The following is a 57,671-nucleotide window of genomic DNA, read 5'->3' on the forward strand; positions in this document are numbered from 1 at the left end:
GTCCCCCACCCGCCCGCGATTCTGGCAGTGACGAGAGCTGGCGGTCCTGACGCACGTCAACGACGGGTGCGGCGTGCCAACGAAGCGCCAGACGCGGCACGACCCACCACACGGAGCGCGCCCCTCTCCCATCCGCGAAGCCCGGCTTTTCCTCGCCGGGGCCTTCATGCTAGCTCAGCACATCAATTAACCCAGGAGGTTAATAATCATGAGCGAGCCGGACACGAAGCCCCGGAAAGCAGCCCGGAAGGGCGCGCTGGAGAAAGGGCTGGAGCAGCTGAGCCTGGAGCTGGCGCGAACGGGCTTCTCGGCGGGCCCTGTGGAGTTCCGGCTCGTGCGTCCGCTCGCGGAGCGAGGCAACGGGGAGCAGGTGCTGCTCTTCGAGCGGCGCCTTCGCCACGGGCCCCCGGGCCAGGTCGTGGTCAAGTGCCTCCAGAACCCCGCCACCTTCCTGATGCGGCAGCGACTCAAGGAGGAGGTGCTGCTGGCCTTCCGCCTGCGGCATCCCGCCATCGCCCAGGCCCACCACTTCCGCGTCATCGGCCGGCAGCCTCACGCGATTCTGGAGTACGTGGAGGGGCCCTCGCTCGACTCGCTCATCACGGTGGCGCTGATGCGGGGCACGCCCCTGCCGCCCGCCTTCGCCGTGTACGTCGCCACCGAGCTCGCGGACGCGCTCCACCATGCCCATACGCTCGCGGACGAGACCGGCAAGCCGCTGGGCATCATCCACCGCGACGTGAGCCCTCGGAACATCCGGGTGGAGCGCGCCACCGGACAGGTCAAGCTGACGGACTTCGGCGCCGCGTACTCGAAGCGGGTCGGCCGGGAGGAGACGCCTGAGAAGCTCCTCAAGGGCGACCTCATGTACGCCTCTCCTGAATACCTGTCTGGCGCGCCCATGGATGCGCGCTCCGACCTGTTCTCACTCGGGCTGGTGCTGCTGGAGGCGCTGACGAACCGCCACCTCTTCGGCGCCTGGCTCCTCGAGGACGCGCCGTCCCCTCCTGACGCCGTGTCCGGCTTCCGCGCGGACGAGCCGCCAGACCTGCCCCTCCATCAGATACTCGCCCTCACGAAGCGCTGCACCCGGCACGACGTGGAGCGCGCGACGGCCACGCTTCCTCCGGGGCTTCAGCCCATCCTGCGCCGGATGCTCGCGAAGGCGCCCCAGGAACGGTACGCCACGGCCGAGGCGCTCCTTCACGAGCTGCGCGCCCAGCTCCATGCCCTGATGCCCGGGTACGGACGCGCGGAGGCGGCCCAGGACATGGCGCGCGCCATCGCCGATGCCAGCGGCATGCGCGGGCTCGGGGAGCCCATTGAAGGCGGCATCTATCCGCCCGGGCTCGACGCGCACGAGCTGATGCCGGACACGGAAGAGGACGCCGGGTGAGGCGGCCATGGCCCGGCGACGCTCAGCGCAGGAGGACCTTCGCCATGAGGATGAGCACCTGGCGCTGCTCCTCATCCAGCTTTCGCGCGAGCCCCGTCAGCAGGTGCACGGAGGGGGGCGCATCCTCACGGCCCGCTCCCCGGCCCTTCCTCCGCGTCGGTGGCTCAACGCTCCCGAGCACGACCTCCGGGGAGACCTTCAGCGTCTCACAGAGCCGGACCAGGGTGGGGACGCTGGGGAGCATCCGCCCCCGCTCCAGCCGGTTGTAGACGATGGGGGAGAGGTCCATGCGTCCCGCCACCTCGACCTGGGTGAGGCCCAGGCGCTCCCGGGCGGCGCGAGCGGCACTTCCAATGGCTGTGGCCAGCTTCTCGTTCATGGGAGGGGCGGACCTCGCGGAGCCCGCGAGGCTCCGGCGTCATACCATCCAGCCGAGGCCCCGGCATCCCCCGGGGCACCAGCCGCCTGACCGCCGCGCGGGCGGTGAACCCACGCCGTGATGGCAGCCCCGCGTTACCTCCATGCACCCACGCGACACAGCGCAGTCAGCGGAGCCCACGCCCGGCGACGACGTGGGCGGCTACCTCTTGCTGGGGCTGGCCGGTCAGGGCGGCTTCGGCAAGGTGTACCTGGCGGAGCGCGGTGGGCAGCGCTATGCGCTGAAGCTGCTGCCGCTGACGGGCGCGGGGCTGGGCGCGTGGGGCGAGCGCGAGCTGCTCATGCTGGCGAAGGTGCGGCACCCCAACGTCGTGCGGCTGCTGGGCCACTGGCAGTGGCCGGACCGGACGCCTCGCTTCCTCGTCATCATCATGGAGTACGTGGACGGCCAGCGGCTGGACGTCTGGGCGGACCTGGAGAACCCGTCCGCGCACGCGGTGCTGCTCCGGGTGCGCGACGTGGCGCGGGCGCTGCGGGCGCTCCACCAGCACCGGGCGCTGCACCGGGACGTGAAGGAAGCCAACATCCTCGTGCGCGCGGCGGATGGCGAGGCCGTGCTGGTGGACCTGGGCGTGGGCAGCCACGAGGACGTGTCGCACGCCACGGGTGGCTCGCTCCCTCCGGGCACACGCGCCTATCTGAGCCCGGAGGCCTGGCGCTTCCACCTGGAGCACCGCGACTGTCCCGACGCGCACTACCGCTCCACGGCGGCCGACGACCTCTATGCCCTGGGCGTGGTGCTCTACTGGCTGCTGACGGACAGGAAGCCCTTCGCCCTGCGCATGGAGGGCGACGAGGCGGCGGTCATCTCCCAGCCGCCCGAGGCGCCGCGCATCCGCAATGGCCGCGTGCCCGAGGCGCTGAGCGCGCTGTGTCTGCGGCTGCTGGACAAGGCGCCCGAGAACAGGCCCGACGCAGGGGCCCTGGTGGAACACCTGGACGAGCTGCTCACGCGGGAGGGCGCGGACTGGCACGCGCCTCTGTGTGACGGCCACGACGCGCACAACCTCACCACCTGGCCCGGTCCCGATGCGGACGAGGAAGCGGCGTGGTTCAACGAGGTACGCGAGGAGCTCCCGCCGCGCCGGGGGCAGCGGCCCTGGCTCGTCCGTGAGTTCGTCACCCCATCACCCGCGCCGGCAATGTCCCTCACCGTGGACTCGCCGTCCCCGCCTTGGCATATCCACCAGGCGCCGGTGCCTTCGAGACTGCCTGCGCTGACGCCGGTGGCGCATGCTCCTACGCCAGAAGAGCGCACGGGGCGACCCGGTGTGCTGCTGGGTTTCGCGGCGCTACTGGGCATGGTGGCGCTGGCATACCTTGGAGGCATGAAGCAGGGGCCGCCGGGTGACGCGAGGACAGGTGTGCCACCTGTCCGGAAAGTGGCATCACCGGCACAGCCGCTGGAGAGTAACGGGGCCGCGGCGCCGCACGCAGAGGTCCTCACTCCCGCGGCCATCGCCCTTCCGGCGAGGACGGAAAAGGAACCAGCTCCCGTGATGACGCAGAAGCAGGCTGGCAAGCTCCAGCGCCCCACGTCGCACAGCACCTCGGGCAAGGCGCTCAAGGTGGCGGCCACGGCCTGCACGCTACTGGGGTGCCCGGGGGCCCAGGTCCGCGCGCCGCCGCCTCCGGAGCCGTGTCCTCCCGGGGCGGTGGAGATGATGGCGCAGCTCGGCATCGACGTGGGGGACAAGGAGGGGTGGAGCTTTGGCGGCGGTGCCCGGTTCCTCACCGTGCGCGAGGGTTGGACGTCGGTCCGCATCGCCGGAAGGGACTTCGGTGACATCCCGAACGGCTCCGTGGCCTCCGGCCGGCTCGTCTTCGGTGACCGCGTCTATGGCCGCCTCACCCAGGTGCGGTTTGATGACACGGGCCGCACGGTTCCCGTCTGCTTCGAGTTGCTGACCACCGGGAGCAAACGGGGCCTGGAGATGGAGCCCGGGGATGCTCCAGGTACCGCGAGGGTCTTCTCCGTGGGCTTCCTGCGCGCGGTGAGCCACTTCGAGTAGGACCTTCCGGCCCAGACCCGCGCGGGGGGCATGCCAGGGCACGCCGCGCTCCCCCACGAGAGTCTCCTCCACGCATCCAGCCAGAGGTTCCGCTTCGTGCTCGCTTCGTCCCTTTCCTTGCTGCTACCGGCCTTGCTCGCTGGGAACGTCACGGTGGAGCAGGGCGCTGCGCAGTGCCAGACGGGCATCCGCCACGTCGAACTCACGACGACGGCGGAGACCCCTCCCGCCCAGGTGTGCGTCAGTCCAGGGCAGGCCACGCTCATCAACTTCGACGGAGCGCTCGTTCCAGGCTCCATGGCGATCGACGGCGCGGAGCGTTTCGCGCAGGCGGAGCTTGGCTCCAGCAGCCTCAAGCTGGTGCCCTCTGAGAAGCTGGTGCCAGGAGAGCGGCTGCGGCTGACGGTGCGCTTCCAGGACAGCGCCGCGCCGACGAGCGCGACCCTGTTTCTGGTGGTCCACCCCGCCCAGGCCGAGTCATTGGTAGACGTCCACCGGCAGACACGCACCGTGGAGTCGTACCACCAGGAACTGCGGGCCCGGGACGCTCAACTGCGGCAGCTTCGCGAGGAAAACGCTCGGCTCCGCGTTGAGACCACCGGCCCTGGCGGGCTGGCGGGACTTCACACCGCGGGACTTCTCGATGACCAGGCTTTCAGGGCAATGGATAGCAGCGCGAGCGTTCGAGTCCCGCCCACGAGCGCGCTGCTGTCGGATGGCGCACTGCTGAGCTTCCGCGCCGCCGGGCGCGTCGCGGTGACGATGCGCCTGCTGAATCCCGAAGGCTCGGCGCCCTGGACGGTCAAGGACGCGCGGATGGTCCTGGTCGGCAGGAAGGGTGTGGAGTTGACGGTGCTGAAGGTGTGGCCAACGTCGCCCATCCTGCCCGGCACGACGCTCTCCATGGTCGTGGAGGCGGAAGTCGCGGGGACGTATGAGCAGGGGCCCTACACGCTCCAGCTCTGGGAGGCAGAGGGCGGAAGGAAGGCCATCATCCAGGGCGTGATGCTGCCATGAAAGCGGGCAGGCATCGGCTCACGCCTGGAATGCAGCAGCGTCGCTCCACTGGCTCACGGGGATGAAGCGCAGCCCCTCCGGCTTCAGCGCCAGCACCTGATCTGCCAGCGACTGGTGGAAGACGTGGGTGGAGGGGGTCTCCGACAGGCAGAACGCAAGCCGCCGCTCCAGCGGAATCTCCAGAAGCACCGGCTCGTCCAGCACCAACCTTCGAACTCCGAGGACCTCCCCGTCGTCATGGAGCGACAGCACCGAGCGCTCACGGTCGACGCAGGCAATCCAGTTGTGGACGTGCATGATCCAATAGGGTCTCACATCATCAGGCGTCACTCGGACATCCGCCGGGATGAACTGCACCCCGTAGATGGCCAGCGGCTCCAGAGCCTCCTTGAAGCGAGGAGAGAACACCGGCTCGGGCAGCTCGTGGAAGTCCACCATGAGGGGATTCCTGGGGATGGGCTTGCCCAACCTGAGATTGACGGGACGCCCCAACGGCTTGACAGGCCTGGGCCTCACCAGCCCCACGAAGAACTCGTCCCAATCCATCATGGGAAAGTCATTTGAGGCGACAGACTCCAGGACGCAGTATTCGTTCTGCATGGAAGTCACGCTCCAACGACGAGGGCTCGTGGGGGCAGCGACTGTGTCGTCACGCCATGAGCCAGCCCGTGATGGCGTCCCTGTGGGCATGGTGCCGCAGTGGGTTTCTGGCTGATGCTCCGCAAGCCGCCACAGCCCACGCCGCCCACCCGATAGTCGAGTCCATCCCGGGTAAGCGTCCACAAGCCCGACTCGATACTTTTCAGAATCTCCGCGCTCACCTTGTCCAGGGGCGCGGCGAGAGCGTCCGGGTTCGAGCAGCACTCGCCCGACGACACCCGCCGCTCAAGGTCACGGAGCCTCTTCTTCACGGCCTTGGGGTACGGCAGGTGCAAGTCATGGGCGAAGCCTTCGGCGTGGTTGCCCCGGTGCACCGCCACACCCAACTGGCACGCCAGCGCCATCTTCATTGGGAGGAAGACACCGTTCCGACTCCGGTCCGGGTGGTAGCCGAACTGCGTGCAGAAAGCGGCCCATTTCGGATTGTCCAGCGCCTCCAGGCAGATGAGGTGGTGCGCCGCCAGCGAGAAGGGCCCCGCGTACCACGGATGCGTGGACAGCTCCCGCCCCTCCAGCATGTTTCGCCCCAGCACCGCCGAGTTCCCCAGGTTGCACCCCACCCTGCCCTTCCTGTCGAAGGCGTGCGCCTCCTCCCCGCAGTAGCCACACGGCTCCTCGGGCTCCCTCTGCGCCACCTCCTCCTCTCGCACCGCCTCTGGCGGCGCGCCCTGCGGCTGCATGAGGGGGAATGGCGCCGTGTTGTGGTCATTCAGCGTGAAGAGGTCGAAGTTGCGCACCACCGGCCTGCCCTCGATGAAGATGTCAGCGGAGTAGCTCACCGGGTGGGCGCGCCCCTTCGTCGTCCCCGACGTCACACCTCCGCCCGCCGTGCCCGCCTCGTTGCCGGTGGACCTGCCCAGGTATGAGTCCCGCAGGGCCACCGACGCACCATTGATGCGCACCGTCCGGGAGCCATTCTCCAGGTCCCGGCTCACCGCGACGTTGGGGAGCGGCACGGGCAAAGGCCCTCCCGGCGAAGGCACCCGGCAGACGTCCGGAAAGCCCACCACCGTGCCGCCGCTCTCCGTGGTGACCGGCGTCATGCCATTCACATAGACCTCGCCCTTGTCGGACATGCGTGCCCCCCACGATTCCGCGCAGCGCCCTCGCGCAGTCTTACCTGACAGGCCATGCGCCGTGGAGCAGACCCAGCCACTTCTATCCAGCAGGTGGCAGCGGGTCCCCTCCCGCACGCGCCCGGGTGATGGTCGCCTCGGCGCCGAGTTCACCCGCGAACTTCCACCTGCCTCGCGGTGTCAACGCCCCCCCCGGGCAGGTGCCACCGCGCCTGGCGCGCCCCAGCTTCCCGCCGCTCTCCAGCCGAGGCCTCGCCCGGCGGACAAGCACACCTTTCCACCGGCAACACCGGCACAGCTTCCGACGCGAACGGACACCGCCGCCGGGCTTGCATCCTTGGAGCTTCAAATTTAAATTATCTGCCGTCCGACCAAAGTACCTATAAAATCAAGGCAAACGCCCCCATGTTCCTGGACGAGCTCGACCACCGCATCATCGACATGTTGCAGCGCGATGGCCGCGCCACGCAGCTGGAGCTGTCGCGCGCGGTGAAGCTGTCCCAGCCGGCGGTGGCGGAGCGGATCCGCAAGTTGGAGGAGCGCGGCGTCATCACGGGCTACTCGGCCCGCGTGGACGCGGCGAAGCTCGGCAAGGACATCACGGCCTTCATTGGCGTGAGCATCGAACACCCGAAGTACTTCGACGAGTTCCTGAAGCAGGTGCTGTCGCTGCCGGACGTCCTGGAGTGCCACCGCGTGGCGGGCCAGGACTCGTACCTGCTCAAGGTGAAGTCGGCGAACACCCGCTCGCTCGACTCCCTGCTGGTGGAGACGCTGCGCACCATCGCGGGCGTCACCCGCACGCAGACCACCATCGTCCTGACGTCCATGAAGGAGGACACGCATGTGCAGGTGCCTCCAGAGAACCCGAAAGGAGCGTGATGCATGAGCGCTGACGCGATGAGCGCCCCCCTCCCCCCGCCGCCCGTATGGCGGCTGGCCCAACGGATGTCCCGCATCAAGACGTCCGCGGTGCGCGAAATCCTCAAGGTCGCCGAGCAGCCCGACATCCTCTCCTTCGCGGGGGGCCTGCCGGCCCCGGAGCTCTTCCCGCTGGAGGCCATCGCCGAGGCGCACGCCGAGGCCCTGGCCACCGAAGGCCGCGCCGCGCTCCAGTACAGCACCACGGAGGGCTTCGGCCCGCTGCGTGAGTGGATCTGCGGCCACCTCCAGAAGCGCGGCCGTCAGTCCAACGCGGACCAGGTGCTGATTACCAACGGCTCGCAGCAGGGCATCGACCTGGTGGCCAAGGTGATGCTGGACCCCGGTGACCTCATCATCGTGGAGAACCCCAGCTACCTGGCGGCGCTGCAGACGTTCGGCGCCTACGAGGCGCGCTTCGCCACCGTCGGCAGCGACGACCAGGGCATGCGCACCGACGACCTGGAGCGCCTGCTGGCCACGCACAAGCCCAAGCTGGTGTACGTGGTCGCCAACTTCCAGAACCCCAAGGGCACCACCCTCTCCCTGGAGCGGCGGCGTGAGCTGGTCCGCCTGGCCCAGCAGCACCGCTTCCTCATCCTGGAGGACGACCCCTACGGCGAGCTGCGCTTCCGCGGCGAGCACCTGCCGTCCCTGGCCGCCTTCGACGACGAGGGCGTCGTCGTGTCGCTGGGCACCTTCTCCAAGACGCTGGCCCCGGGCATGCGCCTGGGCTGGGCGGTGGGCCCGCGCGACTTCGTCCGCAGCCTGGCGGTCGCCAAGCAGTCCACCGACCTGCACACCGCCACGCTGGCCCAGCGCGCGGTGGTGAAGCTGCTGGCGCGCTTCGACTACGCGGCCCACCTGGAGTCGCTGCGCCCCGTCTACGGCGAGCGCGCCCAGGCCATGCTGGACGCCCTCCAGGTCCACATGCCCGCCGGCACCCGGTGGACGCACCCCGAGGGCGGCATGTTCCTCTGGGTGGAGCTGCCCGACGGGCTGGACGCCCAGGCGCTGCTCCCCAAGGCGGTGGAGCAGAAGGTGGCCTTCGTACCGGGCGCGCCCTTCTTCGCCAACACCCCGCGCCCGGAGTTCATGCGCCTCAACTACTCCAACCGCCCGCCAGAGCTGATTACCGAGGGCATGCGCCGCCTGGGCGCCGTGATTGCCGCCGAGCTGGGCTGAGCCGCTGACGGAGCGTCCTTGCCGCGCCGCGTCGGAAACGGCGCGGCGCTCTTCACTTCAGCGAAGTTGAAGCTTGATTCAGGTTTCAAATCGCTCGCCGCTGGCCAGCGCGGTCGGGGTTTCGTACCCTGCGCGGCATTTCGTACCACCCCACCTGCCGGAGAGACACATGCAGCTCAAGGACCTGAAGATCATCGTCACGGGCGGCGCCCAGGGCATGGGCGCGCACTTCGCGCAGCGCCTGCATGAGGCGGGCGCCCAGGTGGCAGTGGGCGACGTGGCCGAGGAGCGCCTCGCCTCGCTGCCCGCCGGCATCCACCGCCGCAAGCTGGATGTGTCCTCCGAGGAGGACATCGTGTCCTTCGTGAGCTGGGCGCAGGGCGCCATGGGCGGCCTCAACGGCCTCATCAACAACGCGGGCATCCTCCGGGACGCGCTGCTGGTGAAGAAGGACCGGACCACCGGAGAGGTGAAGAAGCTGGCCACCGCCGACTGGAACGCCGTCATCGGCGTCAACCTCACGGGCGCCACGCTGATGGTGCGCGAGGTGGTGGCGAAGGTGGCCGAGTCCGGCCAGAAGGGCGGCGTCGTCGTCAACATGTCGTCCATTGCCCGCCACGGCAACCGCGGCCAGTCCAACTACGTCTCCGCGAAGGCGGCGCTGGCGGCCAACACCGTCACCTGGTCGCGCGAGTTCAGCCCCTTCGGCGTGCGCGTGGGCGCGGTGGCCCCGGGCATGATTGAGACGCCGATGACGCAGGGCATGAACCAGAAGGCCCGCGACGCGCTGGTCTCCAACATCCCCGTGGGCCGCATCGGCCTGCCCGAGGACATCTGGCTCGCCGTGAAGTTCATCTTGGAGTGCGACTACTTCAACGGCCGCACCATCGACGTGGACGGCGGCCTCAACTTCTGAGTGAGGCCCCTCCTCCGGGCGGCACGGCGCCGTGCCGCCTGGAGGTCCGCTGGGGAGCCGCGCCTCACCGCCGGCTGGCGTCGCTGAGGCGCAAGTCCCGCAGCAGCGCGGGCTCGTCCGCGTAGAGCAGCTTGTAGGCGCTGTAGCTGCCCAGCACCTTCTTCACGTACCCGCGCGTCTCCTCGAAGCCGATGTGCTCCACCCACTCGTCGAGCTCCGCCTCGGGCAGCGCGTGCCGCCAGCGCTCCACCGCCCGGGGCCCTGCGTTGTAGGCCGCCACCGCGTAGGCCACGTTGCCGCCGAAGTGCTTGAGCAGCTGTCCCAGGTACGCCGCGCCCAGGCGGATGTTGGTGTGGGGCTGGAGCAGCGCGGACTCGCCCGGCATCGGCATGTCCAGCGAGTCCGCCACCTGCCGCGCCGTGGCCGGCATCAGCTGCGCCAGGCCCAGCGCGCCCGTGGCTGAACGCGCGCGGGCATTGAAGCGGCTCTCCTCGCGGATGAGGCCCTGGAGCAGGTCCGGGTCCACGCGGTGGGCCCGCGCGTAGCGGGCAATGGACGTGCGGTACGCCAGCGGCCAGGTGGCCTCCCAGACGGGACGGGACGCGGCGCTCAGCGGACCGTGCACCTCCTGCTTCAGCGAGGTGCGCGCCACCTGCCGCGCGGCCCGGTTGCGGCCGGTGCGCTTCAGCGTCTGGTACAGCAGCCGCGCCGGGGCCTCGGGCAGCGCGCGCGCATCCACGGCGAGGAATTCCTCCACCGCGCCGGGCAGCCCCAGGCGCATCAACTCCACGCCCGCGTTGAAGCGCGCGTCCTTCGCCAGCGCGCCGGGCGGCAGCGGCCAGACTTCCTCGGACTCGCCCACCTCCGCCACGGCGTCGTCCGTCGGGGTGTCACCGCGACCGGAGCCGCCGGTGCCCTCCAGGGACTCGGGAGGCACGGGCTTGGGGTAGAGCCGCGCCAGGCGCTCTGGTGAGAGCAGCGCGAGCCGTGAGCGCGCCAGCATCCCGTACCAGGCCGCGGGGCGCTCGGCGGCGATGTGCGCGTAGGCCTCGAGCGCCGCCTGCGCGGAGGCGCCGGACTCCTGCATGCGCGCGCGCCAATACCGTGAGCGCCACAGCGCCTCGTCCGTGCGCGCCGCCTCGGGCAGGTGCTCCACCGCCGTCAGCGCCGCCAGGGCCGCCGGGGCGTTGGCCTTGCGGGAGTGCAGCCAGAAGGCGCGGAAGAGCGACTCCGAGGCGAAGTTCCCCGCCGGGTAGCGCCGCGCGGCCTCTTCGTAGCGCGCCAGGGCCGTGTCCGCGTCACCCATGCGCTGGAGCAGCCACGCCTCGAAGAAGAGCGCGTCATCCGCGTAGCCATGCTCCGGGTAGTCCCGGGCGAGCGTGGCGTAGGTGGTGATGGCCGCCTTCGGCTCCACCACCGACTGGGAGTAGCCCAGGATGTAGAGCGCCTGGGGCCGCTGCTCGGACGCCGTGCAGCGCTCCACCATGGGCTCCAGCACGGCGATGGCCCGGCGGTGCTTGCGCTCCTTGCGCAGCGCCCGGCCATAGGTGAGGTGCGCGCGGCAGGCCAGCTCGTCTGGCAGCTCCACGTGCGGCAGCACCTTGTTCAGCAGCGCCATGCCAGCGTGGTTGCGGTGCAGCTCCACCAGCGCCTCGGCGCGGCGCACCCGCCACTTGAGGGGCAGGGGCAGGCCCTTCAGCCGCTGCTCGGCGCGTCTGGCCTCGCGCGACAGCGGGCTGGTGGCCCACACCTCCAGCAGCGCGCGGTGCTCGGCGTTGTACTGCCCTTGCGCGCGCGCCAGGTCGCAGATGGTCAGCAGCGCCTTCATCCGGAGCGCGTCTGGCCCTCGGGACTGGCGGCTGTCGATGAGCTCCTGGAGCGCCGTCAACGCGCCGGGGATGTCCCTCCTCCGCTGGAGCACCCGCGACAGGCTGAAGCGCGCCTCCGGGTACAGCGGCGAGCCCGGGCTCACGCCGCGGTACTGCCCCGCCGCCGTGTCCAGCTTGCGCAGCCGCTCGTTGGCCTGGGCGGCCCGCAGCAGGCCGTGGTCGCGCAGCGCGCCGTAATCATCCGCCAGCGCGGCGAACTCCTCGGCCGCCGCCGCGTGGTTGCGCGCCAGCAGCGCGCTCTGCGCCATGAGGAAGCGGACCTGCGGCGTGGCCTCCTCCTGGGCGAGCAGCGCCCTCACGCGTGCGTAGCGGCGACGCCGGAATTCGGAATGCGCCTTCGCCAGCGAGCCCTCCGCGAAATACGGCGCCAACCGCTCCGGCCCGAAGGCCGCGGTGGACAGCTCACCGTCGGTAGGCTGCGCGACGGGGGAGTCGAGCAGCGCCTCCAACTGGTCCTCGGAGAGCACCTCGCCGGGCTCTTCCTCCAAGGGCGCCTGCGCATGGGAGGGCGTGGCGCCCAGCATGCCCGCGCAGGCGAGAAACACCACGGCACCTGCTCGAAGTCCCACCATGACCGCCCTCTTTCTTGAACCCGGGGCGGCAATGCATCGTCACTCGGCGCGCGTTGGGGAGCCACCCTCCCTGCACACCCGGACGCGCGCGTCAGCCAGCGGATACAGCGCCAGTGTGTGCGCCAGGGACAGTGCTCGAAACCCAACGGGCGCACTCCACGCGCGGGCTGATTTTCGCCCACGGAGAACTAATGCAACACGATTGCGAATAAGAATCCGCCGTGACATATGTCGGGGCCGCGCGAGGCGACATCCGCCCACGCGGTTCTCCACTCAGTGCCGGGACAAGCGATGCATCTCCGAACTCTTCATCTGGCCCTCCTGGCCGCGACGGCCATCCTCCTGGGGGGCTGCGGCGCCTCCGACGCCCCCGAACCCATCGAGTGCGGTGGCTACGGGCACCTGCATGGTGACCACTGCCACTGTGACGAAGGCTATGAGGCGGACGGCCTCACCTGCGTCCCCGCCGAGGAGCCCGTCGTCGAGTGCGGCGGCCATGGGCACCTGCACGACGACCACTGCCACTGTGACGCGGGCTACACCGAGCAGGACGGCACCTGCGTCCCGGCCGAGGAGCCCGCGCCCGACTGCGGCGAGCACGGCCACGCCCACGGCGACCATTGCCACTGCGACGAGGGTTATGTGGAGCAGGACGGCACCTGCGTCCCCGCCGAGGAGCCCGCGCCCGACTGCGGCGAGCACGGCCATGCCCATGGCGACCACTGCCACTGTGACGAGGGCTATGTGGAGCAGGGCGGCACCTGCGTCCCGGGCGAGGAGCCCCCGCTCGACTGCGGCGAGCACGGCCACTCCCATGGCGACCACTGTCACTGTGACGCGGGCTACGTCGAGCAGGGCGGCACCTGCGTCCCGGAGCCGCCGCCCGTCACCCCGGAGCTGCCGGCGTACACGCTGGTTCCCATCGGCTACCCCTCTGGCACCGGCAGCCATGCCCAGGCGATGAATGACGCCGGGCAGGTGGTGGGCAACGTGCGCTCGGCCGTGGTGGGTGGCACGCCGCCGCCGCTCATCGCCTACCACTGGAGTGACGACACGCTCACCGAGCTGGGCACCCTGCCCGGAAGCAACGCCTTCAGCCGCGCCTTCGGCATCAACGCCAGCGGCGTGGTGGTGGGCGAGAGCGACAACAACGCGCCTCGCGCCTTCCGCTGGGAGGCCGGCGCGCTGACGGACCTGGGTACGCTGGGCGGCGCCACCGCCGTCGCCACCGACATCAACGACAGCGGCGTCATCGTGGGCAGCGCCTCCACGGGCACCGCCAGCCGCGCCTTCCGCTGGGAGGCGGGCGCGATGACGGACCTGGGCTCACTGGACGGCCTGGACACCACGCTGGCCCGCGCCTGGAGCATCAACGCGCACGGCGACGTGGTGGGCTACAGCAAGAACGCCCAGGGCGTGACGCGGGCCACGCTGTGGACGCGCGAGGGCACCCGCGTGAATCTGGGTGCGCTGGACGTCACGCGCGCCAGCCAGGCCCATGACGTGAACGACGCGGGCACGGTGGTGGGCTCCGCCGTCGTGGGCGCCACGTCCGGTGGGTCGCCCATCTACAACGCCTTCGTCTGGAGCGACGGCACCATCCGGAGCCTGGGCACCCTGCCGGGCCTGCCCGACGCCATCCACAGCGAGGCCAAGGGCGTCAACGCGGAGGGCTGGGTCGTGGGCTACGTGGGCCAGTTCCATGGCAACACCACGCTGGGCACCGCGTCGGCCGTGGCGTGGCTCGGCGAGCAGATTCACGACCTCAACAGCGTGCTCCCCGCCGGCAGCGGGTGGACGCTGCTGAGCGCAGAGGACATCAACGCCCGCGGGGACATCACCGGCCTGGGCCGCTTCAACGGCACGCTCACCGCCTACAAGCTGGTGCGTCAGTAGGCGCGCCCCCGGTGGGCCCGAGGGGGACGCCCCCCTCGGACTCACTTCTCCAGGTCGCCGACAATCCGGCCGATGGGCGACGGCTCGCCGCGCAGCTTCTGGAAGAAGTTGCGGTTGTCGGTGCCCTGGTCGAAGACGCTCAGGGTGTCATTGATGCCGTTCTTGTCGGGGCGCATGCCCGAGTAGTCCTGCCGCGACGGCAGCCCGTGCTCCGCGCGGAGCGCGTTCTCGCTGGGCGCCCAGCCCGCGGGCGTGTGCGGCGTGGGACGCAGGCCAATCGTCTCGAACTCCTCCCGCAGGCGCAGCCGCTCCTCGACCGTCTCCTTCATGGGCTTCGTGTACTGGGGGTGCTGGTTGAAGACGTCCGCGTTGCTGTGCTTGCTGGCCGCCAGCGGGCTGACCTGCACGCCGTTGGCCGCGCGCCACGCGTGGACCGACTCGTGGCCCAGGCTGTTGAAGCGCGGCCCCGTGGCCTGCTCGTTGTACCGGATGTCGCTGGGCCGGCCCGCGCCAGGCTGGCCCTCGTAGCGGTACGCCGGGCGCGTCGAGGCGTAGGTGCCGTCGTTCCGGGGCATGTGAGACATGGGCATGGCGCTGTTGCGGCCCGAGTAGATGTCCGCCACCGTCAGGGGCTGCCGCTGGGTGCCCGTCATGCCGGGGTTCACCGCCTGCGTCCGGCCGTTGAGCTCCGTCATCAGCTGGTTGCCATGGGGCTGGCTCGTCAGCCGGTGCGCGGAGGTGCGCACGTCCGAATTGAAGTCCGCGAAGTCCGCGCCGGACTGGCCGCTGTCACGGCGCGTGCGGATGCCCTGCAGGTCCGGGTGCACCACGCCGTAGTCCGTGCGCTTGAGGTTGTCCTTGCCCGTCTGCAGCTCGCTGGGCGCGGGGCGTTGGGCCCGGCCGCGGTCTCCGTCTTCGGCGTCTTGTCCGCCTTCTGCGGCTTGCTCGCGTCCAGCTTCGGGGGCGCGCTGTTGGAGCGGGGACGCGAGGAAGAGGAGGCGGGATTGGAGAAGGAGGGCTTCGAGCGGAGCTTCATGGGGAGCCTCGGGAGCGGGAGGAAGGTGGCGCTCCCACACCAGAGCATGTCCCGTGCCTGCCGCGTCGCGTCACAGCCCATGAAGCAAAGCTCGTGATTTCAAGGGGTTCCGCGAGTCCCTAGGAGGCGCCCGGGCGGGGAGACCGGTGACACCGCGCATCCCCTGATGACGGGCGTCACCAGTCACCACCACGAGTGGGTCTGACGGCGGATCCGCTCCACGCGGCGCCGGACGCTGCGGTGGCCCGAGGCCAGGCACCCGCACCGTCTGCCTGCCACGCACCGCGCCGCGATGCTGGCGTGTGGGCCGGCCTTCGGAGCGCTGGAGGTGGCGGGCGGGCGGGACACCCGGGGAGAGCGCCTGCGGCGGCAGCGGCGGCAGGAGCTGCCTGGCTTCCAGGCCGTCATCGCGCCACCTCCAGGTGAGAAGGGCTGCACGCACCGTGTGAGGGCTTCATCGCCAGTTGCATGGATGGGCTCCGGGGGCTCGCGTCCACTGACCGCGAAAGGCAACCTTCGTGCCTTTCAATGGACAGACGCAGACCCCTGGTTTTCCTGGCGGCGCCGGGACGAGACGGGGGCGAACCGACTGTGCGCGTGTGCACTGGACGTCACACCGCGTGACACGGGTGACAGCAGGACACGGCGACAATGGGAGACAATCACTGCTCACCGCGTCGCCGCGCGCACAGCTTCACACGCGCCGCGCCCTGGCCCCGTCCACCAGCCGACGTCACCCTTCGACTCGCGGGCGACTGGCGGAATGACGGGCTAATCGCGAGATTCCAAGCTATTCAGGAAGAAGCGGCGGAGCCGTCGGTTCTCAGTAGCGGAAACGAAGGCTCGGCCACATCTTCAGGAAAGGCGGGAACACGCGCTTTTCCAGGTGGCGACAGGGCCACCCGGGCAGCCCTCCTCAGACAGGGAGGGAGTCCCAGACCAGGGGTGCGAGGCGAGGGGCACCCACCGCTAGATGAGGTCGAGGGGCATCATCGTGCCCGCTTCGAACTCCGGGGCACGGCGCAGCTGGTCCAGCACCCGCGGCGCGCAGCGCAGGTGGAGCATGGGCATGGAGCCCGGCTCGCTCACCGAGCGCACCGCGCCCAGGAGGTGGTGGGCCTCCAGCCAGCGCATGAGGCTCTGGTGGAAGCGCGCGCTTTCGGCCAGACCGGCCTGGTGCACGTCCACGCGGGAGCGGACGGGCGGACGTGGAGCCGCGCGCCCACGCGACGCCGCCGCCGGTTCCTCGCGGGGCATCACCGTCACGTCAATCCAGTCTGGCTGCGTGTCCGCACCCGCGGCGCCCGGCAATGGGCGCACGCGCGCGGACAGACCCGGGACGCCGCCGACCCGGACGTCCCCCCACTCGCCATTCTTCCTGCCCATGGCCCTCATCCTCTCCCGGGTCCGGCGCTCCCATGGCGCCGACCCCGGCTTCAACCACCACCGTCACCTGAATACGGCCAGGCCCTTGCCTGTCTTGTGGGTTCCCGACCGAGGGAGCTTCACCGCATTCGACAGGATCAAATCCCTCACCTCGAGCGCCGTCAAGTCAGGGGCACGGCAGCGGTACAGCGCCGCGATACCCGCTACATAAGGCGCTGCCATGCTCGTGCCACTCATTCGCTCGTAGAACGCCTGGTTGTTACAACGACGCTCCGTGCTGGAATAGACATTCACGCCATACCCCATGATGTCCGGCACGACGCGCCTACCCACGGTGCCGCTCGCGGAGAATGTGGCCACGCTACGCTCGAAGTCGACCGCGCCGACAGCCAGTGATTCTGGAAAGGCCGCTGGATAACCAACCGTGTCGGGTCCACTGTTACCTGCAGCCACAACGGGCAGGACATTGCTGTCGAGCAGGCGACGAATCATCGTCTGCAGCGCGCGCAGGTTGAGGTTGTAGTCCGCCTCGGTGATGCCGGGCGGCGGCATCAGCGGGAAGCCGAGCGACAGGTTGACCACCGCGGGCCGCGTCGAGTTCTCCGGGCGGCTGAACTGGTGCAGCAGCCACTCCATGCCCGCGGCCACGCGGCCCAGGCTGGTGCGGATGGTCTCCGATTCGATGACGGACGCGACGTAGAGGTCCACCTCCGGGGCGACGCCGTGGTGCACACCCGCGGCGATGCCGCACACGTGCGTACCGTGGCCGTCCGGGTCGAAGCCGCGGATGTCACGCGCCGGGTTGTGCGGCGAGTTGGGGAACAGCGACACGTAGCGGAACTGGATGACGCGCGCGGCGTGCTCGGGGTGGTCCGCGTCCACACCGGTGTCGAGGATGCCCAGCATGACGCCGGCGCCGCGGATGCCCTGGGCGTGGGCCAGGGGGACGCCGGACTCGTCGGGCCACTCGCGCTCGGCCAGCGAAGACATGCCCCGGTTGCGCGGTCCCGGTTGTCCCGCCGACACCGGGCCGGGGAAGGACAGCGGGACGACGTCGGGGATGAACTCGAAGTCGCGCTCCAGCTCGCCGCGGGCTTCCTTCTCCGTGTGCTCTTCGTAGAAGTGGGCCATGGTGGCACCGATGAGCGGCATGTACCGGTAGCTGCCGGGCTCCGCGCCGGTCTGCTCCGCCACCGTCGCGCCCGGCATGGGCGGCGTGGAGGCGTCCGCGCCGCGCGTGCCCAGGCGCGCCGCCTTCGCGCCCTTGCCCTTCCGACGACGCTCCTCCTGTCCACTGACCGGCGGGCGCGAGCCGGGCAGCGTGGCCGACCGCAGTCCGAGCGCGAACAGCGTGTCCGGCGCCTTGTTCGCCACCGCGAAGCGCAGCGCCGTCGTGCGCGACAGCACGCGCTCGCCCTGCTCCGTGCCGCGAGGCCCCACGCGAGCCTGCGACTCGATGGACTCCTTTGGAACCAACAGGTAGGACTTCATGGGTTGTGTGCTCCTTGAACCACTGTGCTACGCCGGACGCATGAGGCGAGGTCGTCCAGCATCAGGTCAGCACCCGTCGCGTGCGGCGCCTCGCGCGTGCGACAGGGGCAATGGGGCCGCGCGCCTAGCCCGACGTGACAGACTGCTCGCGGCGTCATGCCTGTCCCCCTTCATCCAAGAGGCCCTGCGTTCCCGTTCGATTGGACAGGAAGGGCCTGACAAAAAACCACGGATTTCCCGTAGTACACGCACGAATGGATTAATTCGGTTCTAACTGGCCTTGCGCGAACGTCCGGAAGTGGGAGTGATTCCCTCCTGGGTACGAGCGAGGTGCCCGGAGGCACACAGGAGCGGTGTCCTCCACCCGACCTCCAAGAAGACGAGGCCGGGAAAGACTCCGTTCCGACATTTGTTCGCCCACATCCCTCCGCCCGGATTAAGGGTGGGACGTTCGCATCCCCTGGAGCCGCCTGACGTGATTCCCTACTGGCACGCCCCCTCGATTGAGCTGGGGCCCCTCAAAATCGAGCCCTTCGGCATCTTCGTCGCGGTAGGCATCCTGCTGGCCGCTCGCCTGCTTGGCCGCAACGCCGAACGCGACGGCCTGAACCCTGAGCCGCTCGCCGACTTCGCGCCCTGGGGCGTCGGGGTCGGCGTCGTCGTGGGCCACTGGGTGCACCTGTTCTTCTACCACCCGGAGGAGCTGTCCAAGAGCCCGTTCCAGATACTGAAGGTCTGGGATGGCCTGTCCTCGTTCGGCGGCCTGTTGGGCGGCATCCTCGCCGCCGTCGTGTTCTTCAAGGTGCGCAAGCTGCGCTTCTCGGACTACTCGGACGCGTTCGCCCTGGGCGTGGCGCCGGGCTGGGCGGTGGCGCGGCTGGGCTGCTTCGCCGTGCATGACCACCCGGGCGTGCCCACGGACTTCTTCCTGGCGGTGGCCTTCCCCGGTGGCCCTCGGCACGACCTGGGCATGTACGACGCCATCGCGCTCTTCGCCATCAGCGGCCTGCTGTACGCGCTGCGCAACGCGGGGAAGCTGAAGGGGCGCCTGCTGCCGCTGCTGGCGGTGCTGTACGCGGTCTGCCGCTTCTTCTTCGACTACCTGCGCGCCACGGACATGGCCTACGTGGACGCCCGCTACTTCGGGCTGACGCCCGCGCAGTACGGCTGCGTCGCGCTGGCGCTCTACGGCATCTGGGGCGTCCTGCGGCGCCGGGAGCCGGGGACGGCTTCTTCGCCGCCGTCGTCTCCAAAAAGCCCGGGCACGGTGGGCGCGCCGTAGCGTCACGACGTCCGCTGCCCTGCTCGCGGCAGCCTGGCGTCTCATGGGCCCGGAAGCTCCGACGCATTCGCGGCGGGCGTCCGGGTCCGCGTGTTTCCGAAGAGGAGGCTGCCGCATGAAGGCGCTCGCGTACGACGCGGTCATGACGCCCCTGGGCTGGCTGGGCCTCACCGCCGCCCGGCGAAAGCTGGTGCGCGGCCTGTCCGGCCACGTGCTGGAGGTGGGCACCGGCACCGGCCTGGCGCTGCCCGGCTACCCGGACACCGTCACCGCCGTCACCGCCATCGACGTGGACGAAGCAGCGCTCGCGCGTGCCCAGCGGCGGCGGCCCGACGCGCGGCTGCTGTACGCCAGCGTGGAGTCCCTGCCCTTCCCCGACGCCTCCTTCGACGCCGTGGTGTCCAGCCTCGTCTTCTGCAGCGTGGAGGCGCCGGCGCGGGCGCTGGCGGAGGTTCTCCGGGTGCTGCGCCCGGGCGGCGCGCTGCGCATGCTGGAGCACGTGCGCGCGCCCTCGCCGACGCTGGCCACCGTGCAGGACCTGCTCACCCCCGCCTGGATGCGGGTGAGCGGCGGGTGCCGGCTGGACCGGGACACGTTCGACCTGGTGCGGCGCGCGGGCTTCGACGTCGAGCGCCGCGTGCAGCGGCTCCAGGGCGTGAGCGAGCTCATCTTCGCCCGGCGCCCGGCGGGCTGACGCACCACCGGAGCGCGCGGGGCGCAACGGGCATCCAGCGACACCACGAAGGCGGGGGCCGCCGGAAGGTGACGCGGGCCCGTGTTGCACGGCCGGCCGCCTGCGCGAGAACCTTCCGTCCGCGGTGCGTTTTCGAGCGGGTTCCCGCTGACTCTCCTCTCTAAAAAGCGGGTGCGCACCAACCCCGCGAGTCGCTTCCAGCGAGGCAATGTCAGAGGTAGCCGTAGACTCCTCGATGCACCGGCGGACTTTCCCGCCGGAGAGCCCCGAGGCATTCACGCATGAGGAAGCTCCTCGCCGCCCTGCTCGCTCTTCCCGTTCTCGCCGCCTGTGGTCCCGCGCCGGAGTCAGACTCGAACGACACGCAGCGGGTGCCCGAAGGCGCAGAGGTCGCCTCCACCGAGCAGGGGCTGTTCGGCATGCCCCGTGAGCGCTCCGTCCGCCTGCGCACCGGCGTGACGCTGCGCTACGTGGAGCAGGGACTTCCGCTGGGCCCCGCGGTGGTGTTCCTCCACGGCTACTCGGACTCCCACCACACGTGGGACCTGAACCTGCGCACCTTCCCGCGCGACCACCACGTCTACGTGCTGGACCAGCGCGGCCACGGGGATTCGACGCGCCCGGCGTGCTGCTACACGCAGCAGTCCTTCGCCGCGGACGTGGAGGCCTTCCTGGACTCGGTGGGCGAGCGCAGCGCCATCCTCGTCGGCCACTCCATGGGCAGCTTCATCGCGCAGCAGGTGGCGCTGGACTTCCCGCGGCGCGTGAAGGGGCTGGTGCTCGTCGGCTCGGCGCCCACCGTGGCCGGCAACCCGGTGGCGCTGGAGCTGAAGTCCATCGTGGACACGTTCGAGGGCACGGTGGACCCGGAGTTCATCCGCGCGTTCCAGGAGAGCACCTTCGTGCGCCCTGTCCCGGCGTCGTACATCAACACGCTGGTGTCGGAGAGCAGCAAGGTGCCCGCGCGCGTGTGGCAGGACGCGCTGGACGGCATGCTCGCGGAGGACCACTCGGCGCGGCTGAACCGCATCCGCGTGCCCGTGCTCGTCGTGGGCGGTGACCAGGACGGCTTCTTCCCCGTCGCCGACCAGCGGGCGCTGGTGAACGCCCTGCCGGACGCCGAGTTCAAGCTGTACCCGAACACCGGCCACGCGCCCCACGCGGAGCAGCCGCGGCGCTTCAACCAGGACGTGCACCGCTTCCTGCGCGACGTGACGCGCGGGTAGGACGGCTGGAAGCGCGTGCCCGGGCCACCGGGCACCTGCCCTTGGGTGGCTACCAGTTCTTCACGGACTTGAGGTCGAAGACGTCCGGGAAGCCGTTGGCATGCAGCAGCTGCGCGGCCTGGGCGCTGCGGCCGCCGGCCGCGCAGTACACCACCACGCGCGTGCCGGGCGGACCCACCTCGGCCAGCCTGCGGGGCAGCTCCTGCACGGGGATGTTCCGGGCGGGCTCGGGGTGCCCTTCCTGGAATTCCTGCGGCGTGCGCACGTCCAGCAGCACCGCGCCTCCGGCGACGAGCTGCCGGGCCTTCTCCGAGAGTTCCTGGGGTGTCATGCCCCCATTCTAAGCCCGGGCCGGCGGGGGCGACTGGCCGAAAACTGGAGGTGTCCGCCGCGGACGCTACAGTTCTGTACCACCCATGGGACTCGACAAGCATGCCCTCCTGGGCCAGCTCGCGGACCGCCTCCAGCAGAGCGACCGGCTGGCCCACCGCGCCGAGGCGGAGGCCCGCGAGGCCGCCCGCAGCCTGGCCACGGAGTCCGAGAAGAAAGAGGACGGCCGCGCCGCCCTGGAGTTCGGCAGCCTCGCCACCGGACAGGCCAACCGGGCTCGCCGGGTCCAGGAAGAACTCCAGGCGCTGACCAAGTTTGGTCAAGCGGAGTTCCCACGCTTCCCCCGGCAAGGCCCGGTGGCGCTGGGCGCCATCGTGGACGTCAGCACCGAGGACGAGGAGGGCTTCTCCGAACGGACCTTCTTCGTCCTCCCCGCCGGCGCGGGGACCGAGCTGACGGGTCCGGGCGGTGACGGCTTCCTGTCCGTCATCACCCCCGCCTCCCCCGTGGGGCGCGCCCTCATGGGCCGCAAGGCGGGTGATACAGTGGAAGTGATGCTCGCGGGCGAGGTCCGCGAGTGGACGGTGCTCGAGGTCGCGTGATGTCGAGCCTTCGACGAAAGCCCGGGGGGCCGTAGCGCTCATGGCGCCCCTCGCGCGTGAATCCGCAAAGATGTCTTCTTCGCCTTCACCGCAAATCCAGGCGCCGCCCGCCCCGGCCCTCCTGCCGCTCACCTGGCCCGCCGCTGTCGTGGGCCTGATGTTCGGCGTGCTGATGACGTACGTCCCGTACGAGTTCCGGGTGGCCTCCTTCCGGCCGCTCTACCCCTACGTGCGCCTGCTGGGCCTCACGTACCTGACGGGCAGCATCATGCTGATGGGCGCGCTGCTGTATCCGCGCGCGCCGCGCTGGCTGGACGTCACGGGGCGGCTGCTGCTGGGCGCGGCCATGGCGCTGTACTGGTGGGTGCTCAACGTCCTGCCCGGCAGCTTCACGGGCATCATCCTCTACCCGGTGCTCTTCGGCGGCGTGGTGCTGGAGGCCTGGCCCGCCATGCGCCAGCGCCCCGTGCTGCGCACCTTCGCGGCCCTCACCAGCGCGGCGTTCGGCGCGGCCATGCTGGTGGTGCCCGAGCGCTTCCCGCTCTCCGTCTACGCCCACCTCGCGCCCCTGCGGCCCCTGGTGGGCGTGCTCTTCGCCGTCTGCGGCGTGGGCCTGCTGCTGCCTTCCCAGTGGCTCCACCGCCGGCTGCCGGCCCTGCTCATGGGCGGGCTGGCGGTGCCCTTCGCCCTGCTCGCGTACGCGCTGGGCCGGGGCGCGTCGTGGCTGGGGGCCTGCGTGTACGCGGTGCTCACCCTGGCCTGTGTCGCGCAGGCCCTGGACTGGCGGCCGCGCGCGCCGCGCACGGTGGGGTGGAAGCTGCTGCGCGGGCTGGCCTTCGCGGGGCTGGTGCCGCTGCTGGCGCTGGGCGGGCTGGCGGCGTACCTGGCGCAGAACGCGATTGAACAGCAGGTGCGCGACGACACGCAGCGCGCCGCCGCGGGCGAGGCCGACTTCCTGCGGCGCTACCTGGACGACGCGGGTGAGTCCCTGGCGCTGATGCTGGAGTCGCCGGGCTTCCGCGCCGCCTTCGCCGCGGCGGCGCCGGAGCGACTGGAGCCCTACCTGGTCAACCTGGCGGCCCAGGAGCGCGCCTTCGACGCGGCGCTCGCGGTGGACACCCATGGCCACATCCTGGCCGCGTCTCCCAGCGTGGAGGGGTGGAACCTGGAGCCGCGCGCCTTCCTGCCCCCGGCCTTCACCCGGGGCGCCGAGGTCTCCCCGCCCTTCATCCGCCCGCCCGGCCAGCCCCTGGTCGCGGTGACGCAGCCCTTCCGCGAGGACGGCGAGGTGCGCGGAATGCTGGTGGGTCTGATGTCCCTGGAGCGCCTGAGCCAGGCCACCACGCCCGCGTCGCGGCGCTTCCACGTACAGGTGTTGGACCGGCGCGGCCTCAAGGTGCTCCGCGACACCGCGCCGGGCGCGCCGCTGCTGGGCGAAGCGCACCTGCCGGACGCGCTCAGCCTGGAGCTGCTGCGGCCCGGCATCGGCGTGCTGGAGGCCTTCGACGCGGCGGACCGCCGCATGCTCGCCGCCGAGGCCCCCGTGGAGGGCACGGAGTGGAGCGTGCTGGTGACGCAGGAGCTCGTGGTGGCCTACGCGGCGATTACGCGCATGAGCGCCGCGGTGGTGGGACTGGTGCTGCTGGGCGTCCTCATGGCCCTGCTGCTGTCGCAGTGGGTCGCTCGCGACGTCATCCGCCGCCTGGACGGCCTCCGCGCCGCCACCGCCGCGCTGACCGCGGGCGACTGGTCCCAGCGCGTGGACGTGGAGGAGGACGACGAGCTGGGCGAGCTGGCCCGCGGCTTCAACGAGATGGCGGCCCGCACGGGCGCCACGCAGACGGAGCTGAAGGAGGCGGTGCGCGCGCGCGAGGAGTTCCTCAGCGTGGCCAGCCACGAGCTGCGCACGCCGCTCACCCCGCTCAAGGGCTTCGCCGCGCTCACCCTCCAGCGGCTGGAGCGGAGCGGAGACTTCCCGGAGCGGGAGCGGCTGCTCAAGGCGCTGCGCTCCATGGCCCGGCAGACGGAGCGGCTGACGCGGCTGGTGGATGACCTGCTGGACACCGCGCGCATCCAGGGCGGGCGGCTGGAGCTGGAGTGCAAGCGGCTGGACCTGGTCCCCCTGCTGGGCGAGGTGCTGGAGCGCTTCGCGCTGCGCACCGAGTCCGGCGTCACCTTCGAGCTGAACGTCCCCGCCCACCCGGTGGAGGGCGACTGGGACGCGCTGCGGCTGGAGCAGGTGCTCACCAACCTGGTCAGCAACGCCGTGCGCTATTCGCCCCACGGCGGCGCGGTGCGCATGTCCTTGGAGGCCGAGCAGACGCACGTGCTGCTGAGCGTGCGTGACGAGGGCATCGGCATCCCCCCGGAGAACGTGGCGGACCTGTTCCGGCCCTTCGCGCGCGCGTCCAACGCCCAGGCGCGCCACTTCGGCGGGCTGGGGCTGGGCCTCTTCATCTGCCGCGAAATCGTGGAGCGCCACGGCGGCACCATCTGGGCGGAGAGCCCGGGGCCCCAGCGCGGCAGCAGCTTCCACGTGCGGCTGCCCCGCCGCGCCGAGCCCGCGATGCCGGCGAGCGCGGCCTAGCGCCTCAGGACGACGACGGCTCCGGCGCGCCGTGCGCCATCAGCCACTCCTCGGGGATGTCACCGCGCGGCAGCTCCAGCACGAAGACGGAGCCCTGCCCCGGCTCGCTGGTGGCGCGCACCGTGCCGCCGAAGGCCTCCACAATCTGTCGGGTGATGTAGAGCCCCAGGCCCAGGCCGCCGTAGTGCCTGTCACTCACCGCGCGCTCGAAGCGCTCGAAGATGCGCGGCAGGTCCTCCGCGGAGATGCCGATGCCGCCGTCGCGCACCGTCAGGCGGGCGGTGAGCCCCTCCGCCTCCACCTCCACGCGCACGGGGTGGCCCGCGCCGTACTTCAGCGCGTTGGACAGCAGGTTGGTCACCACCTGCTCCAGCCGCAGCCGGTCCCACCGGCCCATGACGGGCACCGGCGCGTGCAGCGCCAGCTCGACCTGCAGCTGCGAGGCGGACGGCGCGAAGCGGTAGAGGATTTCCGCCGCCACGCTGGCCAGGTCCATCTCCTCCACCTCCAGCCGCAGGCGGCCCGCGGTGATTCGCGACACGTCGAGCAGGTTGTCCACCAGGCTCGTCAGCTTGCGCACCTGCCGCTGCACCACCTCCAGCGTCTCCGACACGCGCTCGGCGGACACCGGCTGGTTGTGGGCCGCCATCCCATCCACCTGCTTCTGCAGCAGCTGCACCTTGAGGTGCAGCGGCGTCAGCGGCGTCTTCAGCTCGTGGCTGGCGATGCCCAGGAACTCGTCGCGCAGGCGCACCGCTTCACGCGCTTCCTGGAGGAGCTGCGCGTTGTCCACGGAGAGCGCGGTGCGGCGGGCCACCTCCTCCGCCAGCCGCAGCTCCTCCGTGCTGAAGTCACGGGTCTCATCCGCGCGGAAGAGGGCCAACGTGCCGATGACGCGCTCGCGCGCCACCAGCGGCACGCCCAGGTAGCAGCGCAGGCCCAGCCCCCGCAGCAGCCGCGCGTGCTCCGCGTCCCGCGCGGCGGCCTCCACATGGGCCTCCGTCACCCGCAGCCGCTCCGACTGACCGGCGCCGAACAACGGCAGCACGCGCTCGGGGGGCAGGGGGTAGCGGCGCAGCAGCTCCTCCAGCAGGCCATGGCGCTCCGGCTCGGCGTGCAGCGCCGTCACCGGGCGCGGCGGCTCGCCGGGCAGGCCCAGGTACAGCACCGCCGCGTCCGCGAGCGCGGGCACCAGCAAGCGGAGCAGCCGCGGCGCGGCCTCGTCGTCGAACGCGGCGCCCAGCAGCGCGCCGGCCTCCGCCAGCAGCCGCGCCGAGCCCACCGCGTCCAGCCCCGCGGACGAGGCCACTTCACATGCGCGCAGCAGCGCTCCGGCCGTCAGTCCCTCGTCGTGCTCCAGCGGCACCGCGGAGGCGCGCAGCAGGACGTGCGTCCCATCCTGCCGGCGCACCCGCCAGCGGGCCTCCGCCACCCACTCGCCCGTGAGCGCGCGCGCCAGGGGCGGCACCTCCACCGACATGGACGCATCCTCCGCACGCGTCCACACACAGCCGGGCAAACAGCCCTGTTCGGCGCGCTCGGGCCGGCTCATGCGGAACTGACGCCCGGCCTCCATGTTGAAAGCGAGCACACGCCCGGTGACATCCACCAACACGAGTGCCTCGCCCGCCTGCTCGAGCAGCAACCGGAGGACGCCCTCTTTCAGCAGGGCGTCCGCCTCTTCGGAGTCCAGATGCGTCATCGAAAGCGGGGCGCTTCCAGAGGCCATGAGAGACTTCCCGCGAGCAGAGGCAGCATGGAGGCATGTCTCCTTCCCCGGACGAAGGGCAGCCTCCGTGTTCCCACAGAACAGCAGGAGGGGCGCCGTCCCCATCCCGCGCCCGCCAGGGTCATCGGAGCCCCCTTGCTTGCCTGCCCGGAAATCCAGATTCTCTGCCCCTTTGTAGCGCATCCGGGTGACCTTGCGTCCACCCGTGCGGCCCACTTTCTCGAGTTCCATCATGCAGAAGCCGCACTCCACGCCTGACTGGACCTCCAGCGAGCACCGCTACCGAGGCGTCATCGACAGCCTGCGGGAAGTGGTGTTCCAGACAGACCTGGCGGGGACGTGGACCTTCCTCAACCCGGCCTGGACGGACATCACCGGCTTCAGCGTGGAGGAGAGCCTGGGCCGCGCCTTCTCGGAGTTCCTCCACCCGGATGACCGGGAGCGCGACCCCGAGCCGCTCCAGAAGCTGTTCGCGGGGGAAGTGGAGTTCGTGCGCCATGAGATGCGCTACCTCACGCGCGACGGGAGCTACCGCTGGGTGGAGGTGTTCGCCCGGCTGATGCACGACGACGACGGCAGCGTCCTGGGCACGGCGGGCACGCTCAACGACTTCACCGAGCGCAAGGCGGCGGACGGCGCGCTGGCGCGGCGCGAGCGCTACCTCACCGCGCTGGTGGACATGCAGCAGCGGCTGCTGGCCACGCAGGATGGCGGCGACCTCTACGGGCCCGCGCTGGCGCCGCTGGGCCACGCGTCTGGGGCCAGCCGCGTCTACGTGTTCGAGCTGCACCGGGCGCAGGACGGCGCCGTCCTGTGCAGCCAGCGCGCGGAGTGGTGCGCGCCGGGCGTGAAGCCAGAAATCGACAACCCGGACCTCCAGGGCCTCTCCATGGAACCCGCGCTGCGGCGCTGGATGGAGACGCTGGCGCGCGGTGACGTCATCGAAGGGCTGGTGGAGACCTTTCCGGCGTCGGAGCGGGAGCTGCTGGACCCGCAGGGCATCCTGTCCCTGCTGGCGCTTCCCCTGCGCGTGCGCGGGGTGCTGACGGGCTTCGTGGGCTTCGACAACACCGCGGAGGCGCGGCGGTGGGACCGGCTGGAGGTGGACCTGCTGTCGGCGGCGGCGGGCGCCATGTCCATGACGCTGGAGCGGCGCGACTCGGAGCGGGCGCTGCGCGAGCGCGAGCGGCGCTTCCGTCAGCTGGCGGAGAACGCGTCGGACGTCCTCTACGTGTACCGGCGCGAGCCCCCGCGCGGCTTCGCCTACGTCAGCCGCGTGGCCCACACCAAGCTGGGCTACGGGCCGGTGGCCCACTACGCGGACGCGGAGCTCTGGTACCGGCGCGTGCACGAGGAAGACCGCGCGCTGATGGAGCAGCTGCTGGAAGCGCCGGAGCCCTTCCAGGGCGCGCCGGTGGTGGTGCGCTTCCTCCACCCCGACGGGCGGACGCTGTGGCTGGAGCACGTGGTGGCGCCGGTGACGGACGCCTCCGGACGCATGGTGGCGGTGGAGGGCCTGGCGCGCGACATCACCGAGCGCCGGCAGGCGGAGGAAGCCCTGCGGTTGTCGGAGGCGAGCTTCCGCGCGCTGCTGGAGGGCGTTCCGGACGCGGCGGCCATCGAACGGGACAACCAGATTGTCTACGCCAACGCGGCGCTGGTGGGCACGCTGGGCTTCGAGCGCGCGGACCAGCTGGTGGGCCGCCCCCTCACGGACTTCGTGCGGGACATGCGCAGCCCGGACGCGGTGCGGGCCGGCGCGCTCACCGGCGAGCGGCGGCTGGTGCGCAGGGACGGGCGCACCCGCGTGGCGGAGGTGGTGTCACTGCCGCTGCGCTTCGACGGCCAGCCCGCGGTGGTGTCCATTGCCCGCGACGTGACGGAGCAGCGCCAGCTCCAGGCGCGGCTGACGCTGGCGGACCGGCTGGCGTCGGTGGGCACGCTGGCGGCGGGCATCGCGCACGAAATCAACAACCCGCTGGCCTTCGTGCTGTCCAACCTGGGCTTCCTGTCCGACGAGTTCAACCGCAGCCTGCCGCCCGGGGACGGCGCGGCGGCGCTCCAGGCGCGGCTCAAGGGCGAGCCGGACCTGGGGGAGTGGCAGGAGGTGCTGCAAGAGGCGTGTGAGGGCGCCGAGCGCGTGCGGCAGATTGTCCGACAGCTCAAGACGTTCTCCAGGCCGGACGAAGAGCGCGTGTCGCCGCTGGACGTGCACGCGGTGCTGGAGTCGGTGGCGATGATGGCGGCCAACGAAATCCGCCACCGCGCGCAGCTGCGGCGCGACTACGGCGACATCCCGCCCGTCATGGCCAACGAGGGCAAGCTCAGCCAGGTGTTCCTCAACCTCGTGGTGAACGCGGCGCAGGCGATTCCAGAGGGCGCGGCGCACCGGCATGAAATCCGGCTGGCCACGCGGGTGGACGGCGCCGGGCGCGTGGTGGTGGAGGTGGCGGACACGGGCGTGGGCATCGCGCGCGAGGTCATCGACCGCATCTTCGACCCCTTCTTCACCACCAAGCCGGTGGGCGTGGGCACGGGGCTGGGCCTGTCCATCTGCCACAGCATCATCAGCGGCCTGGGCGGCGACATCACCGTGGACAGCGAGCCGGGGCGAGGCACCCACTTCCGGGTGGTGCTGCCCACGCCGGAGACGGTGGAGCGCGCGAAGCCCTCGGAGCCTGGCGCGCGGCAAGCACCGCACGCGCCGCGCGGCCGGGTGCTGGTGGTGGACGACGAGCCCGCGGTGGGCCGGGTGCTGCAGCGCATCCTCCGCGAGCACCAGGTGGACGTGGCGTGCAGCGGGCGCCAGGCGCTGGAGCTGCTGGAGCGAGGGCTGGAGCCGGACGCGGTGCTGTGCGACGTGATGATGCCGGACCTGACGGGGCGCGACGTGTACGAGGCCGTGCGGCGCGAGTACGCGGGGCTGGAGCGCCGCTTCGTGTTCGTCTCCGGTGGCGCGTTCACCTCGGGCGCGCGGGACTTCCTGGCCAGCATCCCCAACCTGCTGCTGGAGAAGCCCTTCGACGAAGCCCGGGTCCGCGGCGTGGTGGAAGAGCTCGTGCGGCAGCGGCAGCCGGTGCACGACGCCTGAGCCCGCGCGCGGAGGTCGTATCGGACAACGGGCGGACCCTCCTCCTGGTGACCGATGCGGCCCCAGGCGACTCCAGGCGAGTGTGCCGCATCCCTCCAACCCCGAGGCCCTCAATGAACCGCTCACTGCTGCTGGTCGCCGCGACGGGAGTGCTCGCCGTGGGCGCGCTCCTGCTGGGCACGCCGCCCGCGCCGCCCGCGCCGCCTCCTCCCGTCGTCACGGACACCAGCCACACGGTGCGGCGCCCGGAGGACCCGCCCGCCACGCGGACGCTGCCGCTGGTGACGTCCCAGCCGGAGGACGGCGCCCTGAGCATGGCGGGCAAGCTGTCCGGCGCGTACGTGCAGACGGGGCCCAGCGAGGCCTTCGCGTGGCTGGAGCTGAAGGCGCGCCCGGCGGAGGCCGGCCAGCGGGTGCCCGTCAGCCTGGCGCTGGTGCTGGACCGCTCCGGTTCCATGAACGGCCACAAGCTGGCCGACGCCCGCCGCGCCGCCGCGGAGCTGGTGCGGCGCCTGACGCCCGAGGACCGGCTCGCCTTCATCGACTACGGCACCGACGTGCGGGTGCAGCCCAGCCGGCGGATGACGGAGGCGGCGCGCGCGGAGCTGCTGACGCTCATCTCCGGGCTGGAGGATGACGGCAGCACCAACATCAGCGGCGCGCTCGACGCCGCGGCCAACGCCCTGCGGCCCCACATGGGCGAGTACCGCGTCAGCCGCGCCATCCTGCTGAGCGACGGACAGCCCACCACGGGCATCGTGTCCGAGCCAGGCCTGCTGGACCAGGTCCGCCAGCTGCGCCGCGACGGCATCACCGTCAGCGCGCTGGGCGTGGGCCGGGACTACCAGGAGACGCTGATGCGCGGCATGGCCGAGCAGGGGGGCGGCTTCTCCGGCTTCATCGACGACTCGGCGCGGCTGGCGGAGGTCTTCTCCCGCGAGCTGGACCAGGCGACAAGCACCGTGGCGCGCCTGGTGGAGCTGCGGCTGGACGTCCCCCCCGAGGTGCGGCACGTGGAGGTCATGGGCATGGCGTCCTTCCGCGAGGGCAACGTGCTGAAGGTGCCGCTGTACGACTTGGCCAGCGCCCAGACGGTGCGCGTCATGGCGAAGCTGACGCTGGACACCCCGCGGACCGCCGGCGCGCTCACCCTGCTGAACGCCCGGGTGCACTATGTCGACGTGGCGCGTGACTTGCCCACGGAGACGGCGCTGCGGCTCACCGCGGAGGTGACGAGCGACCTGGAGCTCGTGCGCGCGTCCCTGGACAAGGAGGTGCGCGTCCACGCGACCCGGGCGTTGGGCACCCAGCAGATGGTGGCCGCCGCGGAGGAGATGAAGCGCGGCAACAAGGCGAAGGCCCGTGGCCTGCTGGACAACGCCCGGGCCATTTTCGGCACCTCCGCGGCCTCGCTGTCCGGGGAGCTTGCGGACGTGAACCGCTCCCAGGCAGCCTTGGCCGGCGCGTCCAGCGCGGAGGAGGCGCAGGCCGAGTCGCGCAACCTCCTCAAGAAGTCCATCAAGAACTTCGGCCAGAACAACGCGTACTAGCAGGACGGTGAACCCATGGCCCTCTCCGTGCAGTACTTCCACCGCGAAGAGTTCGAGACCCGCACGCTTCGCGCGCTGGGAGGCGCCGCCTGCATGGGCCTGGTCGCCGGTGCCGTGCCGGACCTGCACCTCACACCGGAGTACCTCGCCATCGTCGCCGCGGCGCAGGCGTGCGTGAAGCCCACGGGGGTCCACCCCCTGGCGCTGCGCCTGGCGCTGACGGTGCTGCCCGCCCTGCCCTACTTCTTCCGGGCCCCGGAGCCGTTGCCCGTGAGCCTCGCGGGCGCGCTCGCCGCGGCGCTGGTGGCCTGGCTGGGCCATGGACGGGAGCAGCCGGGGCCGCCCGCCGCGGTGGCCACCAGCGCCGCCGCCGCGGGCGTGCTCGTCCCACTGGGCCTCTACGTCCAGCAGGTGCTGGAGGCGCGCTTCCTGGGGAGCGACGGCCTGCTGCCGGCGCTGGTGGGCTTCCTCGTCGTGGGCCTCTTCTGGAGCATCGGCACGCTGCCGGCCAACCTCCGCGTGGAGCTGGACGCGGTGGAGGCGCGGGGCCGCCAGTTGCAAGACGCGCTCAAGGGCGACTCGCGCACCCTGGCCACGCGGGCGCTGACGCTCTACCGCCAGTGCAAGGACGTGGTGACGAAGATGCCGTCCAGCACCGGGCGCACGGAGCTGCTGGGCGTGCTGGAGAAGATGACGGGCGACAGCTTCTCGCTGGCGGAGGTCCACTTCGGGCTGGAGGCACAGCTCGGCTCCGTGGTGGCCAACGACGTGGACGCCCAGGTGCGCGAGCTGCGGGAGCGCGCCGCCGCCACGCAGGACGCGGTGGCTCGCCGGCAGTTGGAGCTGGCCGCGTCCTCGCTGGGTGAGGAGCTCAACCACCTGGACGTGCTGGCCCGCCGCAAGGAGCGGCTGCTGGCCCAGCTCCACGCGCAGGTGGCGTTGCTGGAGCGGGCCCGGGTCTCCTTCATCGGGGTGCAGGGCAACGAGCTGGGTGCCAAGGGCGCGCAGGCCGCCGACCTGGCGCGCAAGCTGAAGCAGCTGGGCGAGCCCGCCTCCAGCGCGGGGCCCGAGGACGTCGCCCCCGTGGCCGCGCCCCCCCCCACGCGCGTCACCTCCTGAACGACGCGCTACTTCTTGCGGGACGCCCGGCTGCGGCGCTGCTTGCGCCGCGGCGCGGGCGCGGGCGCGGGGCTCACAGGCGGCGCGTGGAGTTGGTCCGCGATGCGCTGCTCAATGGCCTCGCGGGTGCCGCGGGCCTGGACCAGCGCCGCCTCGATTTCCTCACGCACGCGCGCCGCCTGCTCCTCCGCCGTGGCCCGGTACTCCGACACCGTGCGGCGCAGGGCGATGCTGCCCCGGTCCGGCGCGGCACTCCGTTCACCCGTGCGCACTGTCTTGGGAGTCGAGGTCCCGCGCCTGCGTACCTGGGTCCTGGGTGTCTGCTGTCCTTCGTGCTCCGCCATCCGCGCCTCCCGGAAAGTCATCCTCGCTTCCAGGAAAGTGGGCTGCTATCGGACGCGAAGGAAGCCCGTGCCTGGGCCGGCTTCTGGGCAGGCAGGCAACACACCGCCTGTTCATTCAGCAGGGTTGCTTCTTGCCTGCGCCAGGAAAACGCTATGGCGCGGCCTTCAGCATGCGGCAATTTCAAGGGCCCCTGGTACTGACAGCACCGCCGTAAGCCCCGTGGCCGGCGGGTACGGCGCGCACACACTCCTGCTCCGTCTGCCTCCGTGGGGGCAGCGGCTTGTCGCGAGGATACCGTGGCAGTCAGCGCACCCTTTTCGTTCCTGAAGCACCGCAAGCACAACCTGGACCGGATGACGCTGGGCGACCTGGTCTACTCGTTCTTCACCTACTACGCGGTGGTGGCCTACATCACCGTGGGCGTCACCAGCCTGGCCCTGGCCGTGAAGTGGTTCGAGCACCCGCTGCGCATGCTGCTGGCGATGCTCGCCGCGAGCGTGGCGTTCCCCTTCGGCTGGTACCTGGTGCACAAGCACATCCTGCACAGCCGCTTCCTCTACAAATCACCGCTCACTGCGGCGACGTGGAAGCGCATCCACTTCGACCACCACCAGGACCCACACGACTTGCGCGTGCTCTTCGGCGCGCTGGCCAACGTGCTCCCCACCGTGGGCGGCGTGATTGCACCCATCGGCTATCTCATCGGCGGCAAGGCAGGCGCCGCCGCCGCGCTGGGCTGGGCCATGGTGATTACGTGCTTTTATGAATTCTGCCACTGCATCCAGCACCTGAACTACACGCCCAGGTCCCAGTTCCTGAAGGACATCAAGCGGCTGCACCTGTCGCACCACTTCCACAACGAGCAGGGCAACTACGGCATCACCAACTACTTCTGGGACCGCCTCTTCGGGACCTTCTACGAGAAGCCCGGTGACAAGCCCAAGAGCCCCACTGTCTTCAACCTGGGCTACACGTCCGAGGAGGCCCAGCGCTATCCCTGGGTGGACCGGCTCTCCGGTGGCACCCGCGGTGACGGCCACCCGCGACGCTTCTGGGAGAACCAGGCCGCCGCCCAGACGCCGCCCCCGGAGCCCACGCCGCGCCAGGAGCGCTGACGGCCGGGCACCCGCCTGAGCCCCCCAGGCCCCCTCCCTCACCCAGAGGCAGGGGGCTTTTGACGGACCACATCTACGAAGGGCTTCGTTGACATCTACGAACCCATTCGTAATATGGGTCCAGGCAATCGAGTCACGGAAGGAAGCGTCATGAGCGAGACAAAGCTGCCGCGTCCCACGGATGGGGAGCTGGCCATCCTGCGGGTCCTCTGGGCGCGTGGCGACAGCACGGTGCGCGAGGTGCATGAAGCCCTCACCCGCGACGAGCCGGAGGGCACCGGGTACACGACGGTGCTGAAGCTGATGCAAATCATGACGGAGAAGGGGTTGGTGGAGCGTGACGAGTCCCAGCGCGCGCACGTGTACCGGCCCCGCGCCACGGAGCAGCGCACCCAGCGGCAGTTGGTGACGGACCTGGTGGACCGCGCCTTTGGTGGCTCTCCGGCGCGGCTGGCGATGCAGGCCCTGTCGTCGAAGAAGACGCGTCCCGAGGAGCTGGCGGAGCTGCGCCGGCTGCTCGACACACTGGAAGGAGGCGAGGAATGAGCCGGCTGCTGATGGAGTCCCTGGGGTGGGCGCTGCTGCACTCGCTCTGGCAGGGCACGCTGGTGGCGCTGCTGCTGGTGGTGGCGCTCGTCACGGTGGGGCGGCGCGCGGCGCATGCGCGTTACGCGCTGGCCTGCGGGGCGCTGGTGCTGGCGCTCGCGCTGCCGGTGGCCGCCGGGTGGAAGCACTTCCACGGCGCGCCCGCGCGAGTGGCGATGGACACCTCCGTGCCGCCCGCGCGGCTCCGGGTGGATGCCGCGAATACCCACCCCGTGGAGCGCGCCGCGGCGCGTCCCGCGTGGCGCTTGCCGGCCGTCGTGACATCGCCCGCGTGGATTGACGCGGACATGGCCGAGGACGGCGCCGCGAGTGGCTTGGAGAGCACGGTGCTGACGGGCCTGGGCTCGTTCCTGGTCATGGCCGGTCTACTGCTGCAACGCGCGCTGTCCCAGGTGGAGGCACACCTGCACTGGCTGGTGCTCGCCTGGGCGGCGGGCGTGGGCCTGAGCTCGGGGCGGATGGCGGCGGAGTGGATGAAGCTGCGCCGGCTGGCGGACCGGGCCCTGCCCGCGCCCCATGCATGGCAGGAGCGGCTGGACGCCCTGTCGCGGCGCCTGGGCCTGCACCGGGCGGTGCGGCTGCTCCAGTCCTCCGACGTGGACGTGCCCGCCGCGGTGGGCTGGCTGTCGCCCGTGGTGCTCCTGCCCGTGTCCACCCTGGCGGGCCTGCCCGCTCGGCAGTTGGAGATGGTGCTGGCTCATGAGCTGGCCCACATCCGCCGTCACGACTTCGCGGTGAACCTTGCGCAGGTGCTGGTGGAGACGCTGCTCTTCTTCCACCCCGCGGTCCGCTGGATTTCCCATGTCATCCGCGTCGAGCGGGAGCACTGCTGCGACGACGTCGCGGTGGCCGCCAGCGGCAACTCCGTCTCCTACGCCCGGGCGCTGACGGCGCTCGAGACGCTCCGCGTGCTGCCGGGAACGCCGAGCCCCGCCATGTCCGCGCTGGGCGGCTCGTTGCCGGAGCGCGTGCGGCGGCTCATCACCCTGCCCACGTCGCGCTGTGCCTCGCGCTGGGCGGCGGGCGCCTCCGTGCTCACCCTGGTCAGCAGCCTGGCCGTGGCCGCGCCGCTGACGTCGCTCCTGCTGGGACAGACGGACGCCGCGCCGCGGCCAGGAGACGAGCCCGTCCTCCTCCAGGCGCCGCCCATCCCGGCGCTCTCGCTCACCCCGCCGGTGCCGCCCGCGCCCACGCCCGTGACACCGCCCGCGCCCCCGGCGCCCCCCGCGGCGCCGGCCAGCGTCGCGGCCGTGGCGGTCCAGGCAGCGCCGGGCCCCGTCCCGCCGCCCGCTCCTCCGGCGCGGAGCCTGGGTGTGCGCGCCCAGCGGGAGCTTGACGGGCAGACGCGGGTCGGCGCGGGCCAGCAGCTCTCCGTGGCGCAGCTCATCGCGCTCAAGAGCGCGGGCATCACCCCGGAGCGCGTGCGGCAGCTGACGGCCATGGGCTACACGCCGACCGTCGCCAACCTCGTGACGATGAGCCACGCTGGCGTCACCCCCGACTACATCCAGGACATGAACACGCGCTTCGGCCGGAAGCTGGAAGCGGAGGAGTTGACGCACCTGCGGCACCTGGGCGTCACGCCCAAATACATCCAGTCCCTCAAGTCCGCGGGCTTCAACGTCGATGACCCGAAGGCCCTGTCCCACGCGCGCGCCGTGGGCGTGGACGAGGACTTCGTCCGCGGCCTCAAGGACGCCGGCTACACCGGCATGTCGCTGGAGGAGCTCACCCACCTCCGCGCCGTGGGCGTGAGCCCCGAGTACATCCGCGAGCTGAACAAGCACGGCCTGTCGAAGCTGAAGGCCCAGGAGCTGACGCGGCTCCGCGCCGTGGGCGTCTCCGCGGGCTGGCTCGCCAGCATGCGCAAGGCGGGCGTGCAGACGACGGACGCGAAGGCGCTCCAGCGGCTGCGCGCCACGGGCGTGGACGCCGACTTCCTGGGCGAGCTCCACGACGCGGGCCTGAAGGACCTCTCCGTCGACGAGCTGGTGCGGCTGCGCACCGGCGGCGTGGACGCGGACTTCATCCGGAAGATGCGCGGCACCGGCTCGAAGTAAGCCGTCCGTCCCGCACACCAGCACCCCTCACGTCTCGATTGCCCCCACCCCGCTCGGCGCATGTCCCACCGGACGCGCGCCGCACGGGAGGGGTCTACCCGAAGGAGCCCACCATGCGTCTCATGTCCTCACGCCTGTCCCTCGTGGCCCTGTTGTTGATGGCCACCTCCGCCGTCGCGGCCTCTTCCACCTTCGAGCCTCGCGGCACCTGGTCGGCCTCGTCCAAGCGCAGCGCCCCCTCCACCCTGAACCTCCAGCTCCAGCAGAGCCCGCACCGCAACACGGGCTTCACCGAGCCCATGGCGTCCTTCCAGGGACTGTCCACCACGGGCGGCGCCACCACCTTCACCCTGCCGCGCGAGGCCGGCACCTTCCGCTTCGACGGTCAGTTCCAGGACGGCCAGGGCGCGGGCCACTTCCGCTTCGAGGCCAGCAGCGCCTTCCTCAAGACGATGGCCTCGCTGGGCTACTCGGACATCACGCCCGAGGCGCAGTTCCAGCTGGCGGCGACGAATGTCACGACCGCCCGCATCCAGGCCCTGGCCGCGCTGGGCTACAAGCAGCTCGGTACGGAGGAGCTCATCCAGGCGGGCATCTTCGACGTGACGCCCGAGTACGTGCGCGGCCTGTCCGACGCGGGCTACCCCGGGTTGTCGTTCAAGGAGCTGGTCGCGGGCCGCATCCACGGCGTCACGCCCCAGCGCGTGAAGGAGCTCTCCAGCGCCGGCTTCACGAAGCTGCCCTGGAACCAGCTGACCGCCATGAGCATCCACGGCGTCACGCCCGACTTCGTGAAGCAGCTGCGCGAGCTGGGCTTCCAGGGCACGGACGCGGAGGACGTCATCGCCTTCCGCATCCACGGCGTCACGCCCGACTTCGTGAAGCAGCTGCGCGAGCTGGGCTTCCAGGACCTCACCCAGGACCAGCTCCTGGCCTTCCGCATCCACGGCGTCACGCCCGACTTCGTGAAGCAGCTGCGTGCGTCGGGCTACCCCAACGTCACGCCGGACGAGCTGGTGGCCCTGCGCATCCACGGCATCGACCGCGTCTTCATCCGCGACATGTCGGGGACGGCGCCGAAGAAGAAGTGACGCCGGGCGCGGTCAACGTCCGGCGGTGAACAGCCGGAGCCGTGCAGGGCTGCACGAAGCGCCACCCGGCCACAGCTTCCCTTCGGGACGGTGGTGGTGGGGAGGGTGGGAATGTCGCTGCTTCGAGCCGCTTGTGCCGGGATGCTCTTCCTGGCGGCGTGTGCATCAACCAACAAGTCCGCGGTGCCCGAGCCCCGCGCCTCGGCGTCCACGGCGCCGCGAGTCGAGGTGGTGGAGTACGGCTTCCACCCCCAGGACCCGGTCCGTGTCGGCTGGGGTGACCGGGGCCTGATGGCCTTCCTGGAGCTGCTGCGCGGACCCCAGGGGCAGCGCATCGCCTGGCGCCGCGTGGGGCCCTGCTGCGGCGTCGGCGCGCCCACCGAGCTGGAGGTCTTCGAGGTGACCTACGACGGGCTCGCCGCGCCGGTGAGCCTCTACCTGGACCCGAACACCGCGGGCGCCGTGCACGCGCCCAACGGCTTCAACCTCCAGGGGCTCGCCTCCCGCTCGCAGGTGGCGCAGGAGGAGACGCCCCGGGTCATCGAGCTGTAGCCCGCGGCTCACTCCAGCGACGGCGCCGTGTCGCCCGGCAGGAACACCTCCCGCGCGAGCGACACGGGCAGCCCGAGCTGGAGGAGCCTGTCATGGAAGTCCTTCAGCACCAGCGTCTTGCCGCGCGACTCCAGGTGGCGGCGGTAGTCGTCGCGCAGCTTGAAGATCTGCATGCGCCCCACGGCGTAATACAGGTACGTGGGGTCGAGCGTGCCACGCTCCACCTCGCGCAGCGCGGGGAAGGGCTCGAAGTACGCGATCTCCGCGTACCGCTTCGCCACCGCCTCCACGGGCTCCCCGTATACGTGCAGCGCCAGCGCCGCGTACCAGCGCGCGTGCCGCTGGAGCGCGCGGCGGAGCTGCCCCAGCCGCACGGCCGGGTCGCCATTGCCCAGACCTTCATCCACCATCATCTGCTCGGAGTAGTGCGCCCAGCCCTCCACCAGGGACGCGGGGGTGAAGACCTTGCGCACGTCCGTGGGAATCCGCGCGCCGTAGAGCAACTGCACGAAGTGGCCGGGCATGGCCTCGTGGACGGTGATGCCCAGGAGGCCCGCGCGGTTGAAGTACGTCAGGTGCTGGGCCTTCTGCTCGGGCGTCCAGCCGGGCTCCACGTTGGTGATGTTGTAGAAGGCCTCGGTGGCCTTCTTCTCGAAGGGGCCGGGGGTGTCCATGGACGCGAAGCCCAGCCGCGCGTAGGGCGGCGTCTCCCGCACCACGGGCAGCCGGTCCGACGGCAGCGTGAGGATGTTCCGCTCGCGCACGAAGCGCTGCAGCTCCACCAACTGCGCCCGCGCCGAGGCCACCAGCTCCTCCGCCTTCGGGTGGTCCTTCACCAGCTCCGCCATCACCTGCTCGGGCGTCTTGGAGGCGTCCAACCGGGCCGCCTCGCGCGCCACCCAGGCCTTGTAGTCGCGGATGGCTCGCTCGTTGATGGCGCGCAGCGCGTCCGCGTCCAGCGTGACGTGCTCCTCCAGCGCCAGCTTCTTCTCGAAGCGCTCGCGGCCCAGGCGGAAGTCGCCGTCGGCCTTGGGCAGCAGCTCGCGCTCCAGCCACACCGCGAAGGCCTCCAGTTGCCGCGCGGCCTCCTCGCGCGCGGCGGTGAAGGCGGCGCGCTCGCTCAGCGGCACCTGGGCATACCCCTGCGCCTCCAGCGTCCGGGGCAGGTCCGCGCGCAGGTACGCCACGGTGCCGCGCGCGTCGCGCAGCGCGTACTCCGCCCACAGCTTCGGGACGCCGCTCAGGTTGAACTGCGCCGCGTCGAGCACGCCGGGGATGCGCGCCATCCGGGAGCGCATGGCGCGCATGCGCTCGGCCACGGGGGCGAACTCGCGTGACGACAGGCCGTCCAGCCCGCTGGAGATGATGCCCACGTAGAAGCCCGGGTTGCGCTCCCAGGGGCGCACCTCCTCCAGCTCCAGCAGGTCGGCGCGCATCGCGTTCTCCAGCACGCGCACGTCCACGGCGGCGTCTCCCGACAAGCCACCGCGCGCCTCCACCTGCTCCAGGCGCGTCAGCCAGCCGCGCAGCGCCTCCGCCTTGCGCTTCAGCGCGTCCGAAGAGACGTCCGGCAGGTGGGCGTCATGCATGTGATAGCCGAGCCGCGTGGCCCGGGTGGGATGCGCCGCCGCATACCAATCCAGGTACTCGCGCGCGAGGAGGACGTAGTCGGCATCCGCGGCGGAGACGGTGGCGGTGGGCATGGCCGTGGAGGACTCCGGCCCAGGCCCCGGGCGCGAAGCGCAAGCGGAGACACAGGCCAACAGGACGAATGAGGAGCGAATGCGCATGGCGCGTCGAGTCTCGTGATGAGGCGGCGGTTCGGAAAGCGGGAAGCGCGCTCGGGATGATTCTTCGTCGAACAGCTCGCGGACGGGTTGTCGGCTGAAGGTCCCCGGGCTCGTACGCCGAGGCGCCCACGGAGGGCGACTGTCACGCAATGACAGCCCTGGACCGACTCGCGGACGGGTTGGGTTTCGTCACATCCCGGCCAGATTGCGCGACCGCGGCACCCCACCGCAGCCAGCCACCGAAACCAGGAGTAAGTATGCGTCTTCGCGCACAGAGCCTTCCTTTGCTGTTGTCCGCCGTCTCAGGCCTCGCCACCGTCGGCTGCGGCATTGAAGCCCCCTACCCGGTTCGCCTGGAGCACGGGGAGGTGGAAGCCGCCGCTGGCCGTGAAGACACCGCGCGCCTGGGCGCGGCTCCCGGTTGGGAGCTGTGCGACACGACGGCCCGAATCGTGCGGGACATCATCCCGGGCGCGGGGCACTCTTATCCGCGGGGCCTCACCCACGGCAACGAGGCCCTCCTCTTCTCCGCCACGGATGGCGTGTGGGGCCGTGAGCCCTGGGTGAGCGTGGGCGTGGCTTCGGGGACGCGCCCGCTGCTGGACGTGAACACCGGCGTCCCGGGCTCGGACGCGGGTCCCTTCATCCAAGGCGGGACGACGACGTACTTCGCGGCGAAGAGCGGCATGCATGGCCGCGAGCTCTGGAAGACGGACGGCACCACCGAGGGCACGGCGCTGGTGAAGGACATCTCGTCAGGGGCGCTGGGCTCGGCCCCGGAGCACCTGACGTTCTACGACGGCGTGCTGTACTTCACGGCGAACGATGGCGTGCATGGCCGCGAGCTGTGGCGCAGCGACGGCACGGAGGAGGGCACCTACCTCTTGCGTGACTTCAGCACCGAGGGGGACCTGGTCTCCAGCCACTTCGAGCTGGTGGCGGGGACGAACGCCCTCTACGTCAAGGTGAACATCTTCTCACCAACCGACCGCCAGGCGAGCCGGGTGCAGCTGTACCGAACCGATGGCACCCGCTTCGTGCGGCTCGTGGACGGGCCGGAGGACCACATGCTGGGCGACCTGACGCCGGTGGAGGACAAGCTGTTCTTCACCTGGAACTTCGACGCGCCGGAGACGCGGCTCTACGTCACCCACGGCACGTCGGGCTGGGCGCGTTACGTGTACACGTTCATTGGCGCGCCGCTGGGGCTGGTCTCCTACAAGAACAAGCTCTTCCTGAGCGCGACGACGGGCGACGAGGGGATGGACTTCGAGCTGTGGCGCAGCGACGGCACGACGTCCGGCACGACGCGAGTGAAGGACATCTACCCGGGCACGGTGCCGTCGCAGCCGACGAACCTCACGGTGGTGAAGGACCGGCTCTTCTTCGTCGCGGATGACGGGGTGCATGGCCGCGAGCTGTGGAGCAGCGACGGGACGAGCGCGGGGACGCAGCTGCACGCCGACCTCGCCGTGGGCGCGCAGGGCTCGGAGCCCTCGGAGCTGACGGCCGTGGAGGAGTACCTCTTCTTCAGCGCCTACACGGAGGCCGGGGGGCGGGAGGCGTGGGTGAGCGACACCCGGGAGCAGGGGGCGTTCGAGGTGCAGGGTATCGCGCCGGGGACCCTGCACTCGCTCCCGAGCGACTTCGTCCGCTCGGGGTGGGACCTCTACTTCGTCGCCAGCGACAGCGCCGACTACGGCCGCGAGCTGCGCGCGCTCCGCATGCGGCCGGCGGGCATGTGTGACCTGACCGGCAATGGCATGCGCTGAGCGGTAGGCGCCTGGAGTAGGTCCAAGGCCACGACAATGGACATCGCCGCCGGCGTCCCACTACGTTCGCCGGGCATGAGCATGCACTGTCCGCACCGGTCCACTTGGACTGAGCGCACCTCCTGCTAGCGGCGCTGGGACCTGAAAGCGACTAGGCTTGCCGGTGGGGGCAGTGCTGGCACTGGCACTGAGCTGCTCTGGCAACCTGCGTCACTCCCAGGAGACCGAGTCCTACGGGTTCATGAGCATCGACTCGGGCCATATAGCAACAAGGCCGCAGGCATCGTGACCCCCGTTGGTGGGCTGGACTGAGCAGGAGACTTCATGACCCGGTGGCTACCGCTCCTCGTCCTGGCACTTCCCGCGTGCGCGCTCTTCCAGCGCCCGCCACGCCCTGTCCACGCGCCACCGGAAGAAGCCGCTCGCTTCACGTTCCCCTCCACGGGCATTCCCGAAGAAGGGCTGCGCAGCATTCCAGGTGACATGGCACGAGCCATCCAGCTCGCCATGGAGGACTTCTATCCCTGGGACAAGAAGGCGCCGACGCCGTCCCACCCCGGCAGGGAGTGCCTGTACCGGCGTGAGTCGTACGACGTCTACGCGGCCCCCTACCAGGAGGGCGTCGTCCTGGTCAGCATCGTCCTGTCACCCCAGGCCTGTGGCACCCAGGCGGTCCCCAACGACATGGGGGCGCTCTACGCCGTCGACACGCGAGGCTGGCGCATCCTCGCCGTGCAGCACTAAGCGCCTGCTTCCCCCCAGAGCGGCCGTCCGTCCTTCGAAGTGTACGCCTCCGTGCATTTCTCCCCGCCTCCAGCGTCGTCTTGGGCAGAACAGTCATACGGCTGTCCCGCCGCGGGTCAGCGCGTCTGACGCGTGCGGACGCGGCAGGGCTGGGCTAAGCGTCTGCCTGCCCCTCGGGTACCGCACAGGCCGGCGCCTGCGGCCCGCTCGCTGGAGGAGGTTTCAACCGATGTCCGACACCGTGGTGAAGAAGAAGCGCCGTTGGCCCTATGTCCTCGGAGGAGTCTTCGCGCTCCTCGTCATCATCGTGGCCGTGGCCCTCTGGCGACTGGACGCCATCCTGTTGAAGACGGCCCGCGACCAGGCGGCCACCTATTCCCAGCTCCTGGGGCGTCCCATCGAAATCGGGGACATCTCCACCAAGCTCTTCCCCACCCTGGGCGCCCAGGTGGAGAACGTCACCGTCGGCCCCGCCGAAGGGGAAGACCTGCCGCTGGCCCAACTGGCTCAGATTGACGTCCGCGTCGCCGCGGGCCCGCTCCTGTCCTCCAGCGGCAAGGACATCCAGGTGAAGAACGCGGAGGTCTCCGGCCTCACCGTCAACCTGGTCCGCTTCGCCGACGGCACCACCAACGTGCAGCGCCTGCTCCAGCGGCTGGAAGCGCAGCAGCCCAAGGAAGAGGAGGCGCCGGCTGATGCGTCGCAGCCCATGGACCTCTCCGGCGTCCACGTCGAGCGCGCGGCCCTCACCGACGGCGCCATCCGCTTCGTGGACCGCGGCGCCGGGGCGCAGGCCCGCGAGCTGGGCGTGAAGGACCTGGACATCGAGGTGAAGGACCTGCGCGTGGGCAAGCCGCTGGTGGTGAACCTGGCCGCCGCCGTGCTCGCGGACACCCAGAACCTCCAGGTGTCCCTGCACGCCGCGCCGCTGCCGGCCACGCTGGTCCCCACGCCCGAGCGCGTGACGCTGAAGGCGCAGAAAATCGACCTCGCCCCGCTGGGCCCCTTCCTGCCGCCGGACATCGGCCTGCGGGCGGGCACGCTGGACGCGGACTGGCAGGCGGACCTGGGCGGCGCCGTCCCCGGCGGCCAGGGCCCCACGAAGCTGGTGGGCATCATCAAGGCCCTGGGCCTGAGCTTCACCGGCTCCGAGGGCGGCAAGGCGCTGGACGTCGTCGTGGACACCGACGTCGCGGGCGACATCACCACCGGCGACCTGGCCCTCAACAAGCTGAAGGTGGACCTGGGCCCCGCGAGCCTCAGCGGCAAGGGCAGCGTGAAGGGCCTGCTCACCGACACGCCCGCGGTGGAGGGCTTCGAGCTGACGGGCCGCAACCTGGACCCGGCCGCGCTCGCCGAGTACTACCCGCCGCTGCGCAAGCAGCTCAACGGGATGATTGCCGGCCCCATCGGCCTGGATGTGCGCGGCAGCGGCACGCAGGACGCGCAGGCGATTGACGTCAACGTGGACCTGACGCCCGTGCGGCTGCGCGTGCCGGCCCAGCTCACCAAGGACGCGGGCGGGGCCATGAAGCTCTCCGCGCGAGTCTCCGGCGCGGCGGCCACGGGCGGCGCCCTGCGCTTCGACGCGAAGGCGGACCTGGGCGGCGTCGACCTGCGGCCCGGCCTGCTGGTGGACAAGGCCCCGGGACAGCGGATGGACCTGAGCGCCGCGGGCACCTACGCGCCCGGCAAGGGCTCCGGCATGAAGGTGGACATCCCCAAGCTCACCGCGAACGTGCTCGCGGACACGCTGACGGGCAGCGCGTCCTTCGCGCTCGCGGGGACGGGAAAGCAGCAGACGACGACGTTCGCCGCGGACCTCAAGAGCCAGAACCTGGACGCGGACGCGCTGATGATGAGCGAGGAGGAAGTCCAGGCGCGTGGCGGTCCGCCGCCGGAGGAGCCGCCGTCGGATGACCCGACGCGCTTCAACGGCTACCGGGGCGACCTCCGCTTCGCGGTGGGCACGCTGCGCTACATGGACATGACCATGACCCAAGTGACGGGCGTGGTGAAGATGACCGACGACCTCATCACGGTGGAGAAGTTCTCCACGGGCGTCTACGGCGGGCGCATCGTCGCGGACGGCACCACGGTGCGCCTGGGCCCGCTGCCCGAGCAGCGCCCCTTCGAGGCGAAGGTGAAGGTGGAGGGCGTCGCGGTGGAGCAGGCGCTGACGCAATTCACCCCAAAGAAGGCCGTGACGGGCAAGTTCAACGGCAACGTGGACGTGAAGGGCGTGGGCTACACGTCCGACCAGCTCGAGCAGACGCTGCTCGGTGGAATCAATGGCGACCTGCTGGATGGCGAGCTGCTGGGCAAGGACCTGGTGTCGGCGGTGTCCGAGCCGCTCGCCAAGGCGCTGCCCATCGCGGCCAAGGGCCTGAAGAACGAGCAGGTGACGAAGCTGGGCGGCGACCTGCCCTTCAGCGTGCAAATCAAGGACGGCGTGGCGCAGCTCTCCAAGCCGCTGACGTGGTCGCGTCCGGAGGCGGCGCTGAGCTTCGACGGCGGCATCCGGCTGGACGGCGTGCTGGACCTGACAGGCTCCGTGTCGCTGACGCCAGCCACGGTGAAGACGCTGACGCTGGGCAAGGTGACGCCGCCGGCCGCCATCCCCGTGGGCCTGAAGCTGACGGGCCCCGCGTGGAAGCCGGAGGTCACCAGCCTGGACCTGAAGCCAGCGGTGACGCAGATCGCGAAGCTGGCGGCCTCGTCGCTGGCGGGCAGCCTGATTGGCGGCGAGCGCGGCCAGCAGGTGCAGGGCCTCATCGAAGGCGGCGAGGACAAGCTTCGCGCCGAGGCCGAGGCCAAGCGCAAGGAGCTGGAGGCCAAGGCCGCCGAGGAGAAGGCGCGCCTGGAGGCCGAGGCCAAGAAGCGCGCCGAGGAAGAAGCGAAGAAGCGCCTGCGCGGCATCTTCGGGAAGTAGCGGTCCGCGCGCGGCACCGGGCCCTCTCTTCCGGTGCCGCGGCCCGTGCCCCTTGAAACACGCTGAAACGACCGGGAAACACCCTGTTCACCCCGTCACCCGAGGCCTGCACTCGGGGACGAGTGTGGCACGGGCCCTGCTGGGGCCTCCTGTCCGTTTCACGCGTCACAAGGGAGCGCGCGACATGCAGATGAGCGAGGACTTCGGCCGCGGGGATTCGGTGACGCCGTCCGGCCCCAGGGTGATGCCGGTGCGCGAACACCATCGCGTCCTCATCATCGGAGGTGGCACGGCCGGAATCACGGTGGCCGCCCGGCTGGCTCGCGCCGGACAGAAGGGCGTCGCCATCCTCGAGCCCTCCCAGCACCACTACTACCAACCCCTGTGGACGCTGGTGGGCGCCGGGGAGGCGCGCGTCGAGGACACCGTGCGCAACGAGTCCCGCCTCATCCCGCGCGGCGTGAAGTGGGTCCGCGACGCCGCCACGGAGATAGACCCGGAGGCGCGGGAGGTCCTCACCCGCGGCGGCCTGCGCCTGGGCTATGACTTCCTCGTCGTCGCCCCCGGTATCCAGCTCGACTGGGACAAGGTCGCGGGTCTGCGCGAGGCCCTGAAGACACCCCACGTCAGCAGCAACTATGACGTCCAGCTCGCGCCCAAGACGTGGCGCCTGCTCAAGGGCTTCCAGGGCGGCACCGCGCTCTTCACCCAGCCCTCCACGCCCGTGAAGTGCGCCGGGGCGCCCCAGAAAATCATGTACCTGGCCGCCGACCACTTCCGCCGCACCGGCGTGCTGGAGCGCTCCAGCGTCGTCTTCGGCTCCGGCGCGAAGGTCATCTTCGGCGTGAAGCCCTTCGCCGCCGTGCTGGAGGGCGTGGTGCGCCGCTATGGCATCACCCCCCGCTACCAGCACAACCTCATCGCCGTGGATGGCGAGCGGCGCGAGGCCACCTTCGAGACCCCGCGCGACGGGCAGCCGGAGCGCGTCACCTTGACCTACGACATGATGCACGTCACCCCGCCGCAGAGCGCGCCGGACTTCATCAAGCGCAGCCCGCTGTCCTGGCAGGAGGGCCCCAATGCCGGCTGGGTGAAGGCGGACAAGTACACGCTCCAGCACCCGGACCATCCGAACGTCTTCGCGCTCGGTGATGCGTCGGACCTGCCCACCAGCCGGACGGGCGCCGCCGTGCGCAAGCAGGCGCCGGTGCTGGTGGAGAACCTCCTGGCCTGCATGAAGGACCGGCCCCTGACCGCGCGGTATGACGGCTACGCGTCCTGCCCCCTCACCACCGGCTATGGGCGCCTGCTGCTCGCCGAGTTCGACTACGACGGCAAGCCCGCGCCCAGCATCCCGCTCATCGACACCCTCCAGGAGCGGCGCGATATGTGGCTGCTCAAGAAGTACGGCCTGCCGAACCTCTACTGGACCTTCATGATGCGGGGCCTTGCATGAGATGCGGGGTGGCGGGCTATGCACCGACGATGCCCACCGCCCACCTCGCGCTCCCTGCCCTGGATGCCCTCGCGGGCCCCGTGCTCCTCGTGGACCATGCGCGGCAGGTGAGCGCGCTCACGCCCGCGCTCGAGGCCCTGCTGGGCGGCACGCCTCGCGCCGGGGCGCCGCTGGCGCACGTCCTGGTGCGTCCCGACGGCGCGGAGCCGCTGGACGCCCTGCTCAAGGACGGCCGTGAGACCTCCGCCCACCTGCGTGTGGACGGGCGCCTGAAGTCCGTGCGGGTGCGCGCGGTCCCCCTGAAGCGCGGCGCCCGCGTGGGCGGGTGGGCCCTGCTCATCACGCCGGACGCCGAGGGCGCGCTGGAAGGCCACGCCGAGCTCTTCCACGGCCTGTGGACCCAGGCGCCCGAGCTGCGGCGCGTCTTCCGCATCGTCGAGAAGGTGGCCCGCACCGAGTCCAGCGTGCTCGTTCGCGGAGAGTCGGGCACCGGCAAGGAGCACATCGCGCACGCGCTGCATGCGCTGTCGGCACGGGCGCGCGGGCCGTTTCGCGCCATCAACTGCGCCGCGCTGCCGCCCAACCTGCTGGAGAGCGAGCTGTTCGGCCATGTGCGCGGCGCCTTCACGGGCGCGGTGCGCGACAGTCCGGGGCACTTCCGGCTCGCGGACAAGGGCTCGTTGTTCCTGGACGAGGTGGCGGAGATGCCCCTGGACCTCCAGGCGAAGATGCTGCGCGTGCTGGAGACGCGCACCGTCATCCCCGTGGGAGGCCGGCAGCCCGTGCCCGTGGACGTGCGCATCATCGCCGCCACGCACCGGCCGCTGCGGCGCGAGGTGGAGGCGGGGCGCTTCCGCGCGGACCTGATGTACCGCCTGCGCGTGGTGCCGCTCTTCCTGCCCACGCTGCGGGAGCGACGAGGCGACATCCTCCCGCTGGCCCTGCGCTTCCTGGAGGAGCTGCACCAGCGAGGCACCCGCCGCGTGCAGCGCTTCTCTCCGGGTGCCCGCCGCTTGCTGGAGGAGCACGCCTGGCCCGGCAACGTGCGCGAGCTGCGCAACGTGATGGAGTACGCCTACGTCATCGGAGAAGGCCCGGTGGTCCACGAGGCGGACCTGCCGCCTGAGTTCTCCGAGCCGCGGCAGCCAGCGCCCGTGACGAGGCCCGCCCCGGAGGCCTCGCTGGAGCCGGCGCGGATCCGCGCCGCGCTCGCCCAGGTGGGCGGCAACCGCTCCGAGGCCGCGCGCCTGCTGGGCGTCAGCCGCGTGACGCTGTGGCGGCGCCTGCGCGACCTGGGCGCGACGGCCGAACGCTGAGCGCCGCGCCTGGAGCGTCCCTCCGACACAGCCACACGTTCGCTGCCTGACGCCACGGAGCACCGCGAGCATGGGCCCCCAACGACGTTTCAGGCGGTGTTTCAGGCGCGTTTCACAGGAGCGCGCTTGAAGCACGCCATCTTGCCCGCAGGGTGCGTTTCCACGGTGCCAGCAACCCGCGTCCCCTCGACACGAGCCCCTCCGCCTCCAGCGCCCGGCCTGATGGCACGCCGCTGGCAATCACGGCCTCGTACCCCCACTCCGACGGAGGCAATCGATGCTCTTCCGCCAGCTCTTCGATGCGGACACCTCGACGTATACGTACCTCCTGGCCGACGAGGCCACGGGCGCCGCCGCGCTCATCGACCCGGTGCTGGAGCAGACGGAGCGCGACCTGAAGCTCCTCCGGGAGCTGGGCCTCACGTTGTCCGTGGTGCTGGAGACGCACGTCCACGCCGACCACGTCACCGGCGCGGGGGTGCTCCGCGAGCGGACAGGCGCCACCGTGGTGGCCTCCCGTCGCGGCGCGCCCTGCGTGGACCGGACCGTGCGCCACGGAGACCTCGTGCGCGTGGGCGGCCTCGAAGTCCGTGTCCTCGAGACGCCCGGCCACACCGACGACAGCCTGAGCTTCCTCTGTGACGGCCGTCTCTTCACCGGAGACGCGCTGCTCGTCCGAGGCACCGGAAGGACGGACTTCCAGAACGGCGACCCGGGCCAGCTCTACGACGCCATCACCCGCGTCCTCTTCACCCTGCCTGACGACACAGCGGTGTACCCCGGCCACGACTACGCCGGGCACGCCACGTCCACGGTGGGCGAGGAGAAGCAGCACAACCCCCGGCTCGCCGGACGCACGCGCGAGGACTTCATCCTCTTGATGAACGCGCTCCAGCTCCCGCCGCCCAAGAAGCTGGACGTGGCCGTCCCCGCCAACCGGGCCTGCGGACACACGCCGCCCTCACCTTCCCTCCAGCCCTGAGGCCACGCGGCGTCCCCATGCATCCGCTCTTCGACAACGCCACGCCCCATCCCGCGGGCTACCGCGACGTGGACGTGGGACAGCTCGCGGCGTTCCCGCCGCCCTCCCAGCTCACGCGGGTCGACGTGCGCGAGGCCGCCGAGCTCGACGGCATCCTGGGCCACCTCCCGGGCATCCGGCACGCGCCGCTGGCCACGGTGCAGGACGTCGTCGACGCCTGGCCGCGTGACACGGACGTGGTGCTGGTATGCCGCTCCGGGGCGCGCTCGGCGAGGGCGGCCATGAGCCTCGTCACCCTGGGCTTCACCCGGGTGATGAACCTGCGAGGCGGGATGCTCGCGTGGAACACCGCGCGGCTGCCCGTGGTGCGCACCGTCCCACACCCCCTGCCCACACTGGGCACCGTCCGCGACGGGCTGCTCGACGGCCTCCACCGCGCCCTGGCACCACCGCCCCACGAAGGTCCCACCGTGCCCCCCCTGACGAACCCGTCACGGGAAGCACTCACCGCCGTGCTCGACGCGCTCCAGGCCGCGAGGCCAACGGGCGTGCGGGACACCGCCGCCTTCGAGCTCCTGCTGCGCACGTTCCAGGACCTGCTCGCCGTCGCGCGCGCGGAAGGCGAGCGGTGATGCTGTACGCGGGCATCGCGGGCTCGCTGCTCGTGGGCATCCTGCTGGGTCTGCTCGGAGGCGGCGGCTCCATCCTCACCGTGCCGCTGCTCATCTACGTCCTGGACGTCGAGCCTCGCACGGCCATCGCCATGTCCCTGGTGGTGGTGGGCGTGACCAGCGCCAGCGGGGCCGTCCTTCACGCGCGCGCGGGCCGCGTCCGCTGGCGCACCGCGCTCGTGTTCGGCGCGGGTGGCATGGGCGGGGCCTTCCTCGGCGGCCGGCTCAATCCCCACCTCGCGCCGGACACGCTGCTGCTCCTGTTCGCCGGCGTCATGGTGGCCGCCGCCGTGGCCATGCTTCGCCGCCGGGAAGCCGGGCCCGTCGCCACCGACGCCCCCCCGCTCCCCGCTCCCCGCGTGCTGGCACAAGGCGTCGCGGTGGGCGTGCTGTCGGGACTGGTGGGCGCCGGGGGCGGCTTCCTCATCGTGCCCGCGCTTTCCCTGGCGGGGCTGGCCATGCCAGTCGCCACCGCCACGTCCCTGGTGGTCATCGCGCTCCAGTGCGCCGCGGGCCTGGTAGGCCACCTGGGCCACCTGGACCTGCCCTGGATGCTCACCGGCGAAGTCCTCCTGGCCGCGCTGACGGGCAGCCTCGTGGGCGGGAGGCTCGCGGGGCGCGTGCCCCCCGCGTTGCTTCGCAAGGGCTTCGCGGTGTTCGTGCTGACCACCGCGGCCTTCCTCTTGGGCGCCCAGGCTCCCGCGCCGCTGCGCGAGCGCCTGTGGACGGAGGGGCTGTGGCGCTGGAGCGTGGCGCCCCTGGCCGTGGGCATTCTCGTGACGGCGTGGCGTCTGCGGGTGGCACGCCAGCGACAGAGCGCGCAAGCCCTGCTCCGGTGAAGCGCTGTCACGCGGGCGCCAGCGGCACGGTGAAGTGGAAGGTGGAGCCGCGCCCCAGCTCGCTCTCCACCCACAGACGGCCGCCATGCCGCTCGACGATGTCCCGGCAGATGTAGAGCCCCAAACCCAGGCCACCGAAGCCGGAGATGGGCGCGTTGCGAGCGCGAAAGAAGCGCTCGAAGAGGTGCTCCTGCTGGTCCCGCGGAATGCCAATGCCTTCGTCCTGGACGGAGCCGTGGGCGTGGCGTTCCTCCCGAGCCATCCGGACGTGAACCGTTCCCCCACTGGGGCTGTACTTGAAGGCGTTCTCCATCAGGTTGACCAGGACCTGCGCGAGCCGGTCCGCGTCGCCCAGGACGACCAGGGGTGCCTCCGGCGCTTCGTACTCGACCCGGTGGTGCGCGCTGGACAGGCGCATCTCGGAGACGACGTCGTGGGACAGCTCCTGCAACACGACGGGCCCATGCTTCAGCGTCAGCCGCCCTTCCTGGATGCGCGAGGTGTCCAGCAGGTCATTCACCAATCCCGTCAGACGGCTCACCTGCATCAACGACTTGTCCACGTGCCGGGCGGGGGCCCCGTCCGCCTCGGCTCTCTGTTGCCGCAGCATCTGGAGGTGCAGCTTCAGCGGCGTGAGCGGTGTCTTCAGCTCGTGCGCGGCGATGGACAGGAAGTCATCCCGCACGCGGATGGCCTCCTGGGCTTCACGCAGCAGCCGCTCGCGCTCTGCCTCCGCCCGCCGCTCCGCCGTCACCTCCCGGTAGCTCCACACCCGGCCGATGATGGTGCCTCCCATCCGCTGCGGCAGCGACTTGCGCTCCAGGATGCGCCCATCCAGCAACTCCACGACCTCCACGTCCACCTGCGCGGACGCCTCGAAGCGCTCCCGGATTCGCGAGGTGAACGACTCCGAGTGCTTCACGCCGCCCGCCGAGCGCTCCAGCACCCGCTCCGCGTCGCGGTCCACCATCATCTCCTCGGTCAGCCCCCAGATGTCGAGGAAGCGCTTGTTGAAGGCCGTGACGCGCTTGTTCAGGTCCACCACGATGACGCCTTCCGCAATCGAGTCGAACGTGGCGCGCAGCACCGAGTTCATATGCGCCAGGCTCTCCAGCGCGGGCCGCGTCCCCCCGCCTTCGGCGACCTGCCCCACCGAGGACTCGGGAACCTGGAGGCGCGCGCAGGCCCCCAGCAAGGTCCCCTGCTCGTCGAACACGGGCAGGACGAAGGCCTTCAGGCCCGGCTCCTCGTGGACACCGGCCTTGCCCCGGAGCGCGGGCCGCATCGCCTGCGCGAGCCAGGGCAGCCGAGCGAGCACCACCTCCACGGGGCGCCCTTCGAAGGGCGCGTCATGCGGCCCGGTGGCGTGTATCAGCGCCGGGTCCATCCAGGCCACGCGCCCGTACGCGTCGACGATGAGCGCCGCCTGGAGCGCCTGCCCCAAGCTCAGCAGCGCCGGAGCGAAGCTGGGCCCGCTCGGGTGACGGGCCTCGGCGGACCCCGGCGCGCCCCAGCCGCGCCGTCCTCGCTCATGGATGTGGGCCTTCGACATGGGCGCTCCTCGGCCTCGTTGGCGGGACGTTTCCGGCGGAAAGATGCGGCGCCCGCCAAGGGCGTGAAAGGGGCCGCCCTGCTCGACCGCCACCGCCGTGGGGGCTCCGACGCCAAGGCCGCTTGCCCTGCGAAAGCGGTAGGCTCTCACCGCATGACGACCTCCCGCCTCGCGATGCTCCTCCTGATGCCAGTGCTGGCCACGGGCTGTGCCTCCACCGCCAGCGCCACCCGGCCGGCCGAGCCCGCCACGGAAGCGGCGACCCCCTCCAGCGCGCCCTCCGGCTATGGCTTCAGCGAGGACGACCCCATCCACGTGGGCGGCGGCGTCGACGGGGAACATGAATACCTCCAGCACCTGCGGGGACCCCAGGGGCAGAAGGTTCGCTACGAGCGGCGAGGAAGCTGCTGCGCCTTCGAGTCGGAGGGCTCGCCCTTCGGCGCTGGCATGCTCGACGTGTACATCGTCAGCTACGAAGGGCTCGAGGAGCCGGTGATGCTCTACCTCAACATGTATGACAGGAAGGACCCGCGCGCCCCCGAAGGCTTCCGCCTGGACTGACGCGCGCCAGCGGGCTTCACGGCCCTGGATTCCAACAGGCACGCGTCTGCGCCGTTGACCGCCGACAGGTCCGCGCGGAGATTCCCGGCATGACGCTGAGAGCCATGACCGACGTGGGCGCGGAGCTGGGCCTGTCTCCCGAGGATGTGCTGCCGTGGGGAACCCACCGCGCCAAGGTGTCGCTGGACGCGCTCGGCAAGCGGGGCGGCCGGCAGGGACGCCTGGTGCTCGTGTCCGCCATCAACCCGACGCCGCCGGGCGAAGGGAAGACCACGATGTCCGTGGCGCTGGCCATGGGCCTGCGCAAGCGGGGGCGCCGCGTGGTGGCGGCCCTGCGCGAGCCGTCCCTGGGGCCCGTCTTCGGCGTGAAGGGCGGCGGCACCGGCGGCGGGCAGGCCAGCCTGGAGCCCGCGGCCGACATCAACCTGCACTTCACCGGCGACCTGCACGCCATCACCAGCGCCAACAACCTGCTGGCCGCGCTGGTGGACAACGCCGTCTTCTACGGCCAGCCGGTGGCCCTGGATGCCACGCGCGTGCGCTGGCGGCGCGCGCTGGACATGAACGACCGCTTCCTGCGCAACGTCATCGTCGGCCTGGGCGGCAAGGCGCAGGGCGTGCCGCGCGAGGACCACTTCGACATCACCGCCGCCAGCGAGGTCATGGCCATCCTCGCGCTCGCGGAGGGGCTGAAGGACCTGGAGGCGCGGCTGGGGCGCGTCATCATCGGCCACACCCGGGACGGCCAGCCGGTGCGCGCGCGCGACGTGGACGCGGCGGCGGCCATGGTGGCGCTGCTGAAGGACGCGCTGATGCCCAACCTCGCCCAGACGCGCGAGGGCGGCCCGGCGCTGGTGCACGCGGGCCCCTTCGCCAACATCGCCCACGGGTGCAGCTCCGTGCTGGGCACGCGGATGGGGTTGGCCTACGCGGATGAAGTCATCACGGAGGCGGGCTTCGGCTTCGACCTGGGCGCGGAGAAGTTCCTGGACATCAAGTGCCGCGGCAGCGGGCTATGGCCCCGGGGCGTGGTGCTGGTGGTGACGCTGCGCGCGCTGAAGCACCACGGCGGCGCCGCCCCCGCGCGCGTGGCCGAGCCGGACCGCGAGGCCCTGGTGCGCGGCTTCGCCCACCTGGAGAAGCACCTGGAGTCGGTGGCCGCCTTCGGCCTGCCCGCCGTGCTGTGCGTCAACCGCTTCCCGCAGGACACCGAGGCCGAGCTGGAGGAGCTGCGCGCCTTCGGCAGGGCCCGCGGCGTGGAGCTGGCCGTGTGCGACGGCTTCTCGCGAGGCGGTGACGGCGCGCTGGAGCTGGCCGACCGCGTGCTGGAGATGCTGGACGGCACGGACGCCGCGCCGCCCCAGCCGCGCTTCCTCTACGACGTGGCGCGGACGCCCGAGGAGAAGGTGGCCGCCATCGCCCGCACCGTCTACGGCGCGGACGACGTGGCCTTCACCACGAGCGCGAAGAAGGACCTGGACGCCGTCCGCGCGCTGGGCGGCGCCGGGCTGCCGGTGTGCATGGCGAAGACGCACCTGTCGCTGTCGGATGACCCCACGAAGCTGGGACGGCCGCGCGGCTTCACGCTCACCGTGCGCGAGGTGCGGCTGTCCGCGGGCGCGGGCTTCATGGTGGCCCTCACCGGCGACATCCTCACCATGCCCGGCCTGCCGCGCGAGCCCGCCGCCCGCCGCGTCACCGTCCACGACGACGGGCGCGTCACCGGGCTGATGCAGGGGGAGTGAGCCCAAGCCCCGGGCCGGGGTGCCACCCAGGACGGTGGCACCCGCGCGGCCCGGCGGCCGTGTCAGACGCGGAAGCCGGTGGACAGCGCCTGGAGCTGCCCCAGCGACGTGTTGATTTGCGTCACCGCCTGCTCGGCCGTCATCGTGGCCGTCACCACGTCCGCCATCATGGAGGACAGCGTGGTCATCACCTCGGTCATCTGCGCGATGCCCGCGTTCTGCTGGGTGACGGAGGCGACAATCTGGCGCGCGGCCTGGCTGCTCTCCTGCACCACGGTGGTGATTTCCTTCAGCGTGTCGGCCGAGGCGAGCACCTGCTCGATGCCCTCCTCCATCTTCTCGCTGTCGCCCTCGGCGATGCCCACCGTCTGGCGGATGGCCTGGTTGATTTCGAGGAGAATCTTGCCGATGCGCTGGGTGCTCTGCAGCGACTGACCGCTGAGTGAGCGCATCTCCCGCGCCACCACCGCGAAGCCCCGGCCCTGCTCCCCGGCGCGCGCCGCTTCGATGGCCGCGTTGAGCGCGAGCACGTTGGACTGGTCCGCCAGGTCCTTCACGCTGCCGATGATTTCACCGGCGTGCACGGCCTGGTCGCTCAGGTGCCCGATGCTGCCCACCAGCGCGCCCACGCGCTGGCGAATCTGCTGGAGCCCCTCCGCGCTCTTCTCGATGGACTCCTGGCCGGACGCGCTGAACGCGTCCGCCTGTCCCGCCACGCGGAGCACCATCTCCGCGCGGCTGGCGGCCATGCTGGACGTCTGCGCGATTTCGGCGATGGTGGTGCTCGCCTCGGTGAGGCTGCGGGACTGGTTGGTGAGGAAGTTCACCTGCTCCTGGCTGGCCTGCGTCAGAGTCTTCGCCGCCTCCGTCAGGTCCGTCACCACCGTCTGGATGGTGGTGGGCACGTCGCGCAGCCGGGACACCATGACCTGGAAGCCGCGCGCCAGCTCGCCCACCTCGTCGTGAGCGCTCACGTCAATGGCCTGCGTCAGGTCGCCCTTCTCCGCGATGCGCGTGGCCACGTGGGTCAGCTTCGCCAGCGGCAGCGTCACCTCGCGGTGCAGCCAGTAGGCCAGCCCCACCGTCAGCGCGATGCACAGCAGCACCAGCGCCGTCACCGCCCACGTGCTGGCGCTGTGCAGCCCGGCCACCTCCGCGTAGGAGCTGGCGATGGCCTGGGAGTCCTCGTCCACGGCCTTCTGGAGCGCCTCGCGCAGCGACGCGGCCTGGGCCTCCACCGCCGCGAACGTGGGCGCCGCCTGCGCGTCATCCGCCACCACGAACGCCAGCGCCTGTTCGGCGGCCGTCCAGTACGTGCTCAGGGCCTCCTTGAGCGCCTCCGTGCGCTCGGCGTTGGCCCCCGGGACGGCCCGCGCGAGGTCGAGCTTCGCCTGGAGCTCGCGCACCTCCGCGCGCGCCGGCTCCAGCCCCCCCGCCACCTTCCCCGTCACCGCCACCACCACGTTGCGGTGCAGGCCCGGGTAGCGGTGCATCACCTCACGGCTCAGCTCGATGGTGGGCACGTGCGAGCTGCTGATGCGCGCGTACACGCCACCGGAGCGCGCCCCCAGGGCGAAGAACGCCACCAGGATGGCCACCAGGAACACCGCGACAACAGCCGGCAACAACATCATCTTCTGCTTGAGCTTCAAACGCACCCGCTGGCCTCCCCGCTACCGTGAGCACCCTTCAACGCCCGCGAATCCATGCCGCGCGCCGCGGCCAGAATCCGGCTGTGGAAGAGCAACCCCGTCTTCCAGGGCCCGCTGCGCCAGCACATGTCGCCATCCTTCCGTGGACTCCCATGGGAGCCACATCCTCGTGCGGCAGGTGCTCACGCCGCGCGTCGTAGGATAGCCAACTGTCCGCGGGCGGGTAACTCTCACCGCCCGTGTCGTGCAGACGGACTCGGAGCGCCGTGAAAGCCGGGTAGGACCCGACCCCACCCACGGGCGTGCATCCCGGTAGCCCGGTTTCGCAGTGCTCTCAGGACAGGAGGGAAGGGCGTCGCTTCCCGAGCAAGGGCTCGGGTCAGCGCACGGAGCGCTGGAGCGCGGGCGCAATCTCCCGCTGGCAGGTCTCGTCGCATTCCGTGAAGCGGGTGAGGAAGTCCGCCATCCGCGCGCAGCGCTTCGGGAAGCGGGTGGTGCCCGCGTCGCCCATGCACAGCTCGCGGAAGGACTCGCGCGTCTCCTCGAAGAGCGAGGCGCGCTGCGCGGGAGATAGCGCGTTCAGCGCCCGGTTCTCCCCGCCCAGGAGGTACAGGCAGACGGCACCGAGCAACAGCAGCCCGAGCCCCACCAGTACAATCTTCCGGTTCCGCAGCTCGGCCGGCGAGGGGCCTCGGGCGCGGGAGAAGACGTTCTCCTCGTCACCGTCTTCGGGCGGTGGGCCGCCTGCCATCATCCCCATCAAGCGCATACGGGCCCTGTTCCAGCCCAAACCGGCGAGCAACGCCAGCACGGAGTGCAGGGGATGTGTGGCAACCGCCAACACCCGGGCGGCCATTGCGTGTGCTCCCGCACGCTGGGAGGGAGGTCTGGCCGTGTGCCGGCGGGGATTGCGCCTAGGATGAAGCCATGGACGTTCGAGAGCGCCCCATGCGAGTGCTGGTGGTGGACGACGAGCGGAACATCCGCCACACCCTGCGCGTGTGCCTGGAGGGCTTCGGCTGCGAAGTACGTGAGGCGGCCACCCCCGAGGCCGCGCTGGCCGCGCTGGCGCAAGGCCCCGCCGACCTGGCCCTCGTCGACCTGCGGCTGGGCACGGCCAGCGGCATGGAGCTGCTGCCGCGCCTCCTGGCCGAGTCACCCCACCTGGACGTCGTGCTCATCACCGCCTACGCCACGTTCGACACGGCGGTGGAGGCGATGCGGCGCGGGGCGCGGGACTATCTGCCCAAGCCCTTCACGCCCGCGCAGATTCGCCACGTGGTGGAGAAGGCGCGGCGGCACCGGGAGCTGGCGTCGCAGCTGGAGAACCTGGAGGGGCAGCTGTCCCAGGCGGTGCCGGAGGCCACGTTGGAGACGGCCTCGCCCGCGATGCACGCGGCCATCGGGCTGTTGACGCGCGCGGCGGCGTCCGACGCGGCGGTGCTGCTGCGAGGAGAGAGTGGCACGGGCAAGGGGGTGCTCGCCCGCGCGCTGCATTCGATGAGCGCGCGGCGGCGCCGGCCCTTCGTCACCGTCAACTGCCCCACGCTGTCAGAGCAGCTGCTGGCCAGCGAGCTGTTCGGCCACGCGCGCGGCGCGTTCACCGGCGCGGTGAAGGACCAGCCGGGACGCGTGGAGGCGGCGGAGGGGGGCACGCTGTTCCTGGATGAAATCGCGGAGATGAGTCCGGGGCTCCAGGCGCAGCTCTTGCGCTTCCTGCAGGAGAAGCAGTTCGAACGGCTGGGCGAGGGGCGCACGCGCAAGGCGGACGTGCGGGTGGTGGCGGCGA

45 protein-coding genes (1 of these 45 running past the window's edge) are annotated in these 57,671 nt (G+C 71.2%); 31 read left to right on the plus strand and 14 right to left on the minus strand.

Annotated elements, in window-relative coordinates:
• Positions 1–208: 208 nt before the first annotated feature.
• Complete coding sequence (locus tag HV826_RS22575; RefSeq protein WP_176419081.1) at positions 209–1,396, plus strand: serine/threonine-protein kinase; 1,188 nt, start codon at positions 209–211, stop codon at positions 1,394–1,396.
• 22 nt (positions 1,397–1,418) lie between these two features.
• On the opposite strand, the gene HV826_RS22580 is transcribed toward HV826_RS22575, so the two are convergent.
• Positions 1,419–1,775 carry a helix-turn-helix domain-containing protein gene (locus HV826_RS22580; RefSeq protein ID WP_176419082.1) on the minus strand — a complete coding sequence of 119 codons (357 nt, stop codon included), beginning with the start codon at positions 1,773–1,775 and terminating at the stop codon, positions 1,419–1,421.
• 142 nt (positions 1,776–1,917) lie between these two features.
• Here HV826_RS22580 and HV826_RS22585 point away from each other — a divergent pair, with 142 nt between their 5' ends.
• A complete protein-coding gene (locus tag HV826_RS22585) occupies positions 1,918–3,846 on the plus strand; it encodes a serine/threonine-protein kinase (protein WP_176419083.1) in 1,929 nt (642 codons plus the stop codon).
• Positions 3,847–3,942: 96 nt separating this feature from the next.
• Positions 3,943–4,863 carry a DUF2381 family protein gene (locus tag HV826_RS22590; protein ID WP_176419084.1) on the plus strand — a complete coding sequence of 307 codons (921 nt, stop codon included), beginning with the start codon at positions 3,943–3,945 and terminating at the stop codon, positions 4,861–4,863.
• Between the two features lie 18 nt (positions 4,864–4,881).
• Here HV826_RS22590 and HV826_RS22595 read toward each other — a convergent pair whose 3' ends face one another.
• Both HV826_RS22595 and HV826_RS37395 read right to left on the minus strand, forming a co-directional pair.
• Complete coding sequence (locus tag HV826_RS22595) at positions 4,882–5,412, minus strand: imm11 family protein (RefSeq protein WP_255217362.1); 531 nt, start codon at positions 5,410–5,412, stop codon at positions 4,882–4,884.
• A 56-nt stretch (positions 5,413–5,468) separates the two neighbouring features.
• A complete protein-coding gene (locus HV826_RS37395) occupies positions 5,469–6,599 on the minus strand; it encodes a PAAR-like domain-containing protein (RefSeq protein ID WP_176419086.1) in 1,131 nt (376 codons plus the stop codon).
• 405 nt (positions 6,600–7,004) lie between these two features.
• Here HV826_RS37395 and HV826_RS22605 point away from each other — a divergent pair, with 405 nt between their 5' ends.
• The 3 genes from HV826_RS22605 to HV826_RS22615 all read left to right on the plus strand — a co-directional run bounded on the left by HV826_RS22605 (position 7,005) and on the right by HV826_RS22615 (position 9,621).
• Complete coding sequence (locus tag HV826_RS22605) at positions 7,005–7,481, plus strand: Lrp/AsnC family transcriptional regulator (protein ID WP_176419087.1); 477 nt, start codon at positions 7,005–7,007, stop codon at positions 7,479–7,481.
• A gap of 3 nt (positions 7,482–7,484) precedes the next feature.
• Positions 7,485–8,705, plus strand: coding sequence for a PLP-dependent aminotransferase family protein (locus HV826_RS22610; RefSeq protein ID WP_176419088.1), 1,221 nt, complete (start codon positions 7,485–7,487; stop codon positions 8,703–8,705).
• Between the two features lie 169 nt (positions 8,706–8,874).
• Entirely contained in the window at positions 8,875–9,621 is a 747-nt protein-coding gene (locus HV826_RS22615; RefSeq protein ID WP_176419089.1) for an SDR family oxidoreductase, read from the plus strand.
• Between the two features lie 64 nt (positions 9,622–9,685).
• Here HV826_RS22615 and HV826_RS22620 read toward each other — a convergent pair whose 3' ends face one another.
• A complete protein-coding gene (locus tag HV826_RS22620; RefSeq protein WP_176419090.1) occupies positions 9,686–12,082 on the minus strand; it encodes a transglycosylase SLT domain-containing protein in 2,397 nt (798 codons plus the stop codon).
• A gap of 291 nt (positions 12,083–12,373) precedes the next feature.
• Between HV826_RS22620 and HV826_RS22625 the strand changes: the two genes are divergently transcribed.
• A complete protein-coding gene (locus HV826_RS22625; protein WP_176419091.1) occupies positions 12,374–13,978 on the plus strand; it encodes a DUF3466 family protein in 1,605 nt (534 codons plus the stop codon).
• Positions 13,979–14,019: 41 nt separating this feature from the next.
• Here the strand turns inward: HV826_RS22625 and HV826_RS22630 are convergent, their stop codons facing one another.
• From HV826_RS22630 to HV826_RS22640, 3 genes are all read right to left on the minus strand, one after another.
• Positions 14,020–15,054 (minus strand): M91 family zinc metallopeptidase, encoded by a 1,035-nt coding sequence (locus HV826_RS22630; RefSeq protein ID WP_368670972.1) that lies wholly within the window; start codon positions 15,052–15,054, stop codon positions 14,020–14,022.
• Positions 15,055–15,983: 929 nt separating this feature from the next.
• On the minus strand, positions 15,984–16,400 hold the full coding sequence (locus HV826_RS22635) for a hypothetical protein (protein ID WP_255208227.1): 417 nt from the start codon (positions 16,398–16,400) through the stop codon (positions 15,984–15,986).
• Positions 16,401–16,463: 63 nt separating this feature from the next.
• A complete protein-coding gene (locus tag HV826_RS22640; protein WP_176419093.1) occupies positions 16,464–17,891 on the minus strand; it encodes a S8 family serine peptidase in 1,428 nt (475 codons plus the stop codon).
• 475 nt (positions 17,892–18,366) lie between these two features.
• On the opposite strand from HV826_RS22640, the gene HV826_RS22645 reads away from it, so the two are divergent.
• The 3 genes from HV826_RS22645 (at position 18,367) to HV826_RS22655 (ending at position 21,093) form a co-directional block, all read left to right on the plus strand.
• Positions 18,367–19,173: a prolipoprotein diacylglyceryl transferase family protein gene (locus HV826_RS22645; RefSeq protein ID WP_176419094.1), complete on the plus strand. Its 807-nt coding sequence runs from the start codon at positions 18,367–18,369 to the stop codon at positions 19,171–19,173.
• A gap of 115 nt (positions 19,174–19,288) precedes the next feature.
• The gene (locus tag HV826_RS22650) at positions 19,289–19,867 is read left to right on the plus strand and encodes a class I SAM-dependent methyltransferase (RefSeq protein WP_176419095.1); all 579 of its coding nucleotides are present in this window, start codon (positions 19,289–19,291) and stop codon (positions 19,865–19,867) included.
• A 281-nt stretch (positions 19,868–20,148) separates the two neighbouring features.
• The gene (locus tag HV826_RS22655) at positions 20,149–21,093 is read left to right on the plus strand and encodes an alpha/beta fold hydrolase (protein ID WP_176419096.1); all 945 of its coding nucleotides are present in this window, start codon (positions 20,149–20,151) and stop codon (positions 21,091–21,093) included.
• Positions 21,094–21,142: 49 nt separating this feature from the next.
• On the opposite strand, the gene HV826_RS22660 is transcribed toward HV826_RS22655, so the two are convergent.
• Positions 21,143–21,424 (minus strand): rhodanese-like domain-containing protein, encoded by a 282-nt coding sequence (locus HV826_RS22660; RefSeq protein WP_176411291.1) that lies wholly within the window; start codon positions 21,422–21,424, stop codon positions 21,143–21,145.
• An 85-nt stretch (positions 21,425–21,509) separates the two neighbouring features.
• On the opposite strand from HV826_RS22660, the gene HV826_RS22665 reads away from it, so the two are divergent.
• Together HV826_RS22665 and HV826_RS22670 are read left to right on the plus strand one after the other, a co-directional pair.
• The gene (locus HV826_RS22665) at positions 21,510–22,025 is read left to right on the plus strand and encodes a GreA/GreB family elongation factor (protein ID WP_163784474.1); all 516 of its coding nucleotides are present in this window, start codon (positions 21,510–21,512) and stop codon (positions 22,023–22,025) included.
• Positions 22,026–22,095: 70 nt separating this feature from the next.
• Positions 22,096–24,612, plus strand: coding sequence for an ATP-binding protein (locus HV826_RS22670; RefSeq protein ID WP_255208226.1), 2,517 nt, complete (start codon positions 22,096–22,098; stop codon positions 24,610–24,612).
• 4 nt (positions 24,613–24,616) lie between these two features.
• On the opposite strand, the gene HV826_RS22675 is transcribed toward HV826_RS22670, so the two are convergent.
• On the minus strand, positions 24,617–26,314 hold the full coding sequence (locus HV826_RS22675; protein WP_255217363.1) for a HAMP domain-containing sensor histidine kinase: 1,698 nt from the start codon (positions 26,312–26,314) through the stop codon (positions 24,617–24,619).
• 259 nt (positions 26,315–26,573) lie between these two features.
• On the opposite strand from HV826_RS22675, the gene HV826_RS22680 reads away from it, so the two are divergent.
• The 3 genes from HV826_RS22680 (at position 26,574) to HV826_RS22690 (ending at position 32,101) form a co-directional block, all read left to right on the plus strand.
• Positions 26,574–29,432 (plus strand): PAS domain S-box protein, encoded by a 2,859-nt coding sequence (locus HV826_RS22680; RefSeq protein WP_176419098.1) that lies wholly within the window; start codon positions 26,574–26,576, stop codon positions 29,430–29,432.
• A gap of 113 nt (positions 29,433–29,545) precedes the next feature.
• Positions 29,546–30,982: a VWA domain-containing protein gene (locus HV826_RS22685; RefSeq protein ID WP_176419099.1), complete on the plus strand. Its 1,437-nt coding sequence runs from the start codon at positions 29,546–29,548 to the stop codon at positions 30,980–30,982.
• Between the two features lie 15 nt (positions 30,983–30,997).
• A complete protein-coding gene (locus HV826_RS22690) occupies positions 30,998–32,101 on the plus strand; it encodes a hypothetical protein (RefSeq protein WP_176419100.1) in 1,104 nt (367 codons plus the stop codon).
• Positions 32,102–32,109: 8 nt separating this feature from the next.
• Here the strand turns inward: HV826_RS22690 and HV826_RS22695 are convergent, their stop codons facing one another.
• Entirely contained in the window at positions 32,110–32,466 is a 357-nt protein-coding gene (locus HV826_RS22695) for a hypothetical protein (protein ID WP_176419101.1), read from the minus strand.
• A 276-nt stretch (positions 32,467–32,742) separates the two neighbouring features.
• On the opposite strand from HV826_RS22695, the gene HV826_RS22700 reads away from it, so the two are divergent.
• The 5 genes from HV826_RS22700 (at position 32,743) to HV826_RS22720 (ending at position 37,870) form a co-directional block, all read left to right on the plus strand.
• Complete coding sequence (locus HV826_RS22700) at positions 32,743–33,561, plus strand: sterol desaturase family protein (protein ID WP_176419102.1); 819 nt, start codon at positions 32,743–32,745, stop codon at positions 33,559–33,561.
• 150 nt (positions 33,562–33,711) lie between these two features.
• A complete protein-coding gene (locus tag HV826_RS22705; protein ID WP_026113917.1) occupies positions 33,712–34,107 on the plus strand; it encodes a BlaI/MecI/CopY family transcriptional regulator in 396 nt (131 codons plus the stop codon).
• Complete coding sequence (locus HV826_RS22710) at positions 34,104–36,227, plus strand: M56 family metallopeptidase (RefSeq protein ID WP_176419103.1); 2,124 nt, start codon at positions 34,104–34,106, stop codon at positions 36,225–36,227. The genes HV826_RS22705 and HV826_RS22710 overlap by 4 nt, the downstream gene beginning before the upstream one ends.
• A gap of 113 nt (positions 36,228–36,340) precedes the next feature.
• The gene (locus HV826_RS22715) at positions 36,341–37,318 is read left to right on the plus strand and encodes a 4-hydroxy-3-methylbut-2-enyl diphosphate reductase (protein ID WP_176419104.1); all 978 of its coding nucleotides are present in this window, start codon (positions 36,341–36,343) and stop codon (positions 37,316–37,318) included.
• Between the two features lie 111 nt (positions 37,319–37,429).
• Positions 37,430–37,870, plus strand: coding sequence for a fibril protein (locus HV826_RS22720; RefSeq protein ID WP_255208350.1), 441 nt, complete (start codon positions 37,430–37,432; stop codon positions 37,868–37,870).
• A gap of 8 nt (positions 37,871–37,878) precedes the next feature.
• On the opposite strand, the gene HV826_RS22725 is transcribed toward HV826_RS22720, so the two are convergent.
• Positions 37,879–39,573 carry a DUF885 domain-containing protein gene (locus HV826_RS22725; protein ID WP_255217364.1) on the minus strand — a complete coding sequence of 565 codons (1,695 nt, stop codon included), beginning with the start codon at positions 39,571–39,573 and terminating at the stop codon, positions 37,879–37,881.
• A 344-nt stretch (positions 39,574–39,917) separates the two neighbouring features.
• On the opposite strand from HV826_RS22725, the gene HV826_RS22730 reads away from it, so the two are divergent.
• The 8 genes from HV826_RS22730 to HV826_RS22765 all read left to right on the plus strand — a co-directional run bounded on the left by HV826_RS22730 (position 39,918) and on the right by HV826_RS22765 (position 50,372).
• Entirely contained in the window at positions 39,918–41,432 is a 1,515-nt protein-coding gene (locus tag HV826_RS22730; RefSeq protein WP_255217365.1) for an ELWxxDGT repeat protein, read from the plus strand.
• Between the two features lie 324 nt (positions 41,433–41,756).
• Complete coding sequence (locus HV826_RS22735; protein WP_176419107.1) at positions 41,757–42,176, plus strand: hypothetical protein; 420 nt, start codon at positions 41,757–41,759, stop codon at positions 42,174–42,176.
• Between the two features lie 229 nt (positions 42,177–42,405).
• Positions 42,406–45,108 (plus strand): AsmA family protein, encoded by a 2,703-nt coding sequence (locus HV826_RS22740; RefSeq protein ID WP_176419108.1) that lies wholly within the window; start codon positions 42,406–42,408, stop codon positions 45,106–45,108.
• A 184-nt stretch (positions 45,109–45,292) separates the two neighbouring features.
• On the plus strand, positions 45,293–46,564 hold the full coding sequence (locus tag HV826_RS22745; RefSeq protein WP_176419109.1) for an FAD/NAD(P)-binding oxidoreductase: 1,272 nt from the start codon (positions 45,293–45,295) through the stop codon (positions 46,562–46,564).
• A gap of 29 nt (positions 46,565–46,593) precedes the next feature.
• Positions 46,594–47,880: a sigma-54-dependent Fis family transcriptional regulator gene (locus HV826_RS22750; protein WP_176419122.1), complete on the plus strand. Its 1,287-nt coding sequence runs from the start codon at positions 46,594–46,596 to the stop codon at positions 47,878–47,880.
• Positions 47,881–48,157: 277 nt separating this feature from the next.
• A complete protein-coding gene (locus tag HV826_RS22755) occupies positions 48,158–48,862 on the plus strand; it encodes an MBL fold metallo-hydrolase (protein WP_176419110.1) in 705 nt (234 codons plus the stop codon).
• A gap of 17 nt (positions 48,863–48,879) precedes the next feature.
• Positions 48,880–49,494, plus strand: coding sequence for a rhodanese-like domain-containing protein (locus tag HV826_RS22760; RefSeq protein ID WP_176419111.1), 615 nt, complete (start codon positions 48,880–48,882; stop codon positions 49,492–49,494).
• The gene (locus HV826_RS22765; RefSeq protein WP_217917755.1) at positions 49,494–50,372 is read left to right on the plus strand and encodes a sulfite exporter TauE/SafE family protein; all 879 of its coding nucleotides are present in this window, start codon (positions 49,494–49,496) and stop codon (positions 50,370–50,372) included. Before HV826_RS22760 ends, HV826_RS22765 begins: the two co-directional genes overlap by 1 nt.
• A gap of 7 nt (positions 50,373–50,379) precedes the next feature.
• Here HV826_RS22765 and HV826_RS22770 read toward each other — a convergent pair whose 3' ends face one another.
• Positions 50,380–51,924 (minus strand): ATP-binding protein, encoded by a 1,545-nt coding sequence (locus HV826_RS22770; protein WP_217917752.1) that lies wholly within the window; start codon positions 51,922–51,924, stop codon positions 50,380–50,382.
• A gap of 153 nt (positions 51,925–52,077) precedes the next feature.
• Between HV826_RS22770 and HV826_RS36725 the strand changes: the two genes are divergently transcribed.
• Entirely contained in the window at positions 52,078–52,485 is a 408-nt protein-coding gene (locus HV826_RS36725; RefSeq protein WP_217917753.1) for a hypothetical protein, read from the plus strand.
• 89 nt (positions 52,486–52,574) lie between these two features.
• Positions 52,575–54,230: a formate--tetrahydrofolate ligase gene (locus HV826_RS22780; RefSeq protein WP_176419115.1), complete on the plus strand. Its 1,656-nt coding sequence runs from the start codon at positions 52,575–52,577 to the stop codon at positions 54,228–54,230.
• Between the two features lie 62 nt (positions 54,231–54,292).
• On the opposite strand, the gene HV826_RS22785 is transcribed toward HV826_RS22780, so the two are convergent.
• Positions 54,293–55,888 (minus strand): methyl-accepting chemotaxis protein, encoded by a 1,596-nt coding sequence (locus HV826_RS22785; RefSeq protein ID WP_176419116.1) that lies wholly within the window; start codon positions 55,886–55,888, stop codon positions 54,293–54,295.
• Positions 55,889–56,261: 373 nt separating this feature from the next.
• Positions 56,262–56,651, minus strand: a complete 390-nt coding sequence (locus HV826_RS22790) for a hypothetical protein (RefSeq protein ID WP_176419117.1) — start codon at positions 56,649–56,651, stop codon at positions 56,262–56,264.
• A 158-nt stretch (positions 56,652–56,809) separates the two neighbouring features.
• On the opposite strand from HV826_RS22790, the gene HV826_RS22795 reads away from it, so the two are divergent.
• Positions 56,810–57,671, plus strand: partial view of a sigma-54 dependent transcriptional regulator gene (locus tag HV826_RS22795; protein ID WP_176419118.1) — the 5' portion only. 500 nt of this gene lie beyond the right edge of the window; the window shows 862 of its 1,362 coding nt (coding positions 1–862); the start codon lies at positions 56,810–56,812; its stop codon lies off the right edge, out of view.

The sequence above is a fragment of the Myxococcus sp. AM010 genome, from assembly GCF_013372585.1.
Classification (GTDB): Bacteria; Myxococcota; Myxococcia; order Myxococcales; family Myxococcaceae; genus Myxococcus; species Myxococcus vastator.

Coding starts and splice junctions, on each gene's coding strand:
- HV826_RS22605 (WP_176419087.1), top strand. CDS start 7,005: ATGTTCCTGGACGAGCTCGACCACCGCATCATCGACATGTTGCAGCGC.
- HV826_RS22625 (WP_176419091.1), top strand. CDS start 12,374: ATGCATCTCCGAACTCTTCATCTGGCCCTCCTGGCCGCGACGGCCATC.
- HV826_RS22610 (WP_176419088.1), top strand. CDS start 7,485: ATGAGCGCTGACGCGATGAGCGCCCCCCTCCCCCCGCCGCCCGTATGG.
- HV826_RS22595 (WP_255217362.1), bottom strand. CDS start 5,412: ATGATGGATTGGGACGAGTTCTTCGTGGGGCTGGTGAGGCCCAGGCCT.
- HV826_RS22685 (WP_176419099.1), top strand. CDS start 29,546: ATGAACCGCTCACTGCTGCTGGTCGCCGCGACGGGAGTGCTCGCCGTG.
- HV826_RS22675 (WP_255217363.1), bottom strand. CDS start 26,314: ATGACGCATCTGGACTCCGAAGAGGCGGACGCCCTGCTGAAAGAGGGC.
- HV826_RS22670 (WP_255208226.1), top strand. CDS start 22,096: ATGTCTTCTTCGCCTTCACCGCAAATCCAGGCGCCGCCCGCCCCGGCC.
- HV826_RS22655 (WP_176419096.1), top strand. CDS start 20,149: ATGAGGAAGCTCCTCGCCGCCCTGCTCGCTCTTCCCGTTCTCGCCGCC.
- HV826_RS22740 (WP_176419108.1), top strand. CDS start 42,406: ATGTCCGACACCGTGGTGAAGAAGAAGCGCCGTTGGCCCTATGTCCTC.
- HV826_RS22725 (WP_255217364.1), bottom strand. CDS start 39,573: ATGCCCACCGCCACCGTCTCCGCCGCGGATGCCGACTACGTCCTCCTC.
- HV826_RS22650 (WP_176419095.1), top strand. CDS start 19,289: ATGAAGGCGCTCGCGTACGACGCGGTCATGACGCCCCTGGGCTGGCTG.
- HV826_RS22615 (WP_176419089.1), top strand. CDS start 8,875: ATGCAGCTCAAGGACCTGAAGATCATCGTCACGGGCGGCGCCCAGGGC.
- HV826_RS22680 (WP_176419098.1), top strand. CDS start 26,574: ATGCAGAAGCCGCACTCCACGCCTGACTGGACCTCCAGCGAGCACCGC.
- HV826_RS37395 (WP_176419086.1), bottom strand. CDS start 6,599: ATGTCCGACAAGGGCGAGGTCTATGTGAATGGCATGACGCCGGTCACC.
- HV826_RS22770 (WP_217917752.1), bottom strand. CDS start 51,924: ATGTCGAAGGCCCACATCCATGAGCGAGGACGGCGCGGCTGGGGCGCG.
- HV826_RS22665 (WP_163784474.1), top strand. CDS start 21,510: ATGGGACTCGACAAGCATGCCCTCCTGGGCCAGCTCGCGGACCGCCTC.
- HV826_RS22765 (WP_217917755.1), top strand. CDS start 49,494: ATGCTGTACGCGGGCATCGCGGGCTCGCTGCTCGTGGGCATCCTGCTG.
- HV826_RS22660 (WP_176411291.1), bottom strand. CDS start 21,424: ATGACACCCCAGGAACTCTCGGAGAAGGCCCGGCAGCTCGTCGCCGGA.
- HV826_RS36725 (WP_217917753.1), top strand. CDS start 52,078: ATGACGACCTCCCGCCTCGCGATGCTCCTCCTGATGCCAGTGCTGGCC.
- HV826_RS22780 (WP_176419115.1), top strand. CDS start 52,575: ATGACGCTGAGAGCCATGACCGACGTGGGCGCGGAGCTGGGCCTGTCT.
- HV826_RS22735 (WP_176419107.1), top strand. CDS start 41,757: ATGACCCGGTGGCTACCGCTCCTCGTCCTGGCACTTCCCGCGTGCGCG.
- HV826_RS22575 (WP_176419081.1), top strand. CDS start 209: ATGAGCGAGCCGGACACGAAGCCCCGGAAAGCAGCCCGGAAGGGCGCG.
- HV826_RS22750 (WP_176419122.1), top strand. CDS start 46,594: ATGCCCACCGCCCACCTCGCGCTCCCTGCCCTGGATGCCCTCGCGGGC.
- HV826_RS22790 (WP_176419117.1), bottom strand. CDS start 56,651: ATGCGCTTGATGGGGATGATGGCAGGCGGCCCACCGCCCGAAGACGGT.
- HV826_RS22760 (WP_176419111.1), top strand. CDS start 48,880: ATGCATCCGCTCTTCGACAACGCCACGCCCCATCCCGCGGGCTACCGC.
- HV826_RS22635 (WP_255208227.1), bottom strand. CDS start 16,400: ATGGGCAGGAAGAATGGCGAGTGGGGGGACGTCCGGGTCGGCGGCGTC.
- HV826_RS22710 (WP_176419103.1), top strand. CDS start 34,104: ATGAGCCGGCTGCTGATGGAGTCCCTGGGGTGGGCGCTGCTGCACTCG.
- HV826_RS22730 (WP_255217365.1), top strand. CDS start 39,918: ATGCGTCTTCGCGCACAGAGCCTTCCTTTGCTGTTGTCCGCCGTCTCA.
- HV826_RS22705 (WP_026113917.1), top strand. CDS start 33,712: ATGAGCGAGACAAAGCTGCCGCGTCCCACGGATGGGGAGCTGGCCATC.
- HV826_RS22695 (WP_176419101.1), bottom strand. CDS start 32,466: ATGACTTTCCGGGAGGCGCGGATGGCGGAGCACGAAGGACAGCAGACA.
- HV826_RS22580 (WP_176419082.1), bottom strand. CDS start 1,775: ATGAACGAGAAGCTGGCCACAGCCATTGGAAGTGCCGCTCGCGCCGCC.
- HV826_RS22720 (WP_255208350.1), top strand. CDS start 37,430: ATGTCGCTGCTTCGAGCCGCTTGTGCCGGGATGCTCTTCCTGGCGGCG.
- HV826_RS22745 (WP_176419109.1), top strand. CDS start 45,293: ATGCAGATGAGCGAGGACTTCGGCCGCGGGGATTCGGTGACGCCGTCC.
- HV826_RS22715 (WP_176419104.1), top strand. CDS start 36,341: ATGCGTCTCATGTCCTCACGCCTGTCCCTCGTGGCCCTGTTGTTGATG.
- HV826_RS22755 (WP_176419110.1), top strand. CDS start 48,158: ATGCTCTTCCGCCAGCTCTTCGATGCGGACACCTCGACGTATACGTAC.
- HV826_RS22690 (WP_176419100.1), top strand. CDS start 30,998: ATGGCCCTCTCCGTGCAGTACTTCCACCGCGAAGAGTTCGAGACCCGC.
- HV826_RS22620 (WP_176419090.1), bottom strand. CDS start 12,082: ATGGTGGGACTTCGAGCAGGTGCCGTGGTGTTTCTCGCCTGCGCGGGC.
- HV826_RS22585 (WP_176419083.1), top strand. CDS start 1,918: ATGCACCCACGCGACACAGCGCAGTCAGCGGAGCCCACGCCCGGCGAC.
- HV826_RS22640 (WP_176419093.1), bottom strand. CDS start 17,891: ATGAAGTCCTACCTGTTGGTTCCAAAGGAGTCCATCGAGTCGCAGGCT.